At 46.5% G+C, this 57,671-nt stretch carries 42 protein-coding genes (1 of these 42 only partly in view); 21 read left to right on the top strand and 21 right to left on the bottom strand.

Annotated features, from left to right (window positions below; translation table 11 throughout):
- From F453_RS0108015 to F453_RS0108005, 3 genes are all read left to right on the top strand, one after another.
- Window positions 1-307, top strand: partial view of a tetratricopeptide repeat protein gene (locus F453_RS0108015; protein WP_018967551.1) — the end only. 866 nt of this gene lie to the left of the window's left edge; the window shows 307 of its 1,173 coding nt (coding positions 867-1,173); the start codon falls outside the window, past its left edge; the stop codon is at window positions 305-307.
- Window positions 308-428: 121 nt separating this feature from the next.
- A complete protein-coding gene (locus F453_RS0108010) occupies window positions 429-1,640 on the top strand; it encodes an A/G-specific adenine glycosylase (protein ID WP_018967550.1) in 1,212 nt (403 codons plus the stop codon).
- 343 nt (window positions 1,641-1,983) lie between these two features.
- Window positions 1,984-4,263, top strand: a complete 2,280-nt coding sequence (locus F453_RS0108005) for a C10 family peptidase (RefSeq protein ID WP_033404225.1) — start codon at window positions 1,984-1,986, stop codon at window positions 4,261-4,263.
- Between the two features lie 1,164 nt (window positions 4,264-5,427).
- On the opposite strand, the gene alaS is transcribed toward F453_RS0108005, so the two are convergent.
- Window positions 5,428-8,049, bottom strand: a complete 2,622-nt coding sequence (gene alaS / locus F453_RS0107995) for an alanine--tRNA ligase (protein ID WP_026292515.1) — start codon at window positions 8,047-8,049, stop codon at window positions 5,428-5,430.
- A 413-nt stretch (window positions 8,050-8,462) separates the two neighbouring features.
- On the opposite strand from alaS, the gene F453_RS0107985 reads away from it, so the two are divergent.
- Window positions 8,463-8,813 carry a MerR family transcriptional regulator gene (locus F453_RS0107985; RefSeq protein ID WP_009235077.1) on the top strand — a complete coding sequence of 117 codons (351 nt, stop codon included), beginning with the start codon at window positions 8,463-8,465 and terminating at the stop codon, window positions 8,811-8,813.
- A 163-nt stretch (window positions 8,814-8,976) separates the two neighbouring features.
- Here F453_RS0107985 and trxB read toward each other — a convergent pair whose 3' ends face one another.
- On the bottom strand, window positions 8,977-9,924 hold the full coding sequence (gene trxB / locus F453_RS0107980) for a thioredoxin-disulfide reductase (protein WP_018967545.1): 948 nt from the start codon (window positions 9,922-9,924) through the stop codon (window positions 8,977-8,979).
- Window positions 9,925-10,184: 260 nt separating this feature from the next.
- Window positions 10,185-10,733, bottom strand: coding sequence for a glutathione peroxidase (locus F453_RS0107975; protein ID WP_009235075.1), 549 nt, complete (start codon window positions 10,731-10,733; stop codon window positions 10,185-10,187).
- Between the two features lie 223 nt (window positions 10,734-10,956).
- Between F453_RS0107975 and F453_RS0107970 the strand changes: the two genes are divergently transcribed.
- On the top strand, window positions 10,957-11,535 hold the full coding sequence (locus F453_RS0107970; protein ID WP_009235074.1) for a hypothetical protein: 579 nt from the start codon (window positions 10,957-10,959) through the stop codon (window positions 11,533-11,535).
- A gap of 779 nt (window positions 11,536-12,314) precedes the next feature.
- Here the strand turns inward: F453_RS0107970 and F453_RS0107965 are convergent.
- From F453_RS0107965 to F453_RS0107910, 11 genes are all read right to left on the bottom strand, one after another.
- Window positions 12,315-13,211, bottom strand: a complete 897-nt coding sequence (locus tag F453_RS0107965) for a DNA/RNA non-specific endonuclease (protein ID WP_018967544.1) — start codon at window positions 13,209-13,211, stop codon at window positions 12,315-12,317.
- A gap of 166 nt (window positions 13,212-13,377) precedes the next feature.
- Window positions 13,378-13,629, bottom strand: a complete 252-nt coding sequence (locus F453_RS0107960) for a type B 50S ribosomal protein L31 (protein ID WP_009229215.1) — start codon at window positions 13,627-13,629, stop codon at window positions 13,378-13,380.
- Between the two features lie 270 nt (window positions 13,630-13,899).
- Entirely contained in the window at window positions 13,900-15,279 is a 1,380-nt protein-coding gene (locus F453_RS0107955; RefSeq protein WP_018967543.1) for a hypothetical protein, read from the bottom strand.
- A gap of 136 nt (window positions 15,280-15,415) precedes the next feature.
- Complete coding sequence (locus F453_RS0107950) at window positions 15,416-16,258, bottom strand: DUF5689 domain-containing protein (RefSeq protein WP_025789958.1); 843 nt, start codon at window positions 16,256-16,258, stop codon at window positions 15,416-15,418.
- 132 nt (window positions 16,259-16,390) lie between these two features.
- Entirely contained in the window at window positions 16,391-18,931 is a 2,541-nt protein-coding gene (locus tag F453_RS0107945) for a TonB-dependent receptor (protein ID WP_018967541.1), read from the bottom strand.
- Between the two features lie 989 nt (window positions 18,932-19,920).
- Complete coding sequence (locus F453_RS0107935; RefSeq protein ID WP_018967539.1) at window positions 19,921-21,108, bottom strand: AGE family epimerase/isomerase; 1,188 nt, start codon at window positions 21,106-21,108, stop codon at window positions 19,921-19,923.
- A 27-nt stretch (window positions 21,109-21,135) separates the two neighbouring features.
- A complete protein-coding gene (locus F453_RS0107930) occupies window positions 21,136-22,056 on the bottom strand; it encodes a dihydrodipicolinate synthase family protein (RefSeq protein ID WP_018967538.1) in 921 nt (306 codons plus the stop codon).
- 289 nt (window positions 22,057-22,345) lie between these two features.
- Window positions 22,346-23,581 carry an MFS transporter gene (locus F453_RS0107925; RefSeq protein ID WP_018967537.1) on the bottom strand — a complete coding sequence of 412 codons (1,236 nt, stop codon included), beginning with the start codon at window positions 23,579-23,581 and terminating at the stop codon, window positions 22,346-22,348.
- A gap of 222 nt (window positions 23,582-23,803) precedes the next feature.
- Window positions 23,804-24,850 (bottom strand): cyclically-permuted mutarotase family protein, encoded by a 1,047-nt coding sequence (locus tag F453_RS0107920; RefSeq protein ID WP_018967536.1) that lies wholly within the window; start codon window positions 24,848-24,850, stop codon window positions 23,804-23,806.
- A gap of 491 nt (window positions 24,851-25,341) precedes the next feature.
- Window positions 25,342-26,244 (bottom strand): SDR family oxidoreductase, encoded by a 903-nt coding sequence (locus tag F453_RS0107915; RefSeq protein WP_018967535.1) that lies wholly within the window; start codon window positions 26,242-26,244, stop codon window positions 25,342-25,344.
- Window positions 26,245-26,264: 20 nt separating this feature from the next.
- The gene (locus tag F453_RS0107910) at window positions 26,265-26,993 is read right to left on the bottom strand and encodes an HdeD family acid-resistance protein (RefSeq protein ID WP_018967534.1); all 729 of its coding nucleotides are present in this window, start codon (window positions 26,991-26,993) and stop codon (window positions 26,265-26,267) included.
- A gap of 369 nt (window positions 26,994-27,362) precedes the next feature.
- Here F453_RS0107910 and F453_RS0107905 point away from each other — a divergent pair, with 369 nt between their 5' ends.
- Window positions 27,363-27,875, top strand: coding sequence for a histidine phosphatase family protein (locus tag F453_RS0107905; RefSeq protein WP_018967533.1), 513 nt, complete (start codon window positions 27,363-27,365; stop codon window positions 27,873-27,875).
- A gap of 542 nt (window positions 27,876-28,417) precedes the next feature.
- On the opposite strand, the gene F453_RS0107900 is transcribed toward F453_RS0107905, so the two are convergent.
- A complete protein-coding gene (locus tag F453_RS0107900) occupies window positions 28,418-29,842 on the bottom strand; it encodes an ATP-dependent DNA helicase (protein ID WP_018967532.1) in 1,425 nt (474 codons plus the stop codon).
- Between the two features lie 240 nt (window positions 29,843-30,082).
- Here F453_RS0107900 and F453_RS0107895 point away from each other — a divergent pair, with 240 nt between their 5' ends.
- Window positions 30,083-30,916 (top strand): DUF3822 family protein, encoded by an 834-nt coding sequence (locus F453_RS0107895; RefSeq protein ID WP_009235059.1) that lies wholly within the window; start codon window positions 30,083-30,085, stop codon window positions 30,914-30,916.
- 48 nt (window positions 30,917-30,964) lie between these two features.
- Window positions 30,965-31,513, top strand: coding sequence for a 16S rRNA (guanine(966)-N(2))-methyltransferase RsmD (rsmD, locus tag F453_RS0107890; RefSeq protein ID WP_018967531.1), 549 nt, complete (start codon window positions 30,965-30,967; stop codon window positions 31,511-31,513).
- A 7-nt stretch (window positions 31,514-31,520) separates the two neighbouring features.
- Here rsmD and F453_RS0107885 read toward each other — a convergent pair whose 3' ends face one another.
- The gene (locus F453_RS0107885; RefSeq protein ID WP_018967530.1) at window positions 31,521-33,536 is read right to left on the bottom strand and encodes a TonB-dependent receptor; all 2,016 of its coding nucleotides are present in this window, start codon (window positions 33,534-33,536) and stop codon (window positions 31,521-31,523) included.
- A 440-nt stretch (window positions 33,537-33,976) separates the two neighbouring features.
- On the opposite strand from F453_RS0107885, the gene F453_RS0107880 reads away from it, so the two are divergent.
- Window positions 33,977-35,380 carry a C1 family peptidase gene (locus tag F453_RS0107880; protein ID WP_025789957.1) on the top strand — a complete coding sequence of 468 codons (1,404 nt, stop codon included), beginning with the start codon at window positions 33,977-33,979 and terminating at the stop codon, window positions 35,378-35,380.
- Window positions 35,381-35,652: 272 nt separating this feature from the next.
- Here the strand turns inward: F453_RS0107880 and cysK are convergent, their stop codons facing one another.
- Window positions 35,653-36,600: a cysteine synthase A gene (cysK, locus tag F453_RS0107875; protein ID WP_018967528.1), complete on the bottom strand. Its 948-nt coding sequence runs from the start codon at window positions 36,598-36,600 to the stop codon at window positions 35,653-35,655.
- Window positions 36,601-37,021: 421 nt separating this feature from the next.
- Between cysK and F453_RS0107870 the strand changes: the two genes are divergently transcribed.
- Window positions 37,022-37,987 (top strand): ADP-ribosylglycohydrolase family protein, encoded by a 966-nt coding sequence (locus tag F453_RS0107870; protein WP_018967527.1) that lies wholly within the window; start codon window positions 37,022-37,024, stop codon window positions 37,985-37,987.
- A gap of 86 nt (window positions 37,988-38,073) precedes the next feature.
- On the opposite strand, the gene F453_RS0107865 is transcribed toward F453_RS0107870, so the two are convergent.
- Window positions 38,074-39,033 (bottom strand): DMT family transporter, encoded by a 960-nt coding sequence (locus tag F453_RS0107865; protein WP_044108480.1) that lies wholly within the window; start codon window positions 39,031-39,033, stop codon window positions 38,074-38,076.
- A 276-nt stretch (window positions 39,034-39,309) separates the two neighbouring features.
- On the opposite strand from F453_RS0107865, the gene F453_RS0107855 reads away from it, so the two are divergent.
- Together F453_RS0107855 and F453_RS0107850 are read left to right on the top strand one after the other, a co-directional pair.
- Window positions 39,310-40,128 (top strand): AAA family ATPase, encoded by an 819-nt coding sequence (locus F453_RS0107855; RefSeq protein ID WP_018967525.1) that lies wholly within the window; start codon window positions 39,310-39,312, stop codon window positions 40,126-40,128.
- Between the two features lie 196 nt (window positions 40,129-40,324).
- Entirely contained in the window at window positions 40,325-41,341 is a 1,017-nt protein-coding gene (locus tag F453_RS0107850; protein ID WP_018967524.1) for a DUF4435 domain-containing protein, read from the top strand.
- Between the two features lie 190 nt (window positions 41,342-41,531).
- On the opposite strand, the gene F453_RS0107845 is transcribed toward F453_RS0107850, so the two are convergent.
- Window positions 41,532-42,116, bottom strand: coding sequence for a GNAT family N-acetyltransferase (locus tag F453_RS0107845; RefSeq protein ID WP_018967523.1), 585 nt, complete (start codon window positions 42,114-42,116; stop codon window positions 41,532-41,534).
- Window positions 42,117-42,341: 225 nt separating this feature from the next.
- Here F453_RS0107845 and F453_RS16185 point away from each other — a divergent pair, with 225 nt between their 5' ends.
- Window positions 42,342-42,560: a hypothetical protein gene (locus F453_RS16185; RefSeq protein ID WP_081619142.1), complete on the top strand. Its 219-nt coding sequence runs from the start codon at window positions 42,342-42,344 to the stop codon at window positions 42,558-42,560.
- A gap of 289 nt (window positions 42,561-42,849) precedes the next feature.
- Here the strand turns inward: F453_RS16185 and nhaD are convergent, their stop codons facing one another.
- The gene (gene nhaD / locus F453_RS0107840) at window positions 42,850-44,205 is read right to left on the bottom strand and encodes a sodium:proton antiporter NhaD (protein WP_025789956.1); all 1,356 of its coding nucleotides are present in this window, start codon (window positions 44,203-44,205) and stop codon (window positions 42,850-42,852) included.
- A gap of 558 nt (window positions 44,206-44,763) precedes the next feature.
- Between nhaD and dnaK the strand changes: the two genes are divergently transcribed.
- The 8 genes from dnaK to F453_RS15670 all read left to right on the top strand — a co-directional run bounded on the left by dnaK (window position 44,764) and on the right by F453_RS15670 (window position 56,464).
- Window positions 44,764-46,680 carry a molecular chaperone DnaK gene (gene dnaK, locus F453_RS0107835; RefSeq protein ID WP_018967521.1) on the top strand — a complete coding sequence of 639 codons (1,917 nt, stop codon included), beginning with the start codon at window positions 44,764-44,766 and terminating at the stop codon, window positions 46,678-46,680.
- A 356-nt stretch (window positions 46,681-47,036) separates the two neighbouring features.
- Window positions 47,037-47,771, top strand: a complete 735-nt coding sequence (locus tag F453_RS0107830) for an ion transporter (protein ID WP_018967520.1) — start codon at window positions 47,037-47,039, stop codon at window positions 47,769-47,771.
- Between the two features lie 489 nt (window positions 47,772-48,260).
- On the top strand, window positions 48,261-50,594 hold the full coding sequence (locus F453_RS0107825; RefSeq protein ID WP_159105088.1) for a toll/interleukin-1 receptor domain-containing protein: 2,334 nt from the start codon (window positions 48,261-48,263) through the stop codon (window positions 50,592-50,594).
- Between the two features lie 607 nt (window positions 50,595-51,201).
- Entirely contained in the window at window positions 51,202-52,416 is a 1,215-nt protein-coding gene (locus F453_RS0107815; RefSeq protein WP_018967517.1) for a porin, read from the top strand.
- A 428-nt stretch (window positions 52,417-52,844) separates the two neighbouring features.
- On the top strand, window positions 52,845-53,450 hold the full coding sequence (locus tag F453_RS0107810) for a DUF6621 family protein (RefSeq protein ID WP_018967516.1): 606 nt from the start codon (window positions 52,845-52,847) through the stop codon (window positions 53,448-53,450).
- Between the two features lie 82 nt (window positions 53,451-53,532).
- Window positions 53,533-54,771: a saccharopine dehydrogenase family protein gene (locus F453_RS0107805; RefSeq protein ID WP_026292509.1), complete on the top strand. Its 1,239-nt coding sequence runs from the start codon at window positions 53,533-53,535 to the stop codon at window positions 54,769-54,771.
- A 38-nt stretch (window positions 54,772-54,809) separates the two neighbouring features.
- Complete coding sequence (recA, locus tag F453_RS0107800; RefSeq protein ID WP_018967514.1) at window positions 54,810-55,835, top strand: recombinase RecA; 1,026 nt, start codon at window positions 54,810-54,812, stop codon at window positions 55,833-55,835.
- A gap of 272 nt (window positions 55,836-56,107) precedes the next feature.
- On the top strand, window positions 56,108-56,464 hold the full coding sequence (locus F453_RS15670) for a hypothetical protein (RefSeq protein WP_148295805.1): 357 nt from the start codon (window positions 56,108-56,110) through the stop codon (window positions 56,462-56,464).
- On the opposite strand, the gene F453_RS0107795 is transcribed toward F453_RS15670, so the two are convergent.
- Complete coding sequence (locus F453_RS0107795) at window positions 56,457-57,233, bottom strand: lipocalin family protein (protein ID WP_018967513.1); 777 nt, start codon at window positions 57,231-57,233, stop codon at window positions 56,457-56,459. The two genes, F453_RS15670 and F453_RS0107795, sit on opposite strands and share 8 nt — an antisense overlap.
- Window positions 57,234-57,671: the final 438 nt, after the last annotated feature.

Genomic DNA, 57,671 nt, shown 5'->3' with positions numbered 1-57,671 from the left:
GATACCTATGGGAAAGAACGAAGCCCAACTTATCTCCACAGAAAAGTCGTATCCTTACTTGTTTAGCTATTATGCAGGCTATATTCTTTACGCCTTAGAGAACAAGGAAACCAAAGAATCCGAAGATGGTTACGAAGCTGCCATGGTGGCAACACTCAACCATTACCTCAACAATAAAGACCTCACAGGACCTGTTCCTACCCTAGAAAAGTACGTAAAGCTGTATAAGAAAGACAAAGACAAGATGTTCGCACAAATTCGTAAAAACTTCCCCAAGATTGATAAGGAGGATAAAAACAAAAAGTAATAGCCTTGCCAATGGCCACGCCTACCATACCACAACTAGGCATTGGTGGGCATGGCCATAGCCAAAACAGGCTGCAGTGCTAGTTATTTCACATTCTTTTCATATCATTTAAAAGCCCATCGTGACCACCACCCATCCCTTTTCCACCGCCCTACTCCATTGGTTTCAACACCACGGCCGAAGTCTGCCGTGGCGCGAGACCAAAGACCCGTATGCCATTTGGCTTAGCGAGGTTATTTTGCAGCAAACGCGGGTGAGCCAGGGCTTGGCCTATTGGCAGCGATTCATGCATAATTACCCCACGGTAAACGCTCTCGCTGCGGCCACCGAAGACGAAGTGTTGCGCCTTTGGCAAGGTTTGGGCTACTATTCGCGAGCACGCTACTTGCATCAGGCTGCAAAGCAGATTGTGGAACTAGGATATTTCCCCAATACTCACGATGCTATCTCTAAGTTAAAAGGCGTTGGACCTTACACGGCAGCAGCCATTGCGTCTATCGCCTTCAATCTTCCCGTGGCGGTGGTAGATGGCAACGTATACCGCGTTTTGGCTCGTTTCTTTGGCATCGATACACCTATCAACTCAACCGAAGGCAAAAAGCAATTTGCCACCTTAGCCCAATCACTTTTGCCCCACCATGCACCAGCACGCTTCAACGAGGCTATCATGGACTTTGGTGCACTGCAATGCCTCCCCGTAAAGGGTGAGACGGGCAAGACAAACAATGACATTGCCACAACAAACGAGTCGCCTGCCTTCTGCAACGACTGTCCATTAAATGGCCAATGCGTGGCTTATGCACAGGGTTTGGTGCGCTCGCTACCCGTTAAAACCAAGTCGCAAGCCCCCAAACTACGTCGTATGGGTTACATATATATAAGGTGTAGAGGTGAGGTAGCCATCCGAAAACGCCCCGCAGGGGATATTTGGCAGGGGCTTTGGGAACCTTTGCTATACGAAGACGAGGTGCTTTCTAGTGCCCAAACGCCTAAGACAAGCAAGCAAGAGAGCACTAACTTCATAGAAGATTTCCCTTCACCGCAGTTGTTGGCGTATCTCGACAGCCTTTTAAAAGGTGAACAATGTGCCACACCAACTGCCACATCTGTCCACACCCATCCCCACCCTACCAACTCTTCACCCACAATCAAAGGCCCATACACCTTTCGCCACGTACTCACCCATCGCATCATCATGGCTCAATTTGCCATAGTAGAAACAGAAGTTAAGCCCACCTTATCGTCTGACTACATTTGGGTGACCGAACGCGAGCTGAACAAATATGCTATATCACGCCTGTTCGAACTGTTTCAAGAAAGGATGAAAGGGTGAAAAAGTGAAAGGGTAAAAAGGTGAAAAGATGAAAGAGTGGAAAGGCGAAAAAATGACTACGCCGTTTAACTGGCCAACTCGTAAGCTGCTCAACTTGCTAACTTGTAAACTCGTCAACCTGTTAACTGGTCAACTTACAAACTGGTAAACTGGTCAACCGCCCAACTCATCAACAGCCCAACCTGCTTTGTTAAAATACAAGAGATCGGATGCATTCTCGTTCTTTTTTCGTAACTTTGCACGCGTTTTCCAACAATGGGAAGCGCGTTTATTGCACCTTACAAATACCATAAGGAGAATTTTAGAGAAAAAAGACAACGAACAAAACTAATTTACAAGAGTTATGAACCAAACCAACACTACAAATAGGCACAAACCTGCCCACACTTCGCTTAACAGCCATCACTGTTACCGATTAGCATTTGCGCTTTTTGCACTTGCATTTTCGACCTTTATGCCTGTACAGGCCAAGCAGGTTACGGCTCGACAAGCCCTCGACATTGCTCGAAAATACGTCTCACCCAACCGCCAAGCCATCACATTCGCTCAAACTCGAGCAGGCAAACAACAACCCATTGAGCCCTACTATGTGTTCAACGACAAGCAGGGCAAGGGCTTTGTACTGGTTTCGGGCGACGACGCTATGGGTGAAATACTCGCCTATGGAGATAACGGCACGCTCGACACGCTGAATGCTAACCCTGGTGTAAAATTTCTTTTGCAAGCCTATCGCGAACGTTTCGTACAGCTACAACAAACGCCCGCCGCGGCACAACCCGCCACAAGGGCGATGCCTACCTATAAAACTGTGGCGCCGTTGCTCACCTGCAAGTGGAATCAAGACGATCCTTACAACAAGAAAACGGGTTATCCTTTCACGGGTTGCGTAGCAACGGCCATCGCACAAGTGATGTATTACCACAAATGGCCCATACAAGGAAAGGGAGAAAACACCTATACCGTGAGATCTGATAATAAGGTGAAGCATGCCGATTTCAGCAAATCATACTACGACTGGGCCAACATGAAAGACGAATACAAATATTACGACCCAGGCACCCAAAGGGAAAAAGACGCCGTTGCAAAGCTAATGAGCGATGTAGGAATTGCTACAAACATGCAATACACCCCCTCTTTGAGTGGTGCGCAAAACGAATCGGCCGAAAAAGCCTTGCGAGAAAACTTTGATTACACTACGGCCTTTGTGAGCCGAAGTGACGAAGGATTGCCTGCATTCACAGACATCATACGCCAAGAGCTAACCAATGGTTTCCCCGTTTACCTTTCGGGCAACCAAAAAGGTGGCGGAGGAGGACACGCTTGGGTAACAGACGGCATCAACGAACAAGGACTTTTCCACATGAATTTTGGCTGGGGCGGTCAGGGCGATGCTTATTTCTCGCTCTCAACGCTATCTGTTGCACAATCAGGAAACGAGTTTGGCGGAAAACCAATGACGTTCAGCTACGGCTTAATCGCGATATTGGCTCACCCCAACAAACCGAACACAAAACCAATAGACCCTGCATTGCTGGCAACCACGCCCAAACTGCGGTTTAACATTGGTGGAAGTCTAAGGCTCCCTCAAGGAAGTGGAAAAACATTTGCCGTTAGCAACATGCCAGCCGTTGAGATGAACGAATTTAATAACTACGGAAAGCCCTTCAAGGGCGACATCGGCGTGGGCATATTCGACATGAATGGCAAGCTGATAACTGTCTGTCCGTCGGATGATCACGCTACAGGTGGGTTTACAAAACGCGTCTACGGGCAATATTCTAACGGAGAAATGGGTCGCGACCACACCAACCCGCAAGCTGTGAAAATAAAGATAGACCTCTCAAAACTACACAAGGGCTATTACCAACTGCTGCCCATGTGTGTGCCGTTAAAAGAAAATGGCAGCTGGGGAGAATGGATACACATGCGACAAGCACCACGAATGGTGATTGAAATAGATAATGGCAGGGTGCGCATCGTAGAGGAAGACTCGATCAATGCTGGCTTCCAACTAACCGAACAGCCGTCTAAACTTTGGCTAAAACCAGGAAAAGAAGAAACCATACATGTGCCCGTAAGAAACAAAGGCGGACTGGGATTCGGCTATTTTGCCAAGTTACAATTGCTTGACGCTAAGGGTAAGGTGGCTTTTGAAGCACAACGCACAAAGTCTATGGAGCTTGACGGTTTCCGTACAACATGGATGCCGTTTAGTATAAACGTACCCAGCACCCTAAGCGAAGGCAAATATCGGATGAAGTTGGTGTTGATTAAGGAATCGAGCGCAGGCATCGACAACCCCGATGCCGAACGTTTCGATGTAGAAAAGCTATATGACAAGGAAGAAACGATCTTCACTGTGGCGTCGAATCTCACCCATATTGCCGGTACAACCACTGCCAACTACAACATAACCAACAACGATGGCCAGTCGTTAACGGTACGCGGCAATGGCCTACAACATGTAAAGCTCTTCGACACCAACGGCCGATTGCTTAGGAATGCTGCTGCAACAGGTAGCACAGAAGTAAACATATCGCTCACCGACCTTGCTTCGGGTGTGTATCTTGTACAAGTAATGGTCGACGGCCAACTACGTACACACCGTCTCTTAAAACGATAACAAACAAGGTTTGCCCAACAAGCAAGCTCTAACAAGATAAAGGTGTGCGCCTGTTATGCAGGTGCACACCTTATTTTATATGCGATTACGCATCACACAGAAATGTGGATTGTAGGGAAAAACATAAAAAATGATTGAATAGTGCAATAACAAGGAAACTTCCAAAACGATAGATATACAGTCGGGATAAACAAGTCCATACATCCCTTAATTTACCGACAACGTTAAACCGAGTAATCAATCTTTACAAACTAGCACTATATTTCTGCCCCATTCTAGAAGAGATTTTCTGCGAAAAGCGGTAAAAACATATCTTCAGGACTTTCATTTTCTACCTCTCCATACCACATTCCACCCACCATAACCCATGCTTTACTAACTCTCGATTTCACCAAACGATAAAGCATCGTTATTTACACGCCTCCAAATTTACAAACCAACGAATCATACAATATTGTCGTTTGCAATGCATTATCAGTTTAATTTCTGGATTTTTTATAAGTGGGACACCTGTTCCATATAAGCTGGAACATTATTCCATATCATCTGGAACATTGTTCCATGTCACATGGAATAAGATTACCTCTTAGCGATAACACGCCGTTTTACCTTAAAACACAACGAAAGAAGTGTGAAATCGTTAGGTCGAACCAAAAAGAAGAGAAGACATGAAGTGAGCCCAAGAATACTCAAATCTAGCAATAAAACACGCCTAAACATCCTTAAAATCCCTTCATCTAGTTGAAAACGGGAGCGTGAACATTAGTATATCAACCCATTACAAACTTTCACAAGAAGCGGTTAAATACAAGTCGATGGCGTATTGGTGAATTAGGCTGGTACTCTCAGTGTTAAAAAACGGTGCAAAATATTTACAAATAAAAGAAGTGAACTCACTAAACATGTGTCTTTTACCGCACATATTTACCTACAACGAGAAACCTTAGCAATACCAACAAGGCGATGTACCAATCCCTTTACTTGTAGAACTTGTTGAGTTTATCCATTATATAAGGCTGGTTCTAAAAGTTCCGCGCTACGTTTCAATGGTTGCTTTTACCTAGTAACGCCTTGATGGATATTTAGAACCAGCCTTAAATCTGTATAAGTAACAATACTAATCATCTCCCTTGCCCTTGAATTGGGGCAAGCGATGAGTTCATTTTACTGGCAAGCTAGTTCCACTGCCTTGTCTACGGCCACAGATATGCCATCGAGGTTTTTACCTCCTGCCGATGCATAATGGGGCTGTCCGCCACCGCCACCTTGAATAAGTTTGGCGGCCTCGCGAATGATTTGGCCTGCATTCAGTCCGTGTTCGCTTACCACATCATCGCTAAACATGATGCTAAGTAAAGGCTTGTCGTTGGCCGTTGAGCCGACAACGCATACCAGGTTTTGCGGAATGGCCTCGCGAACCTTAAATACCAGGTTCTTGGCTTGTTCGGCATTGATGGGCAAAACGGCCTTAACCACTTTCAGTCCATTTACATCTTTGGCCTTCTCTACAAGGCTATCTTTAAGTCTTTCGACGGCTTGTGCCGAGAATTTTTCTATCTCTTTGCGCATCGCATCATGTTCTTCCATGTACTTAGCGATAACTCCTTGCAGGTCTTTAGCGTTATTAAAGAGGTTACGAATGCCACGCAGCGTATCTTCCAACACGTACATCGCTTCCTCGCAACGCTTTCCGGTGAAAGCCTCAACACGGCGTATGCCGGCTGCCACACTGCTTTCGCTTACGATTTTGAACATTCCGATACGGCCCGTGCTACGTGCATGGATGCCGCCACAGAACTCACAGCTGGGTCCGAAACGTACAACGCGCACCGTATCGCCGTATTTCTCGCCAAACAAAGCCACTGCACCCATGGCCTTAGCCTCTTCTACGGGCGTATCACGGTGTTCGTCGAGTGGCAGATCTTGGCGGATAAGATCGTTTACAAGGCGTTCCACCTCGCGAAGCTCTTCATCTGTGACCTTTTGGAAGTGCGAAAAGTCGAAGCGTAACGTGTCGGGAGCCACCAACGAGCCTTTTTGTTCAACGTGTTCGCCAAGCACAGCCTTCAAGGCATAGTCTAACAAGTGGGTTGCCGTGTGGTTAGCAGCACTTGCTTCGCGCTTATCCGTGTCCACACAAGCCATAAAGTCGGCTTCGGGAGCTTTGGGTAAGGCCTTCACGATATGTATACTTTGGTTGTTTTCGCGTTTTGTGTCGATGACGTCTACAGTCTCTTCGCCGTTCACCAGCACGCCACAGTCGCCCACTTGTCCACCCATCTCACCATAGAAAGGCGTGTAATCGAGCACCAGTTCAAAGTAAGTGTTCTTCTTCTGCGTAACTTGACGATAGCGAAGTATATGACATTCGTACTCGGTATAATCATAACCCACGAAGGTTTGTTCGCCTTCGCGCAGCACCACCCAATCAGAATTCTCCACGGCAGCAGCATTACGAGCACGTTCTTTTTGCTTTTGCATCTCCACATCAAACTGGGCGGCATCTACTTGCAGCCCATTCTCACGACAAATAAGCTCTGTCAGGTCGAGCGGGAAGCCGTAAGTGTCGAACAAACGGAAAGCTTGTGCGCCGTCAAGCATGGTTTTTCCCTCGGCTTTCAGGCGCTCCATCTCGTCGTTAAGCATCGAAATGCCCTTTTCGAGCGTGCGAAGGAAAGAGTCTTCCTCTTCTTTCATCACGCGACCGATAAGTTCGCGCTGGGCTTTCAGTTCGGGATAGGCCTCGCCCATCTCGTGGATGAAGGTGGGCAAAAGCTTAAACATGAAGGCCGAACGTTGACCTAAGAAAGTATACGCATAGCGAACGGCGCGGCGAAGGATACGACGAATAACGTATCCAGCCTTGGCATTGCCAGGCAACTGACCATCGGCGATGGAGAAAGCCACAGCCCTAAGGTGGTCGGCAACCACACGCATGGCCACGTCTACTTTCTCGTCGGCGCCATATTTCAGACCCGAAAGGCGCGAAATCTCTTGTATCACGGGTTGGAAAACATCGGTGTCGTAGTTCGATGTTTTACCTTGCAATGAGCGCACAAGGCGTTCGAAGCCCATACCCGTATCGATAACGTGCATCGGCAGAGGCTGCAACGAACCATCAGACTTGCGATTGAACTGCATAAACACGATGTTCCATATCTCGATAACTTGCGGATTATCCTTGTTTACAAGGCTTGCGCCAGGCACTTCGGCCTTTTCTTTGGCCGAGCGCGAGTCGAGATGAATCTCCGAACACGGACCGCATGGGCCCGTTTCACCCATCTCCCAGAAGTTATCGTGCTTGTTTCCGTTGATGATATGGTCGGCAGGTAGGTGCTTTGACCAGAACTCTGCAGCCTCGTCGTCGCGTGCAATGCCCTCTTCTTCGCTACCTTCGAATACCGTAACATAGATGTCTTGCGGGTTAAGGTGCAACACATCCACAAGGTATTCCCAAGCATAGTCGATGGCCTCGCGCTTAAAATAGTCGCCAAAGCTCCAGTTACCCAACATCTCGAACATGGTGTGATGGTACGTATCGTGGCCTACCTCTTCCAAGTCGTTATGCTTTCCGCTTACGCGAAGACATTTTTGCGAATCGGCCCTACGGCGTGGTTCAGGGTCGCGTGTACCCAAAATGATGTCCTTCCATTGGTTCATACCGGCGTTGGTGAACATCAATGTAGGGTCGTCTTTAATCACCATGGGGGCCGAAGCCTCTATCTTATGTCCTTTGCCTTCAAAGAATTGCTTGAAGGATTCGCGTATTTCGTTCGCTGTCATCATCGTTTATTATCTTGAATTTTTATTGTATGCCTGTTTATAAAACTGCAAGTAAGGGCGTCCACACAAAGCCCTCAACGAGGTTGTAAGGACTGTCCTTTTGGTTTAAGTTGCAAAATTACAACATTTTTTTCAAATGGCCGTAGCCCAAGGGGTTATATTATGCCACGTTGTTAATGTTGGTTTACATGTCGATTTTATTTTTTCCAAAGATTGGAAAAATAAAAGATTTGTCGTAATTTTGCATCATGAGAGAGAGCTAAATGTAACTTCGTACAGGATAACTTGGTTACTATTACAGGTGTTAAACGTGCACAAGCAAGTTTGTGGCATGTTGTTCCGACAAGAAACAATGGATAACGAACGAAGGACTATTCCCAAATTATCCCCCACAAAGGGCCAAAAGCTAACCCATCATGGTATTGAAGACTGACAGAAACCTAAAGTTGTACTACTCCATTAAGGAGGTGAGCGACATCATCGGCGTTAATGAGAGTACCCTGCGGTATTGGGAAACCGAGCTTCCGCAGCTTAAGCCGCGCACCGCAACAGGGTCGAAGGTGCGCCAGTACACGGACAGAGACATCGACCTGCTAAAAAACATCTACACGTTGGTTAAGGTGAGAGGTTTTAAAATTGCCGCCGCACGTAAGATGATTAACGAAAATCGTGAAGGCGCAAATAAAAGCACACATGTGCTTAACACGCTTCTCGCGGTTAGGGACGACCTGCGTGCCCTGAAAAAAGAACTCGACGGACTGGTGTAAAAGACACAAATACACACAAGCCCTAAAAGAAAGGCTATACAATAGCCACGAAACAAGGGCGTCTACCCCATAAAGCTAAAAGGCTTCCTGCAAATAGCAAGAAGCCTTTTTTCTATAGTTATGCCAAACATGGCTATGAATTCGGGATGGCAAGCCTTATTTTTTAGGCCTTCAACTCACCCAGATAACGCTCGGCTTCCAATGCTGCCTTACAGCCAGAGCCAGCGGCAACAACTGCCTGACGATAAACAGGGTCGGCACAATCGCCTGCTGCAAACACACCAGCAACGTTCGTTTTGGGGGTTCCTGCAACAGTTTTGATGTAGCCTATTTCGTCGAGATCTAGCCATTCTTTAAACACATCGGTGTTGGGCTTATGACCAATGGCAAGGAAGAAACCATCAATAGGCAGGTCGTAGCGTTGTTCGTCGGCCTCGCCCTTGCGTTTTACAAGGTGCGCTCCTTGCAAGCCGTCTTCACCATAAAGGCCCAACGTGTTGTGTTCGTATAGAATTTCGATTTTGGGATTGCTCTCCACACGTTTCTGCATCACGTCCGAGGCGCGCAAGAAAGGCTTACGCACAATCATATATACCTTCGAGCAGAGTCCTGCCAGATAGCTAGCCTCTTCGCAAGCAGTGTCGCCACCACCCACAACAGCCACCGTCTTATTGCGATAGAAGAAACCATCGCAAGTGGCACAAGCGCTTACGCCTTGACCAGAGTACTTCTCCTCGTCGGGCAAACCAAGATATTTAGCCGACGCTCCTGTGGCGATAATCACCGTTTCGGCCTCTATCTCCACACCACGATCTGTGGTTAGCACGTATGGTTTACGACTGAAGTCTACCTTAACAATCTCTCCGTCGCGGATGTCAGCACCAAAACGGGCGGCCTGCTCACGCAGTTCCAACATCATTTGGTTACCGTCCACTCCCTTGGGATAGCCAGGAAAGTTCTCAATTTCTGTCGTTTGGGTGAGTTGTCCACCCGTTTGCATTCCGCAATATTGCACTGGGCTTAGGTTAGCCCTTCCCGCATAGATGGCTGCAGTGTATCCTGCGGGACCGCTACCCACGATAAGGCAGCGCGTATATTCTCTTTTTTCCATAGTTAATTTGTTTTTACTGGGTTGTACCCATTATGCCAATATCTGCACAAATAATGTGCCAAAAGGAGTATTTTGCGAGTTTTCCCAATGGTTTAAAATGCGAAGAGGAGTTAAAGAGTATGCCCAACGTGTTGCCGTTATTACGATAACAATGGTTTAAAACCTATATTTCGTCTTTACCTCGTCCTTTATATATAAGGTGTATGGCACAGGTTTTTGACATCTCTCTTTAACTCCCCTTTCGTTCGGTGGTTTAAGGCTTAGAGCAGTTCTTCAATCTTCTTGCTTACGTTTTCAAGACTTTCGGTGGGTTCGAAACGAGCCACCACAAGCCCCTGCTTGTTAACGAGGAACTTGGTGAAGTTCCATTTAATGTCAGCCTTTTCCTTATAGTCGGGATCTTCCTTAGAGAGCATCTCTTCGAGTATGGGTGTTAGCTTGTGGTTGGGGTCCCAACCAGCAAAGCCCTTTTGCTCTTTGAGGTACTTGTACAGCGGATCAGCGTCTTCGCCGTTTACCTTTATTTTCTTGAAACGAGGGAATTCGGTGCCAAAGTTCAGTTTGCAAAACTCGTGAATGCTCTCGTCTGTGCCAGGAGCTTGCTGTCCGAACTGGTTGCAAGGGAAGTCTAGGATGGTGAAACCCTTAGCATGATATTTTTCGTAGATAGCCTCCAATTCTTCGTATTGCGGTGTGAAACCACACTTGGTTGCAGTGTTCACGATGAGGATAACCTCATTGGCATACTCTCTCAATGATACTTCGCCGCCTTTTCTGTCTTTAACGACGAAATCGTATACTGTTTTCATTTCCAAATATTGTGTTTAATGTTATTCAAACTAGCGCGTTTTTGCGCGTCTACAAAGATAACAATTATTATTGAAACCGCACTTTTAAAACATCTACATTAACATTATTAGGGGAAATCCCCTACACAATAGGCGAAGCCCTACCCCAAAATAGACGAACCTCCCATACGCATAGTTACCCTTTTGCCTATCTTTGCAACATAAATTTTAAACCGATTAGAGTATGAAGAGCTTAAAGACACTAGGTACGATGGCTGTTATCGCCATTGCTACGATGTTCGTTTCGGGTTGTGAAATAGACAACAACTATTATGGCGACGATGAATTTCACCGAAGCAGTTGGTGGGACGACAGCTACGATTACCCGTCTACCGATTTGCTTGCTATGGCCCAAACGCTGCGCGGACATTGGGATGGAAAGTTGGTAGCCCGCGGACAGGACGCTTACGGCAATTCCGGGAAGAAGACTTATTACACGGACATCGAGTTCGACCAATATAATTCGAACGCCATTTACGGGCGCGGAAGACAAGTGGACTATGAGGGCCGCCACGACCCAAATCCTTTCAGACGGAGCTTCTCATGGCGCATCGACATCCGCACACGAGCAATCATCATCACCTACGACAATAATTATACGATGAGCATTGCGTACAGCGAGCTTCATCTCGACGATAATGAGTTCTCGGGCATGATGCGCGGAATAAACGAGACGAATAAATTCGACTTCAGAAGATACTCGCTGGCGAAGAAAGGTCTCTTAGATTCCTCTGAACTCAACGACTCAACAAGTTCAAAATAACCCTCCACCAAAAACAGTTAAATAAAAGCGAGCCAATAAGGCCAGCAACTTATACATCGAAGTTAACCACGCCAATATACAAGTTTCATGCCAAATAGTTTGTAAATAAGTTGTGAAAAGAGTGCGGACGAGCAATAAGCTCGTCCGTTTTTTATGCTAAACCCTTACGCCCAGTTAGCCTCTGCACCTATATGTCTGACGACTAGCCAGGCCGTTAGTACTTGTCCTACCAATGCTTACAAGTCTATGGGCGAGTTTGGGATAAGCTCATGTAGTGAGCTTTTTAAGCTCCAGCCTTGTTACAGCTAAGATGGAACCCTGTTCCAGATAAGTTGGAACAGTGTTCCAGTTTAACTGGAACTGCATTCCAGATAACATGGAACAGCCGTCCAAAATACATTTAACTCGGCGTTTAATGTAATAAGGTATAATCAGGGCATAGAAAACGCATTCTCGGAACTATGAAAATGCAAACGACGAAAGGGTTGATTGGCGAGTTCGGGACAAGAAACCATGCCCTCTTAACAAGATTGGACAGGTAAAGAAATGGCTTTCTCGCCAACTAATGCTACGCAACAGAAGGCATAACGATTGAGTTTTATCCGAACTCGCGTAAGTCTATGCGCGAGTTTGGAATAAGAAAAAGCTGTGTAAGAATTTGTTCGGCTATACGATGTACCCATCTACCACAAAACGTTAGTTGGTGCAATAGCCATTTTACGCCTTAACTTTGGCCCAAAAACACCGCACTCCTATCCCGAATTTGCATAGCCTATCTTTCAATCTAGCCCCCAAAACGTATTGTTCACCGCAGCGTTTTCAACGGCATTCTCAATATTATCGGGCAAATTACAGAAAAAGTCGATACCCGTCTTTTCCTCCAATTCCTTAATAGAGACGGCATATTTGGCCAATCGTTTATCATCGCTAGCCTTGTGTTCTATCCAAAAGCCCATGGCATTATACACGCCATTCTTCACCCGAAGCAGGGCCATAAAGAAATATTTGGGTACAATCAAGCCTTTGCCTACGGTTTTCAACACCTGCTCGGGCTTGTCGATGGTGCCGCCCTTGCAAATATAGAGGGTGTCGCAGAATGAATATCCGTTGCGGCTAGCTATCTCGCGCACCTTATTTTCCATGTTCTGCCAAACGCCTGCATTAAATCCATGCACCTGTGGCTGCATATTGGTGATATAAAACGTTTGGTAATTGGCTTCGGCTGAATTGAGTCTGTCGGCCGAAGGACAGATATGACCATGATCGTAGCCCGTTCGCCAATACGGATCGGACGTAAACCAAAGTGTCTTGGGCAACAAGGGGTCAACCGGATATTGGTTGGAATCAGACTTATAGCGGTCTGTATTCTTCATCATGTTACTCTTAAAGAGCTGGTAGCACGACCACCTTTGCGCCTTTTTTGTGTCGTTCCATTCTATGGCGAAGTTCAAAACGCCATTGGCTGTTGCATGTAACAGCACCCGATTAGCCCCCGATTTAAGTCGGGGAAACTCCAAACGGCCATATTCCCTCTGAGTTCTGGCATCGTTGGCGTTGCGGTTTTCGCCCGTAGGCGTATTGCCGCCACCATTTGGTTTGTTCACTTTGCTGAGGTCTTCGCCCTCGCAAGCCACCAAGGCAAACGCCACGGCGAACATCATTATCTTCTTTATCATCTTGCCAAGAAAAAGGATTATAGGTTATGAAACGAATTGATGCGCTGGTCGATGCCCATACAGCAAACGCCATACGCCAAGTTGCAAAATGCGCCCTTAACGTATATGCAACTACGTTGAGGGCGCATTTCAGAAGTTTTAAATATATGCTTGTAAAAAAGATATATTATTTTTTGATCTTACCATAGCGGTTCATGAAGCGGTCTACGCGACCAGCCGTGTCGACAAGCTTGCTCTTACCCGTATAGAATGGGTGCGAGGTGCTTGAGATTTCAATCTTTACCACGGGGTAAGTTTCGCCTTCAAACTCTACTGTATCATTTGTTTTGCAAGTAGACTGTGAAAGGAACATATCGCCGTTGGACATATCTTTGAATACGACGGGGCGATAGTTTTCGGGGTGAATACCTTTTTTCATTTTACTATTTTATATAAATGTTATGTTATACGTACACTATACGGGCTGCAAATTTACGAATAAATTTGCAGCCCGCCAAAGCTTTAGATGCTTTTTTAGTGAATTGGTGAGTTGGCAAGAGAGAATTGGCTATTGACCAAGAGACTCTGACTGCCGACAAGTTAACAAGTTAACGAGTCAACAAGAAACTGTGCCAACCGCTGGTTTAGCCGTTACCAACGAAGACGTTGTGTGCTGCTGTTCTAAAGTTTTCAGCAAACTCAAAAAGTCTTACTTGGCGTATACAACAGTAACTTTAAGTATGCGCATTTGCACACCACCACCCTTGGGTTCTGAGAACACGTTCTTGTAAGTTACCGAGTTGCCTGAGAAAGAAACAGTAGCCGTGGAATTACCAACATAAAGTGTTGTATTGAACTTGTCGCAGTCAAGAATAACCTTCGCAATCTTCTTGTTCCCAGTTATGGTGAAGCTGTTATTCTTATACAGACGCACATTATGATACTTCGCGAAATAAGCGGGTGCGTTCTGTTCGCCACCTGCATCAAAGGTCATCTTCAAGCCTTCGGCCAAATTTATTGATGTAAGCGTTTTTATATCAGTTTCTCCCAAGGTCTTAACTTCGTAGGTTACGGTTTCCGTTCCCACCTCTGTGTTGGCAGCGGTCAACGTTACCACTTGCCCATCAATAGAAAGTTCTTTGCCCGTTTGGGGTGTTTCTGGCTTGTCGGGATTAGTTCCACCTGCCTCTTTCTTGCCGTTAAGCGTGAAGATGTACGACTTGTTACCTTCAGTTTCGGGCGTATTACCCTTAAAATTGATGAATGTACCATAGATAACAACTTCATCTCCCACCTTAATTTGGTTGTCTGCGGTGAACTTAGTGTTGCCTAAATACAGGCTGCGGAAGATCTGCAAGCTGTCCATCTTCTTGGTATTGTCGTCCGAAATATAGTAAGTGGCATTACCATATTGGCCTTTATCAACCGATTTGATAAATCTAATTTTACCCTTTACATAGATATTTTCAAGCTTACCATCGGCAGCCAACGCCCTAACCTTAGCCAAAGCGGCCGTTACGTTGTAAGGTTCGGCCTCTGTTCCAGCACCCTTAGGTTCGCCAGGAACTAGCGTTTCGGCCTCAACTTTCTTACCGTTAAGTGAGTGAATCCACGATTTGTTGGCATCGCTTTCAGGTGTGTTGCCTTTGAAATTAATGAAAATTCCACGGATAACTACCTCGTCGCCCGCTTTGATTTGATCCTTAGCAGTGAACTTGGTCTTACCTAAATACAGGCTGCGGAAGATCTGCAAGCTATCCATCTTTTTGGTATTGTCGTCGGAAATAAAGTAAGTGGCATTGCCAAAATTACCTGTATCCACTTCCTTAACACTCCTAATCTTTCCTTTCACAAAGATTTCGCCTGTATCCTCTCCGTCTTTCAGGGTCTTAATCTTCTCCAAGGCGGCAGTAACGTTATAAGGATCGGATTCCGTTCCTGTACCTGCGGCTTTTCCGGGTTCAACCGTTTCCGAGGTTCCTCCCTTTTTCAGGTTCGGGTTTACGTATGGTTCGGGAACGCTTTCACATCCCGTAAAGGTGGTGGCAGCAAAGGCCAACATCATCATCGAATAAATAAATTTCTTCATAACGATTGGTTGTTATATGTGTTAATGGATTGTTTAATAAAGTTTCTACCCCACTCTCCACTGCGTTGTCTGCATAAACTTAACCATGAAGACAAGCAAAGGCAATTGGAAGATGGGCGAAAATTCAGTGCATTCTTTATTTCTTCACGTCGCTTTCAGTGCGCAACAGTATTTGCCACGTGTTGCGAAAGCGGGTGAATATGCCTGTTATGTCTACCGTTCCTTGTGGCAAAGGCGTGGCAGCAAAGTCGGCATAGGTGCTGGTGCGCACCACAATCTGACGGTTGGTGTAACCCTCCAGCTCGCGGTTAACACTGTTGGCGGCATCCTTCTCGGCAGCTGTTGCAAACACCTTTGTGCCATCGGCATCTTTAAACTTTACGCCCTTGATGGTCATCAGTCGGCCACTATGCGTGCGAAGATACTCTGCATCGGCAATCTTCGACACGTCGAACACCTCGGGTTGAACCTTCGAGGCATCGACAGCGCCTACATAATTGAAGTGCTCGTTCCACAGATAGCGGTTCATTCTGCTAACCGACGTCTGCCCCTTACCATTGGTAAAGGGCGTGCCGATAGCCGCCTGCTGTCCATAACTTCCCACATAGAGGTCTTTGAGGTTAACGACAATCTCTTGTCCAACGGGCAAATAGGCAAACAAACCGCCTTGGGCGATGTCAATAAGTATGCCTCCTGTTGCATCTTCGATGCATACACTATTATAGATGTTGCCTTGAATGTCGTTACCTGTTATGCGCCCTTTAATTTGCACATCGTTCTCCACCTTTTTATAAGGGGCTGTTTGCGATGCGATAACATCGGCGTAATCCTTCTTCAGCTCGCCAATGGTAATCACTTTTGTTTCTTTAATGCTCGGATTACCATACGCCTCGCTGTTGTTGGGGTCGTTCCAATCTTTGTCCATACAGCCAACGAGGGCTGCACAAGCTATGGCGATGAGCGAATATCTTATTTTCATGTCGTTATTGATGTTTTGTTTACGCGCCCCGAGTTACTGACTTTCGCCAGCCTGACATCGGGTGTGCGTGTTCCGGTTATGAACTTCTCAATTTATAGATAGCATGCTTGGAGACGTTAAAGTCTCGTGGCATTAAAAACGATAGGTAACGTTGAGCATTGCATTGGTACCCCAAGCGTAGAACTTTTTGGGGTTACGCGAGAACTTATAGGCACGTGCATTGCCCGATGCGGTATAGTCTGAACGACTTTGTTCGTAGCCACCTGTCACGATACGGCTGTTGTTCAGCAGGTTTGTGAACATCAAGTTGATAGACAACTGTCCGTGTTTGAGATAGAGGCTCTTACCAATTGATCCGTCGAGCATAAACCCTCCGTGGCCTTTCTCTTGGGGAGAGCGCATCACATTGCCTTCGGCGTCTACGTTTCCACGCTTCTCACCAACACTCTTATAGCGATGATAGAGCGAATGACCTAAGTAAATACGGTCGTAGTAGTTACCGGCCAAGTCTACGAACCAACCTCCCTTGTGGTAGCTAAGTATCAAACTACCCGCCGTAAGGGGTGTTCCAGCCTCGCGCATGTCCTTATTGAGCAAGATATCGGTTTCGTAAGTGCCCTGTGTAGAGTTTACATAGGTTACGTAAGCATCGTTAATGGTTTTGGCTTCGCTCATCGTGCCGAGCAGTTTCACGTCGAATACGGAGTTGATTTTATACTTCAACGCTGCTTCGACACCATAAAATACTTTCTTCTGACCTGTTATCGAAACGTAAGAGAATGAGTTGATATCGTCGAAATAGAAGCATTGCCAATCAGAAACATTGCTCAGATGACTGAAATAGCCGTTTAGGTTGAGGTGTATACGGCCCGATTGATGCTGAAAACCCAGTTCGGCGCTGTACACACGTTCGTTTTTAAGTCCTTGTACAAAGTCGTTGTTCAGCTCGGGAGCAACAAACGACACGTAAGGTGTGGGTGCATTATACTGATAACCTTGTCCCAACTGCAACGTATTGCCACCTCCCATGCTCCAAATCAGGCTAGCCTTACCGCCACCTTCAAGGAAACGAGCCGTGCCACTTTTGCCAAACGAACTGTCGGCAAAGAGTCCGTTGCGCATTTTACCGTCGCGCTGCATGCTAACACCGCCTACCTTACCCGCAAACATCAGGTTGACGCGACCCAGAAGCACATTATAGCTGGTCCATGCCATGGCCTTATTCACCAGCAAACGATAGTCGTAGCCAAACACATCGCCTTTACCAACAAGCGCATTGGGGTTATTCAGGTCGTATTGCACCTGCGAAGAGTTGGGCGCATACGTGCCGATGGCATACGTGTTAACGTTGTGATAGGTGGTTGCACCCAGCAAGTCCTCCATCGTTTGATAGTGGCGGGCGTTATTGGTGCTGACGATATAGCCCAAATTCCAGCTAGATGTTTTGGTAACCTGCATGTTCAGCGTAGAGGCCAACGAGAGGTTGAGTGCGTCGTTACGACGGGCTTGCAGGAAATACATGGCATCCACCCCTTGCGCAGCCACGCTTCGGTTGGCCGCATACAGTCTATCCCAGTTCACTTGACGGTTTTCTTTCCGTGCAGTAAGATAGTTATAGGCCGTATTCCAGTCGTCTAAGGCCTGGTCCGTTCTTGCTACGGCGTTGGTTTCATCCCAAACATCGTAATAGCTGCTGGGTAACATCTTCCAGTAATCGGGCTGTGGATTGTCGCTGTTATTGTAGTTCAGCTTCGTGCTCTTGTACATGCTGTATCGTCCGAACAGCGAAGTTGAAAGCTTTAAGCCATCGTCTATCTTCCAGTCCCACGTCATTACGGCCGACGGGGAGAAGTCGTTTACCACGCGCGAGTTTCTCACCTTGCCGTTTTGGTATCCCCAATAGGGGTTGTATTGGTTGTTATTGGCTATCCAATAGCTTTCGTCGGTGGCTGCTCCTTGCGTTCCGCGCTCGGTGGGATTACCCCAAGTGCTCAACGCCAGCGAATGTTGCATGCGCGAACCAAACACCTTTTGCACGCCAAAGAAGTAAGACAGTGCGTTATAGAACGTGCCTTCTACATATCCGCGGTTAGCCCAGCGATAGGTTAAGTTGGCCGAGAATGCCCAGCCTCGCTCGTTCAGTCCACTGTTATAAGTGTACATGCCACGCAAGGTATAGTTACGGTTAGCGCCTCCAAGGGTTAAACGATGTCCAGCCGGTAAGTTTGCGGGTCTGAAATCGTAGTTGTTAGAACCGCCCATAGCAGGCATGGCAAACAGGTTGCTTTCAAATGGCAATGCAAAGTCGGCGTTGCGGGTCTGCTGATTCAAGCCTCCCACGTTCGAGAAACGAAATTGTCCGCTCACAACATCGTTTACCGGCACTCCGTTTACATGCACTTCGTTGTACTTTTGGTTAAAAGCACGGTATCTGAACCTCATTGGTGAGAAAAGATAACCCACTTGCGAGGCATAGAGATTTGATGCCGAATTGATGATGGTTACGTTTTGCGACATGTTATCGTTCTCTCCGAGTTGTGCCTCGGTGAAGGTAAATGCCGACTCGTCTACCGTTGTTGGCTGTTGCTGTTTGTCATCTTTGGGTGTTTGCGCAAAGGCCACAGGGGCGTAGCACAAGGCAACCAATGCTAATTTCAGCTTTGCTTGCGTCATAGTCTTGTCTTTTTGGTAATGAGTATATTCGGATGCAAAGTAACAAAATAAAATTGAAAAAAAGTTGTTTTTGCCCAAAAGATTATGTTCGTTTTATCCTTATTATTGTTCAGGCGTGCTTTAACATGTCGGTAAACATTCTTTACACGCCTACATCTTGGGCTCGCAAAAACATCGAAAGAAATGAAAGTAAAAGCCTCAACAACAGGCTTGAGCGTTTGCTAAGCATACGTTCGTCACGCACGATTTTAGCTCCTAAACTCCGCTTTCTCGTTGCTCGGAGCCATGTTTACTATCAATGGTGTTGTTATCTCTTACATGGAATACGATTCCAGCATATATGGAACACGATTCCAGCTTATCTGGAACAATGTTCCAACTTACATGGAACACGATTCCATCTTATCTGTAAAAACAGCTCCAACCATTAGCTACATGGCGAGATGTATGAAAGCGGTATTTAAGAGTGTTCTAGACGATTTTCAACAGTATGTGATTTACAAAAGCGATGTTCATCGTTCCCCCCACACGGCATTGAGTATAGTGCACACGCAGATATGTTTGCGATGACCATTCGCACAGCCAACCTACACAACAAGATACAGGTTCGCGATAAGACAACATGCCTTTCGAACAAGACTGCGCAAGTAAAGAAATGGCGATCTCGCCAACTACCGCGTATCGGTAGATGGCATAACGAATTTCTCTTATCCCGAATTCGCTTATATAATATGTACGCGCGCGCGAGGGAAGAGTGGTTTAACGTTGACAAGACCTAGTTTAACGCAACAAGAAAGCAGCAACCCCAAACCTACCGACAACACAAAGGGGAGGCCATATAGCATGGGCCAACCTTGCGCTAACGGTTGGTTTGGGGTTGAAAATAAGGCAAAGTGCATTGTGATATGCACGCTTCGCACATGTTTAGAAAGGCTTGTGGTGCCGTAATTGCTCACCGAGAGGTCTACGCGCTTGTTCATCAGCGGTAGTTAAAATTTTGTTTTGAGAATTTCGTTGCACAACAAGAACGAGTTGATGAGCATGCGCGGAATGTGGAACGGACCCTTAAAGAGGTTGCCTTTAGCGGGCTGAGCCACCGTGCCATCACGATGCAGGTAGCCATACCACTCGCCAAACTCTGGGTCGGGCAAGTGTTTGTAGGTCCAATCGTTAATTAGCTGGTGGCGCTCCAAGTACTTTTCGTCGCCCGTAGCCAAGTAAGCGTACAGCATGGCGATAACGGTTTCGGTTTGTGGCCACCAGAATTTCATGTCTTGCGCATAGTCTTGCGAGGGCAATCCCTTACAGTCGCGGAAGTTGATGATGCCTCCGTAGGCTTCATCCCATCCCCAATTCCACGACCAATCCAGTATTTCGAGGGCCATTTGCTTTAAGTCTGCATCCCAATTGCGGTGTCGCGACTCTTCCAAAACAAACCAAGCCGTCTCTATGCAGTGGCCGGGGTTGATGGTTCTGCCATTGATGGTGTCGATAAACTCGCCGTTAGGACCTACCGTTTCAAGCAAAGCCTTGTATTCGGGATGCATGAAATAGTTCTTAATGGCATGCAACGAGGTGTCTATCTGGTCTGTCAAGATAGGGTAGTCGATAGCCATACGCAATCGCGATGCCGTGTTGATGAGTATCATCGTGAGCGAATGGCCTTGGCATTGCACGTTGGGCAGATACTTGGCAGGAAGCAAACCTGGCGTGTAGGCATAACGTTGCACCAGCTTGAAGAGGTCGAGTGCGCGCTGGGCGTAGCTTTTATCGCCCGAGGCAATGGCGTATTCGGCCATGGCGATGATGGCGAAACACTCTGAAAAGAGGTAACGACGCATGCGAAGTGGCGTTCCGTCGGCCGTCACCTCAAAGTACATGCGCCCGTCGGGTGCGGTGCAATGGTCAATAATGAAGTCGATGCAACTCTTAGAGGCTGCAAGCCATTCTGGGTTTTGTTCGATATTGTTGTATGCAGCAGCGGCAACAAAGCCGAAACGACCTTGAAACCACACGCTCTTAGTGGTGTCCATGAGCGTTCCGTCGCGGTCAACGCAGGTATATACACCGCCATTTTCACGGTCTAGACCGTACTTCATCCAAAACGGCATGATGTTGTTTACCAAATCGTCTTTATAGCGTTGCGCCCATTGTTGCAGATATTGTTTTGTATCCATTTGTTTATTAGTGCTTTTCTCCTTATGTTATTTACACACGTTGCACCTTTCGAAGAATCCTATCTCTTCTAATTCTCTACGCATTTGTGCCTCTTCTTCGTCGGTCATGTTACGGAAAGGTGTGCGGTTTGGCCCAAGGTCGAAGCCCAAGAACTTCATGATGCGCTTTCCACCAACGATGTTTCCGCGGAAATGGCATATCACATTGATTACGGCTTGCGAGAAATTCTGCTTTTCGCGAGCCGTTTCCAAGTCGCCACGGTTCCATGCGTCGATGATGCCCACTAGCTCGCGACCGTTATAATTGGTTGTTCCGCCGATACCGCCTTTTGCTCCTCCCTGTGCCAGAGAAGGCAAAATGGTTTCGTCTTGTCCGTGCAGCATGTCGTATTTACCATCCTTATAAAGTCGGCATTGGTTGTATTCGTACAAGCTTTCGAAGGTGTACTTAATGCCGGCAAAGTTAGGTATGCGACCATCTACGGCTTTCATCAAGTCGACCATAGGCAAAAAGGCTCCGTTGAAGGCTGGAATGTGATAGTAATAGAATGGAAGTGATGGCGCAGCACTAGCAATGGCAGCGCAATAGTCTACCAATTCTTCGACGCGACCTATCTTCGGGAAGGGCGGCGCCATAGCTCCAACGCCCCATGCGCCAATCTTTTCGGCATGGCGCGCCAAGGCAACGCTCTCTTTAAGGCAGCAGCTACCAACGTGCACGATCACCTTAAAGTCTGCGGGAGCAACGCTCACCCAACGTTCGGCCAAAAGCATGCGTTCTTCGGTGGTGAGCATATAGCCCTCGCCCGACGAGCCGTTGATGAACACACCCTTCAATCCGTTGTGTTGCAACATCTGTGCATAGCGTTCGATGGGTTCGAGATTTACTTCGCCGTCGGCATGAAATGGCGTAAACGGCGCATCAATCAATCCTATAATCTTTTCCATTATATTGTGAGTTTTATTTAAGTTCGTGAGTTATTGAGTTTGTAAGTTGGTGAGCTGGTGAGTTTGTGAGTTCGTGAGTTTATTGAGCTCGTGAGTTATTGAGTTGGTAAGTTGGGAGTTATTGAGTTGGTAAGCTGGTGAGTTTATAAGTTATTCAGTTTGTGAGTTGGGTGTTCCTAGTTATAACTTCGTAAGCTTCTAGTTAGCGTTTGTATCTGAAAAGACTCAGAAAGTGAAACACACAAGAACTAAAAAGCTAAAAAACTAAGTTTCTCAGAGACTCACATGCTTACGGTACATTATCTGTTTGCGGTCGCAAGAACGCTAGTTGCATGATTAGGGCCAATGCCACGATACCGCCAAGAAGGGCAAAACCCAATCCGAGATTTCCGCCATCGGTCCACGAACCCAACACTTGCGTAACGGCTGCACCAGCAAAAACGCCCGTCATGTTCATGATGCCGTAAGCCGTTGCGCGGTATTTGGCCGACACGAACTGGCAAAGGATGGGCATGTTGTTGGCATCGAAAATGCCAAAACCTATGCCAAAAAGCAGTCCTGCACCAACTACACCCACTACGCTATGGCCAAAACCTAGCAGCAGCAAAGCGGGAATGGTGAGGCTAAGACCAATGGCGCTGGTGTAGATACGACCACGAACGTTGCGCTGCGCCCATCTATCAGAGAGTATTCCACCGCAAATAACGCCGATGAACGACGAAACGGAGATGGTGATGGTAGACATCGGACCAGCCGACGTCATGTCTAACGACAGGTTTTCAGAGAAAAGTGTGGGCAGCCAGTTCTTTGTTGCCCAGCCAGGCAGACTAGGAACGGCGAAGTAGAAGAGGATAATCCAAAAGGCCCAGTTGCTTAACACCACGCTCAGTCCGCGCCAAATGCTCTCGCGCTTTTCGCCTGGAGCTACCGTATTGCGACTCTTTACGCTGCATTCGGGGTTTTCATGAAGCAAGAACATCAACACCAACGAATAGAGAACGCCTATCAAACCAAGGGCGAAAAAGGTGTAATGCCATGAGAAATGGTGAGCTAAATTGCCTCCAAATCCACCCAATCCTTGGCCAACGTACAAGCCCGTCATGTGCACACCGATAGCCAACGAGCGCGATTTGCCCGTGTGCCAGTCGGTGATAAGCGCTAGGGCCGAGGGAATGTAAAGGGCTTCGCTAATACCCATGAGGGCACGAAGCACGTAGAGTGTTTCGAAATTGGTAGCGAAACCCATAGAGAGCGTAACGGCCGACCATACGAAGAGGCTACCCACTACGAGCCATTTACGACTGAGCTTGTCGGCAATGACACCCGCGAAGGGACTGAAACTGCCATATACCCACATGAAAATGGCCATCAACGCACCGAAAACTTTGGCTTTGTTCAGCTCTACAATGTCGGCCTTGATGGCTTCTTGCATCGTGGAAAGCATTTGGCGGTCCATATAATTAAGTAGGGCCACCACCCATAACAGTCCAACCACAATCCAAGGGTAGTTTTTATTCGCTTTCATTTTTCTGTTATCGTATTTTATTTGTTGTGCGCCGTTGGGGAATTAAGTCCCCTTCAACACACGCGTAAATAGTCTTTGCAGTGAATACACCTTATTTATATAGGTATGCTTAGGCATCTCAAGGTGTGCGCTCGATTTGTCGTTGCCTATCTATCGCTTACCTTCGTACTGGTCTTGCCATAAGTCGAAAAGCATTCGAAACCTATTAGCTAAAGCCATAGCCTAGTCTACACGAAACCTGACAATCTCTGGCGTGCGTATGCCTGGCTTCAATTCGCCACCAACCACATACATCCAGCCATCCCAATAGGCAAGAGCACAACCTGCGCGAGCCACAGAAGGATGCTGAAGGAGTTGCGTCCAAGCTCCATCGCAATAACACAACACCCTGCTGTTAAATCGATACCACTCGGGTTCGTGCAACAAATATCCCTCGGGCAACTTGTTGATGGCCGCAAGGAACACGTCTTTGTTTACGCCACCTACCACAACAACGCCTTTCTTGGGTACGGCGATGGCCGTTGCTCCACCCGTAAACACCTCTTCGCCAACGGCATCGGTGGGTACAGGAAGTATGGTCCATGTGCCACAACCTGCGTTGTAGCTTGCTCCATTCATAGCCAACTGCGCTGGCTTATTGTCTGTTTTGGGCGCAAAACCACCCCAAACGCCCAGCAATCCGCCCTCAACAGGAGCGGCAATAGGCTGAACACGCGCTATGCCTGGTATGGAAGGCAATACTTTCCAACCCTCTTTCGCCGCGATTTTAAGGTTCAACGACCATACTTTTTGTGTGGCTATGCCTTCGCAATTACCACCAACCACATACAGGATGTCGCCAACCACCGTGCCAGCCATATTGTCTAGCGCTTGGGGAAGGTTGGGTAAGGCCTCTTGTTGCATGCCTGTGGCTGTGGGGCGCAGACGAATGGCGGTGGTAAGACTACCCGTTTCGTTATTGCCACCTACGAAAATCAGCGAATTATCGTAAGTAACGCTCACACCGTATGCCGCTGGTTGGGGCATCTGTCCAACGGTTTTCCATTGCAGGCGGTCGCTATTGGCATTTAGTCCGGCTGCATAAATAGCCTTGTAAAACCGCTTTTTTCCACCCTCTGCCACAGGCTTTTCGGGGAAGTTGCAGCCTCCCGCTATATATAAGTAGCCGTTAATCACACCACAGAAGCAAGCCGACACACCTTTGTCGAAGCCCCGTTCTTCCGTGGGAAAGCCTATCATGTGTTGGATAGAGATAGAGTTCTGCGCCATAGTATATGTTGTAAACAGGACGATAAAAGCAACAGACATCATTAGTCTTTTTGCTTTTATATACCCTTTATTGGAAAATATTTTATTATATAATTGCAAGATTGTTGTAAATTTTAGTTGTATAGACCGCAAAGTTAATTTAAAAACAGGAAAACACAAAAACATTTATGCATTTTTCTCATAGTGATTTGGTTTAAATCACTGCCGGGCGGGCGACATGTAAGTAAAGATTGGGAATGTATCAGCAAAGCTTTGAAGGATGGAAGAACAAAAAAGGGTATCCTAAACAGATACCCAGTGTTTTGATCATGCAGAGATGTTAGGGGCATAACTTTATCAAAAGAGGGATAAAGTTTGCTCAGGTAAAGCTGTAGGCAACACACATGCAAATAACCTGTTGATAAGCTAACGAGCTTACAAAACCATAAACCGCACTTTCGAGCCTATGCCAAACAATCCCACAAACTAATGATTAAACAAGAGCATTCGGTTTATTTCCGCTCGGCTTCGACCTCTTTTTTAAAGAAATCTTCTAACCTTTCCTCTCCGTATGTAGGCGCTTGCATGTCCATAGCCATTGCCGTGAGGAAGAATTCTAGGGGTCCATAGGTCTTGGCAGATGTTAACTTGCGAAGGAGGAAGAGGGTGGATCGGCGCACGAAATCGGGCAAATGGCGAACACGAGGTTGCTTTCCGTATGCTCGCAATGCCAATTCGGCAATCTGGTTATGCGTCAACACGTCGGGACCACCAATGTTAAGCTCGTGTTGATGGTTATCCATGGCGTCTACAACAGCCCGAGCCAAGTCGGCACCATGAATGGGATTCATGCGCAACATGCCATTGCCAAAGAGCCACACACTTCCCCCTTTGGCCATTTTAAGGAAGTCTCCCATGTCAGAAAAGAATCCCGTTGGCCGGACGATACAATAATCTAATCCCGAATTTTTTAGATAATCGCCCAACCGTTCCTTAGCCTCGCAAATCTTCAGATGTCGCATTTGCTCGCCATTAAACACAGAAACGTAGATAAAACATTTCACTCCGCTGCGCTTAGCTTCATCTATAAGGTTGGCATTGGCTTGGAAATCAACATCCATATAGGTCATGCCGTCTTTTTGCCGAGTAATGCCCACCGTACTTATTACCACGTCTATATCCTCGCAAACACCCTTTAAGGTGTCGGCTTGCGTCACCTCGCCCACCCTAACATCTACGTTCGGCGTAACCGTTCCTAGGCGCGATGGGGTTCGCACAATCACACGCGTTGAATAGTTTCTACACTGCAATTCGTTTAAAATGAAACGTCCTAAATATCCCGTTGCACCAGCCAACAGAACACGAGTGCGTTCCGCAGCTTGTGATTGTTCGTTATCGGTTTGCATAATCATCATGAAGGGGAATATCGTTCGACTTAAATTCCAGCCCCTAGGTTGGGATTATCCTGTTCTTCGGGTGTATTATTAACCAAAGGTTCATCAGTTGAGCACGACGTTTCGGCATTATCTTGTGCACCAACCTCCACCGCTTCGGCCTCCACCGCTTCGGCTTCGGCTTGTTGTTGTGCCTCAATTCGTGCCACTTGACGATGTATATTCATTATCTTAAAGGCGTTAACGCATTCCACGACGCCATAAAACACCATTGCCCAACCAAGGAAAAGCAAGGGGGCAGAGGCTATCCACGAGGGCTTGAAGAGGGCAATGAGCCCCACAACAAACACAAACGAGGGCATGAGCCAAAAATAAAGGCTCAGTTTAGAGAGCTTAACCACACTGGCCAAGGTTACATATTGCCCCACGGCACCTAAGATAAGAATGGCACCGAAGATGTAAACCATCCAATAAACCACAATTGTGGGGAACGCTGCCAAAGCTACACCCAACACCAAACTGCCTATGCCAACCACAGGAAACGTGGGTTTGTCTATCGAAATGGGCCTTCCTTCCACATCGACAACGGCCTTAGGCTTGGCATTTCGGTTTACGAGGTAAACGATACACGAAATCAAACCCGATATAAAGAATAGCACGCCGATGATAATTGTTATCCACGTCACCGTTTCTTCGCGGTATTTTATTAACAATAGTCCCACCACAATGGCGATGATGGCACGGATGAAAGATGTTTGAACTGTCTTCATACTCATTATTATATATACATCTGAATTATATTAGGCTTGCTCCATAAAATCAACGTTTCGTTTGTGGGGACACCTTGTGGGGGCTTTTCCCTTTCGTCGAACGCTGTCTGAACTCGCCATAACCTACCTACAAAAATACAAACTATCTTTTGTCGGTGCAATATTTTTGGTTACTTTTGTGAGACGTTTATAACAAAGGGCATCCAAAAACTAACGCTTAGGCAGCCCGAACACACCCCCAACGAAAAGTACAAAGGTGTTCATTCTCGTACGAAATTATAAGCGGATCTTTAGTATAAGCTTATAAACTCACGCCCCAAACTTACAAACTTATAAGCTCATAAACTCAAAACCTCACAAACTAAATATATGACAACTCTTTTATTGGTACGCCATGGTGAAACTGTGGGCAACGCCAACCAAATACTTCAAGGTCAAACGCCAGGCGAACTGAACGAGACGGGCGTGGCACAAGCCGAAAAACTGGCACGCGAACTTAGCGATACGCCCATCGACGCCTTTGTAAGCAGCGACCTACAACGCGCCGAACACACCTGCCGCATCATCGCCGCACCACACAACATGCCCTTTACCAGCACCCCACTCTTGCGCGAACGCGACTGGGGTGGCTTCACTGGCGCATTTATCCCTAGCTTAAAAGACAAAGTTTGGCCCGAAGACGTGGAGTCGCTAACGGACATCAAGCGTCGCGCCCGCCTCTTTCTCGACATGATTGCCCAACATTATCCCAACCAAACGGTGCTAGCCGTAGGGCACGGCATCATCAATAAGGCTATACAAAGCGTGTTCTACGACAAGGAAATGCACGAAGTGGAAAAGATGGGAAATGCGGAAGTGAGGGTGTTAAAGGTGAAAGCGTGAAAAGGAAAAAGAGAAGAAAGGTGAAAGGGTGCAAAGGTGGAAAAGCGAAAATATGGCTAACGCCATCAAGGAACTTGACTTAACTCCTTAACTTTATAACTCCTTAATCCCACAACTCCATAACCTCATAACCCCTTAATTCCTAAAAATTAAATGCCTTCGCCTGTCAATTTATTAACTCGTCAATATCAACTTGCGTCACGACCAGCTTTGGTCGTGACGCTACAAGCAACTAGCACTGACGCTACAAGTCGTTTGTAGTACGACTACAAGTGCTTTGTAGTGTGGCTACAACTGGTTTGTAGTGTGACTACAAATGGCTTGTAGCCGCTGTACAAGATAGCTTGTACGGTACGGCTAGTTTCCAAATGGCTCGAACATGCATAATCATAGCTACCAATGTACTTGCCAAACATGGTTTCGAAATTCTCAAACCATCCTTCAATCTGTGCCTTACAACGCTATTGGAAAAGCACATCATTCCCCTTTCCCTTTGGAGAGAGGTTGGGGATAAAGCCTGTTATGGACTGCGTTGAGTCTCTTTATTCCACCTGATTCTTCGGCCAATTCACCAAAAACAATTTGCTTTTGGCTCGGGTGAAAGCCGTGTACAACCAATGTAAGTAATCAGAACGCGACGAATCTTCAGGCACATAGCCTTGGTCAAGAAACACATGTTCCCATTGTCCACCCTGCGCCTTGTGGCAAGTAACGGCGTAAGCGAATTTCACCTGCAAAGCATTGAAGAAGGCATCGTTCTTTAACATCTTCATCCTATCGGCCTTCAAAGGCACGTCGGCATAATCGTTCAACACATTATTATATAGTGCTTCGTTTTGCTGAGCCGTGAGAGCAGGCGCTTCGGAGAGCAAACTATCTAGCACAACGGTTACTTGCAGTTCCTCGTTCTCATAGTCGGTGAGCTGCAACCATACGTCGGCGAAGCGCAATCCGTGAGCCGTTTGTTCGTTTCGAACCCGCATCACGCGCGCCCTGTCACCATTAGCCAAAAAGCCAATAGTGCTCCGTTCCTTCTCCGTCCAATAATAATTGTTCTTCACCACCATCAGCAAATCGCCCGTGGTAAGCAGTTCTTCGCGGCCAAGCACCGTGTTTCTGATGCCTTGGTTAAAAACGTTTGCCCGTTTGTTGCTACGTGTCACCACGATGGTTTCGTCCATCCCCACCTCTGCGTAGCTAGTGTTGAGCGTTTCGATAAGTTCGTCGCCAGGGACAACTTGTAAGTCGGCAAACCCATCCAAGCGTATTCGTGGCAACAGCGTGTCTTCATCGCGCCCCATTAGCTGCCGCAAACAAGTGGCGTTAAACAAGATGCCACTAGCCGATTGTTGCCTTACCACCTCATTTAAGTCGCATGCAAACACCTCCATGCCATAGCCTTGCATAAACTGCGTATCGAGTGCAGGGCTTTGTTCTTCGCCTACTGGCGGAAGCTGCGCTTGGTCGCCGATGAGTACAAGGCGGCAATTACGCCCGGCATAAACATATCGCACAAGGTCGTCGAGCAGCCGTCCGCTGCCAAAAGCGGCCTCTGCCCCACCCCCGTTAGCCACCATCGAGGCCTCGTCCACCATAAACAGCGTGTCGGCATGCAAGTTATCGTTCAGGTTGTACTCGCCTCCAACGCCCGCAAAGGCCCGCAACCGGTAAATCTTACGATGGATGGTGAAGGCCGCATGCCCGCCACTGTTTAGCGAAAACACCTTAGCCGCACGCCCCGTGGGTGCCATCAGCACCGTTTTCTGCCCCAATAATCCCAATGCCCGCACAAAGGCACCAGCCAAAGAACTCTTTCCCGTACCTGCACTTCCGCGCATCAGCATCAGCGAATGAGGGTTGCGGTTCACCAGAAAATGGGCGAAAAGGCGAATGGCCGACGCCTGTTCGCCTGTTGGTGTATGGCCAAAACATTGCGTTAGGCGAAGGGTTATCTCATCGGTTATCATTGTTTTTTGATTTCTTAAACACCAAGTTTGCAAACATTTTTGTAATTTTGCAGAAGCGTTGTGCAAGGTTCGGCCTTGTAGCGACGCGCCCAACACAACGGAATGCAAAGTTAGGAAAAGTATCCCGAACACCGAATGAAAGTAAACATTAATTACATCTTGGCGTTTTGCGCAGTAGTATTGCTGGCCTTATGTGTGCTCAGCATCGTCCGCGCCGCCGCTTAAACCCCACCCAAAGCCATGCAGGAGACTGCCCCCGACCTACATATACAGCAAACGCGACTGGTGATACGCGCCACCCGCAACACCCTTGCCTTCGCCGCAGTTGACCCTACGGTGCAGACAAACTTGTTTTTCGAACCCTACACCGTTCGTAGTGGCATCTCTGTAGCAGCCAATTTACGCGAGGCTTTCAAAACTTCTACTTTGCTTCTTCGTGGCTACAAGCGTGCAAACCTATTGGTAGACACGCCCGTTATGCTTGTTCCCATCGACGAGTTCCAAGAAGAAGACGTGCGACAGCTATACCATCGCACCATGGTTTTGGCTGATGCCGACACGATGATGCATCATGTGCTGCCCGATCTCAATGCCGTGGCTGCTTTCGCTGTGAACAAAGACCTTAAATTAGTGGTTGACGACCATTTTGCCGACGTGCGTATAACGCCACTGATGAAAGGTGTGTGGACGCATCTACACCGCCGAAGCTTTACGGGAAGTAGGCGCAAGCTATACGCTTACTTCCATGACAAGCGCCTAGAAGTATTCTCGTTTGGTAAAAACAGGTTTAAATTCAGCAACACTTTCAACACCAACAGTTCGCGCGATGCCGTGTACTTTATTCTTTATGTGTGGAAACAGCTGGGCTTCGACAGCATGCAAGACGAGCTGCACCTATCGGGCGACATCCCCGATAAGGAGTGGACGAAGACCGCCCTATTGGAGTTTGTGAAGAAAACATACGTTGCTAACCCTGTGGCCGACTTCAACCGCGCGTCCATCACCTCCATTGAGGGACTGCCATACGACCTGATGACCATCTTCGTAAGGGGCATTAAAGAGGGTGCGAAATAACCTCACGCCCCCAAAACAGCCTCTAATCACCCTAACAAACCGCTCATCATGCGCATCATCACCGGACTATATAAAGGCAGACATTTCGACATTCCCCGTTCGTTTAAGGCCAGACCCACCACCGATTTCGCTAAAGAAAACATCTTTAACGTGCTAAACGCATACGTAGATTTTGAGGATGCCACAGCCCTCGACCTCTTTGCTGGAACGGGAAGCATCTCGCTAGAACTGCTTTCAAGGGGATGTGCCAACGTGGTGAGCGTAGAAGCCGACCGCGAACACGCCAACTTTATTCGCCAATGCACCACAAAACTGGGCACAGACAAAAGTTTGCTTATCCGTGGCGACGTGTTCCGCTTCATCAAAAGCTGCCGCCAACAGTTCGATTTCATCTTTGCCGACCCGCCATACGCCTTACCTGAATTGGAGAAAATCCCTGATTTGGTTTTCCAACACCAACTACTTAAACCCGACGGCGTATTTGTTTTCGAGCACGGAAAAGGCAACGACTTCTCCCAACATCCCCACTTTGTGGAACATCGAGCATACGGAAGCGTTAATTTCAGTTTGTTTAAGGTGAGGGAAGAAAGCGAGTAACCCCACCTCACTCAGCTTTCAAGATGGCACTTTCGGCCTCTTTGCGGACATTTCGCACAGATTTAGGCGTCTTTTTACCATAGTCCACACTCCAAATCATCTTCAATGTGGCATATTGATTATGCCAGTCGTTTTGTCTTTCGCCATGATAGGCATACACGTCTGCAAGCAAATCGGTGGTGGCTACATTGCGTTTAATGAAGAGATTAGAGCAATTCATCTCTACGCCAATATTATTATGGTTCCAAGACAAACCAATATCGTAGAGCCATCCCGTTTTTACCAGCTTATGATTATCAACCAATTGGCGTTCGGGTGTTTTGACCGATGCCGAAAACGCGAAATCGTTTACGTAGCAATTGGCTTCAAGTGCAGCACTCCACTTTGTGTGTTGCAATTGTGTTCCGCCCCTTAGCACATTCCTTTCCCAATTGCCATCCACCTTCACATTAAACATTTTTGAAGGCCGATAAGTAGTAGAAAACGAGCAAGAAGGCGCATGATAGCGCGTGTCACTTCTAAAAGTATTCACCATTTTATCGCCCTCGGCATGGTAATCGTTTGTTATAATATGATTAGCAAACAGATAGCTAGCCGATACATTCATGGCCAAACGCGAGAAAGTTAAACCATAAGTTAGTCGGGGAGAATATAAAATGGAGTTGTGCATGTCGGGATTGCCGCGCCTAAGCATCAACCTATCCACTTGTTGAGTTACATAATTCACCGTGTTTAAAGTGGGATAAGTGTTTCCTAGTTTAAGTTCGGCGCGCAATAGATGCACATCCGACAGGCGGTTAGCCACCGAAAAGCTCAGGCGAGGCGTAACATGCGTTATGCCATCGTAACCTTTTAACCGATAGTTTAGGTACGAAAGGCCAGGCTTGAAGTCGAAAAACAATCGCCCCACACGTTGCGTATAGTCGACAAACAATATTGTTTCAGACGAGCGCAAGCGTTGCCACGTGGGCGAAAGGTCTTGATAGCGCGACTTACTAAGTCTTAGATATTCAGACAAACTGAACGACAAGCTGTTGCCATGCTTTAATTTAAGGTTGTAATTCACGCCCAAACGCGAGTACAGATAGTTCTCCGTAACGTCCGACTTGTACGTATCTCCACCCTCCACGTTATTATTAAGATAATGGTTTCGCGAATAATAACCATCGTAAACCGTTTCTATTGATTGATTTTCGCCTATTTTCCACGTTCCATAGAGAAACAGTTCGGGACGCAAACTACGCTCGCCACCGTTTTGGAGTGTAGTCAATCGCCCAGATATCGGCCCTGTATAATACCATTCGCCCTCCTTATTCTCAAATGTTCGCATGTAGTTCAGTCCGCCCTTTATCATCCAAGTGGCTTGGTCTTTCATTCTGCTCACACTGCATTGGACATATTTGTTTATGCTTAAAGTAGAGCGTTCGGGCAACACGCCCATTCTATCAACATCGCCACCAGCAAGCGAAAAGTGTTCGCTCTCCGTGATATGGTTTCGAGGTTGCTGTATGGTGTAGCCAGCCCAAGCGTTGAAATTGGTACTTTTCACCGAGTATCTAGACACAGCGTTATAGTCGCCTTGCAAAAATCCAAGGCCTTGCAGCGCATCAACCTGCGTATATCCGCCATGCGTTAATCGCTTAGTAACGAAGTTTAAGGCAGCAGCATCCTTGGCATACTTACCCGTTGGCATGTCGATATACTCTACTTTAGCCACATCTTTCGGTCGTAAGGCTCGCACTTCACGAACATCCACCTCGCGTCCATCTATATAAAGCGTCGCTCCACCTGCTGGCGTGTTCACTTTAAAGGTTTTCCTGTCTACGCTAACGCCAGGTATCATAAGGTTTCGCACAAGGTCATAGCCCGTGTGTGCATGCTTGCGTTGTTCGATTGTAGGCATAACCACGATGCGATCAGCCTCGCGTGTAAGGTGTTTTGCAATTACGTTCACCTCTGCCAAAGTTTTTTCGTGTGCCACACTGTCCGCATTCTCAGCTGATGTAGCCACTTGTGAGCGCATATTTATTGGCACCAAAAGGAGAGAAAGTAAAAGTAGGTGCCGATATTTTCTCCCCAACAACAATCTGTGAACCATATTCTTCATCATGCCTTCGTAATTAATGAAAAAATGATAAGGCTATTGGGCAAAGCCATAGCCTTTGCAAATATAATCAAAATAGAAGAAAAAAGGAAATGCAGCATTGGCTAACAACACTAATTAACGATAGCAATTAATTTGGTTTTACCAGCCGATGGCAGGGCTATCTAGTTGGATTTATAGGGCTATCCCCATTAAGATAACTAGATAAGCAAGAATAACTAGCCAGACCAAAGGAGTTACTCTAAGCCCAATAACTATCCCCCTCTATTCCACCCTTTACCAACAAATTGGGCGTAACAGGCTTGCTCATGATGGTTTTTATTGCTAACTTTGTGCAAAAATACAAACCCAAACAACTTATGAACAACAAAACGCTGATTGTGGGGGCTTGTCTGGCTGTGGCCGGAAGCCTTAACGCCCAAAACAAGGATGGTGGAATATCCTTGCAAATGCTGCAACAGATACAGCAACATGGTAAACAAACCACGGCCGAAAGGGCCATCGCTAATGCCATCGCCACCAATTCTATCGACGAATTGGCACGTACGCCACAAAGCCGTGCCGATGTTGACGCGTATTTTAGCGTGGAAACACCCAAGCAAAACATACAAAACCAAAAGAGTTCGGGTAGATGCTGGATGTTTACTGGACTGAATGTGCTCAGGGCCGACTTTGCCTTGCGCAGCGATTCGCTAACGGTAGAATATTCGCACACTTACCTCTTTTTCTACGACCAGCTTGAAAAAGCCAACCTCATGCTGCAAAGCGTGGTGGACTGTGCCAAGAAACCCATCAACGATCCCGAAGTGCAATTCTTCTTTAAGCATCCACTTAACGACGGTGGAACGTTCTGCGGTGTGGCCGACTTGGCCGAAAAATATGGCCTTGTGCCCAAAAACGTAATGCCTGAAACCTATTCGAGCGAGAACTCTAACCGCATGTCGAAGTTGATTTCGTCGAAATTGCGCGAGTTTGGACTTGAACTTCGCAAGATGGTTGCCGCCAAAGCGAAGCCTGCCCAGATACTAGAGCGCAAGACACAGATGCTTGCCACGGTGTATAAGATGCTTGCCTTGACCTTGGGAGAACCCGTTAAGTCGTTCGAATACGCTTTTAAGAACAAGGAAGGCAAGGCTATTACGCCCATTGAGACCTATACGCCGAAACAATTTTACGACAAAACGGTGGGCCGTTCGCTTAACGACAACATCATTATGGTGATGAACGATCCGCGAAACGCTTATTATAAGGTGTACGAAGTGAAACACGACCGCCACACCTACGACGGACATAACTGGCGTTATCTGAACCTTCCCATGGAAGAGATACACAAAATGGCCATCGCATCGCTTAAAGCGGGACATAAGATGTACACCTCTTACGATGTGGGTAAGCAGCTAGACCGCAGCAAGGGTTATCTAGATCTCAACAATTTTGATTACGGACCATTGTTCGGAACAACGTTCCCCATGAACAAGGCAGACCGCATTGCCACCTTCGACAGTGGCTCGACACACGCCATGACCTTAACGGCCGTTGACCTAGATTCCCAAGGAAAGGCCTTGAAATGGGAGGTTGAGAACAGCTGGGGAGCAGACAACGGACACAAGGGCTATCTTATCATGTCGAACAATTGGTTCAATGAGTTCTTCTTCCGCTTGGTAATTGACAAGCAATACGTGCCTGCCGACATCCAAAAGATGGCCGCACAAACGCCCATCATGCTTTCATACGACGACCCCGTGTTTGCGGATGATCTGTAAATTAGGAGTTGAAGGAGTTATGGAGTTAAGGAGTTAAGCCAATTACTTGAAGGAGTTATGGAGTTAAGGAGTTATGGAGTTAAGCCAATAGTTTTGTTGGCGTTAGCCCATTCCTCACCCTTTTAACCCATTCTAGCTAAGAAGTTAAGGAGTTAAGAAGTTAAGGAGTTAAGTCAATAGCTTTGCGATAAGGGAGCAAACTAACCAAGGATGTTTGTTCACGATAGCAAGACATTCGGCTTAACTCCTTAACTTCTTAACTCCTTAACTTCTTACAACGGATACTCTTCAAAGGCATACAGCACCGTTGAGAGATATCGTTCGCCCGTATCGGGCAACAAAGTAACGATGCGTTTACCCACGTTTTCAGGACGCTTAGCCAACTGTGTGGCGGCAAAGACGGCTGCTCCCGACGAGATACCAACCAACACACCCTCTTGTTGAGCCAACTGTCGACCCGTGCGTATAGCATCGTCATTACTTACTTGCACCACTTCGTCTACCACATAGCCGTTGTACGTCTTGGGAATAAAGCCTGCACCGATGCCTTGGATTTTATGTGGACCAGGTCTGCCACCACTCAACACGGGCGAATCTGCAGGTTCAACAGCCACGATACGCACGCTCGGGTTTTGCTCCTTCAGGTATTTTCCAACACCCGACACCGTTCCGCCAGTACCCACACCAGCCACAAAGATGTCAACCTGTCCGCTTGTGTCAACCCAAATCTCACGTGCCGTAGTTTCGTAATGGCGTGTTGGGTTAGCTAGATTTTCAAACTGATGCAGTATAACCGCACCAGGGATATCGGCCCTAAGCTGTTGCGCCATTTCTATTGCCCCCTTCATACCGTCTTTTCCTGGTGTAAGCTTCACCTGCGCACCATACGCCTTTACCAAGTTTCGTCGCTCAACGCTCATCGTTTCGGGCATGGTGAGTATCAATTGATACCCCTTCACGGCAGCCACAAGCGCCAATCCCACACCCGTATTGCCACTAGTGGGTTCGATGATGGTTGCCCCTGGCTTAAGCACACCACTGCGTTCGGCATCTTCAATCATAGCCAGCGCAATGCGATCTTTTACGCTTCCGCCAGGGTTAAAACTCTCTATCTTTGCCACGATGGGCGTTTGAAGGTTGTTAGAAGCCGAAAACTTACCTAGTTCCAACAACGGGGTGCCTCCGATTAGCTCGGTCAGCTGCTTTGCAATACGTGCCATACACTCTATATTCTTTGTATGATTAATATTCCTACTACGATGCAAAGTTACGAATAAACATAAAAGCACGCAATTGCATAAGTGTTATTTGTTTACCCCACACAAACGAATTAGGAGCAAAGTTATCGGCAACTAATAGACGACGAATTATTTACATCAACATAAAAACGCCACGCTGCTCGCAAATCACCTCAACTTTTCGTACATTTGCAGTGTTCTTTTGTATATTGACAATAAGATTGGCACATGAATTATACATTAAAGATATGCGCATTAGATTTGATTTTGGTGTTCGGAGGACTAAAGTGAGCACTCTGGATGATAAACAAGTAGGATAGTCCAGTTGCTAAAAGTATATGCCGTTGATGAAATTCCGATCGACTCTGATGGTATTCATAGTTTAGTAAAACGCTTAAACACGATGGAGAATGTAGACATTGAGCAAGCTAACAACAAGAAAATGCTTGCTGAGAGAATAAAAGGAACCATTTATGGTCAAGCCATTGGCGACGCACTGGGCTTGGGCACAGAGGGAATGACAGACGAAGAAATAGCCTTGAACTATCCCTATGGCATTACCCACTACAGTGACATCTTTCAAGACCATCATCGCAAAAGGTGGAAAATAGGCGATTGGACCGACGACACCGACATGATGCTGTGCATTGCCAATGCCGTTATCAAGGATAAAGGAGTTAATCTGACAACTATTGCACAGAACTTTAAGGTCTGGGCAGATGGTTGTCCGATGGGCATTGGCGAAACCACACATAAGGTTTTACTTTTTGGAGATTATGCAGAAAAGCCTTTTGAGGTGTCTAAAAAGATTTGGGAGATGGGACATTGCAGAGCAGCTGCTAACGGAGGACTGATGCGAACTTCGGTTGTTGGCTTGTTTCCAAAGGCCGTAGAAGAATGTGCAGCAAACATTTGTAGGTTAACCCACTACGATCCGCGTTGTGTTGGTTCGTGCGTTATCGTCTCTTTACTGATACATAGTTTGGTTTACGAAGGCAAAGGCCTGTCTTATCATCAAATAATCGATTTGGCGAGGAAATACGACGATAGGATTATTGAGTACGTAGACCTATCGCTCGACACCGATATTAGTGTGTTAGAACTACAAGATAAAGGCTCTGTTGGGTACACCTTACGTTGTTTAGCCGCAGGCCTATGGGCGTATTGGCATGCCAAATCGTTTGCAGAAGGCCTTCTAGCCATCGTAAGAGCAGGCGGAGATGCCGACACTAACGCAGCTGTGGCTTGTGCAATTCTGGGTGCTAAGTTCGGATATGGAACTATTCCCACGGAATACATTGATGGGCTAATTTATAAAGACCAACTTGACGACATCATTAAAGGAATAAGTTCTTTGGTGCTACACTAAAGACTGCTATGCAGATATGCTGCCTATCTGCTCTCTATCAACCTGACATACAACCACTCTTTAGAGAGGGATTGAGGGTGAAAACATTATTTCCCTTTCTCCATATCGCGCTTGCTCTTCGACTTAGTTACCAGCCACACACCACCAAACACCAAGATGATGGCCAAACCCTGTGCCCACTTCAACACGCCAATACCCATCAGCACACTAACCGTTACCGACACAATAGGCTGCACATAATTGTAGATACTAACCACCGTGGGGCGAAGCGTTTTCTGTCCAACCATGATGAGGCAATAACAAACGAAGGTGCAAATCACCACCACGTATGCCGTTTCGAGCCACGTAGTAGCCCCTATTTGTGTCCAAGGTAGGGCTGCAACATGCGCTCCTGTGAATGGCAAAAGCAACAACGTTGCCCAAAAGAACATCCACTTGCTGACCGTTATCACCGAATAGCGACGCACAAGGGGATTGAAAAGCGAGAGATAAAAGGAGTAAGAAAACTGCGCTGCAAGGCAAAGTAGGTCGCCACGAATGTCACCTTGCACACGATTTGTGGCTGCTGCGCTAGTAAGAATCAGTATTAATGCACCACTACAACCCATCAACACGCCCGTGGCCTTCTTCCCCGTGATGGGTTCTTTCAAGATAATGGCCGAGAAAACCATGGCGAAGATGGGCATCGAGGTGGTTACGATGCTGGCATTGATGGGCGAAGTGAGACTCAACCCGATGGTAAAACAACATTGGTTGCATACCAATCCAAAGACGGCCGCACCTGCAAAGCGCAACACATCTTTGCGTGGCACATGCTCTTTACGAGTGAAAAGCGATGCAAGCCAAAACAATGCCGCCCCACCTGCCACCCTAAACGACACCATCGTGATGCCGTCGATGCCGTGACTCATGGCATCTTTGCCCAGGGGAGCCATCAATCCCCAAAACAAACAAGCAAGGAACATGGCCGCATGAGCCTGCAAAGGCGGGGTGCCACGGTTGGGGCTAGGGGCTTGGCAAGTATCTTTTTGTGCGTTATCCGACATCACATTGTGCGTATCTTCGCAAGACGAAGCGGACGAACTGTCGTTGATGTGCGCCTTATCCATATCTTCTTTTAGTTTTTAATGGTGCAAAGTTACTCAAATTAGAATAAAATGCGTACATTTGTAAGGCAGGTTCTTGCAAATGGTTTCGTTCCCTTTTCGGGCGACATGCGCATGTTGCAGAACGCATAGTGATAGAGAAGCGTAAACGTTTAACAGGGCACAAGTCTGCCACCGCAAAAGCGACACAGACGAAGGCCATAACAACAAGCCCACATGGAGAAATATGCTGACTACATCAAGGAGATAGAGATAGACTCGCTATGGAGCGGAACGCGACACATTGTGTGGCGACTGCACAAGCAGGTGAACGTGTTGAGCGGTGTGAACGGCATGGGCAAGAGCACCATTCTCAACCGAGTGGTGAAGTGTTTGCCCAAAGGTGGAGACAACAACCAAAACCATGTGAAGGGCGTGCACATAACGATGGAGCCCGAAGACGCCACGTGCATACGCTACGACATTATCCGTTCGTTCGACCGCCCACTGCTCAACGCCGAAATTATTGCCAAACTGGGGCTGAACATCACTACCGAATTGGATTTCCAACTCTACCAGTTGCAACGTCGATACTTGGATTATCAGGTAGACATTGGCAATCGCATTATACACGCCTTGCAAAGTGGCACTCCCGATGCAGCACATGTGGCGCAGGCACATAACGAGCCCAAGCGCATGTTCCAAGACATGATTGACCGCTTGTTTGCCGAAACGGGGAAAACCATCATACGCACCGAGAACGAAGTGCGCTTCTCGCAAATAGGCGAAACGCTGCAACCTTACCAGTTGTCTAGTGGCGAAAAGCAGTTGTTGGTGGTGCTACTTACGGTGCTGGTTGAAGACCGTCTGCCCTTCGTTCTCTTTATGGACGAACCCGAAGTGAGCATGCACATCGAATGGCAGAAACAGCTTATCGACCTTATTCTGCAACTTAACCCCAACGTACAGATAATTCTTACCACACATAGTCCGGCCGTAATAATGGACGGATGGATGGATAGGGTGACCGAAGTGAGTGATATTACAGTGGAATAGGGAATGAATTCGAGCGCTGATAAGTTGATGAGTTTGCAAGTTCACGAGTTAACAAGTTGACAAGCCTACAAGCTTACGCGTTAACAAGTTGCCAAGGTTGCGAGCTAACAAGCTAAGAGGTGCAGCCATCTTTTCACCCTTTCACCCTTTCACCTTCTCACTTTTTCACCCTTTCACCTTTAAAACATACTTCTCCATGCCCAAAGGCCTAAAAGAACATTTATCGTCTTCGTACTTCGAAGCAGCCAACAGAATGACGCCCAAAAGGGCGCGTAGGCGCATCGTAGCATACGTTGAAAGCTACGACGACATATTCTTTTGGCGCACGGTGTTGAGCAGTTTCGAAGATGCCAGCCGATATTTCGAGGTGATGTTGCCATCGAAAGAGAACAAGTTGGAACGGGGAAAGAAAGCCGCATTGATGAGTTTGATTGGCGAGAAGGTGGGTAACGACATGATTGCCTGTGTGGATGCCGACTACGATTACCTGTTGCAAGGGGCATCGCCACTTTCGAAAGCCATACTGAACAATCCCTTTGTGTTCCACACCTACGCCTACTCTATCGAGAACCTGCAATGTTTCGCAGGCGGATTACACGAGATTTGTGTAGCCGTCACACTAAATGACCATCTTGTTTTCGACTTTCCCGACTTCTTTTCACGCTATTCGCGCATCGTGTTCCCACTCTTCGTATGGAACATCTGGCATTATCGCATGGGGCGTTATGCCGAATTTACACTCACCGACTTTAACCGTATGATAGACTACGGCAGGTTTTCGTTTCACCGTACAGAGGAACAATTGGGCAAGCTTCAAAGCAGAGTTGACCATAAACTGCGGCAATTGCGCCAACGCCATCCTAACGCCAAGGCTAGCTGGATTGAGGTGAAGACCGACTTGCTTAGGTTGGGCGTTACACCCGAAACCACCTACTTATATATACAAGGACATCATTTGGCCGACACGCTAGTAATTCCTATGCTTGTGCGCGTATGCGAATATCTTGTACGCGAACGCGAAATGGAGATTCGCCAACAAAGCGTACATTCCACACAGATGCGAAACGAACTAGCTTCTTACGCCCATAGTGTGGCAGACATGGCGCCTATGCTGAAGAAAAGTAAGGTGTATACAGATGCTGCTCCTTTCCTACAAATAAAGAAAGACGTGGAAGAGTTTTTGCAGAAAAGTGAAAAACAGGTGACGAGTTGATTAGTTTAGAGTTTATGAGTTGACAAGTTTATGAGTTGACAAGTTAACAAGTAGACGAGTCTATGAGTTTATATGTTAACCAGTTGACGAGTTAACAAGATGTAGAAAATGCTGCCGTTAACTGCAAAGCTATTGGCTTAACTCCTTAACTCCATAACTTCTTAACTCCTAAAAAAGAACTCCTTACTCCCTACTCCCTTACTCCTAAAACATACTGCAAATGCCTCATGGCATGCCCTCCCCATTGGTTATCATCCACATATTGAAAGCCAACGCTAGCATATAGCCTTTCGGCCTTGGGGTTACCCTTGTCAACAAGCAGACCCACGGCAGGTAATTGCAGTTGTTTGGCCTTTTCTATGGTAGCTTTCAACAGCGCCTTGGCAATGCCTTTGCCTCGATAACGCGCATCAACAGCCAAACTGTCTACATATAATTCACCTGCTGCAGTCTCGTCGTCCATATTGCCAAAGTCGCGATTAAAACGCGCTAAGCAACCCTGAACAAAGGCCTCACGCAGCCGATGCAGGCAAGCACCATCGTAAGAAGTGCAGACGCCAATCACTTCGCGTTGAGCATTGAGAGCCACAAGCGTGTTGAGGTAACTGTATTGGCTATCTGTGCGACAGACCAAATCTGTCATTAAGCCATGAAAACCCAACAATCCATGCTCTTCGCCTGCAAAATACAGGCAGCATTCGTGGTTCATCGCCTCCATGATAAGGCGTGCGATGTCGGAGGCTTGGCTTATTTGCGCTTGTTCGATTGTTATCATCTGCGAAAGAAATATTATATATTAGAGGTTATATTCATTACGCGAGTTCGGGATAAAACACAATTGTTATGCCTTCTGTTGCGTAACACTGGTTGGCAAGATAGCCATTCGTTCACCTGCCCTGTTTTGTTCAAAGGGCGTGGTGTCTTATTCCAAACTCGCCAATGAACCATTCCGTCGTTCGCATTTTCATCATTTCGAGAATGCGCTTTCTAAGTCCTGACGATGCATTATTACATTAACCGTCGTGTTAAATATGTTTTGGACCACAGTTCCATGTCATCTGGAATGCTGTTCCAGTTGAATTGGAACACTGTTCCAACTTATCTGGAACAGGAGTCCAACTTAGCTATAACAAAGCGGGAGCTTAAAAAGCTCACTACAAGAGCTTATCGGATGAGGTGTGAAAGATGGCGCTTGGAGGTAGGAAGGGTGAGTTGGTGACGGTGATTGGCTGTGGAATGAACCGCCTAGATGGTGCCAAGCTAGTATCAAACGTTACGCGAATTCGGGATAAGATACGATACTTTCTTGAGCAAGATTAGATAAAAAACGAATAGCTTTCTCGCCAACTAGCGCTACGCGATAGTTAACATGGCGAACATTTCTTATCCCAAGCTTGCGTATTAATTGATGAGGCCCGACAAGTCTACCCAATCCGACTGGTCAAAGTCGTCTGACTTGTCGAGCCTTACCACCCAATCACCTAATATTATAATTGGCTAAACGGTCATCAATCGAAAAACAACATACGTTCTACCCAATAAGTTAGGATGCCGGCAAGATATCCAACGAAGGCCACCCACGTAATACGTTTCATGTACCAGCCAAAGGTTATCTTCTCTAAACCCATCACCACAACGCCAGCCGCACTGCCAATGATGAGCATCGAACCACCAACACCGGCACAATAAGCCAACAACTGCCAGAAAATACCATCTACGGCCATGTCGCCAGTTGGTGCAATGGGGTACATACCCATACATCCTGCCACGAGCGGAACGTTATCTACAATGCTAGAAAGCACACCGATGATGCCCGTTACCAAGTAGTGGTTGCCGCCACTGATGCTTTCCAACCCACGTCCCATGGCCGTAAGCACGCCAATCTCAGCCAAGCAGCCCACAGCCATCAAGATACCTAGGAAGAAAAGGATAGTACCCATGTCTATCTTACGCAGCAAGGCAATAACGCGAGCCGACATCGAGTCATCTCCAAGATGTGTTCCGCGGTAGAATATCTCAGTGGCAGTCCACAAAACGCCCAATACGAGGAGTATGCCCATGTAGGGAGGCAGGTCGGTAAGATAGCGGAAGATAGGCACGAACATTAGTCCGCCAACACCAAGGAAGAAAATGATGCGACGTTGCGTGCGTGTAAAGGCCAACGCACTGTCTTCTGCCGATTTAGACATAGCAGGCAGATCGCCCTTCAACATATATTGCATGATGAAAGCAGGAACGAGCATCGACACCAGCGAAGGCAATAAAATCTCGGTGATTACGCCAACTGTAGTGATAGAGCCAGCAATCCATAGCATAATGGTGGTTACGTCGCCGATGGGCGAGAAAGCGCCTCCCGAGTTGGCAGCGATAATCACCAACGCGGCATACACCATGCGGTCTTGCTTGTCGGCCACCAGTTTGCGTAGCACCATAATCATCACGATGCTCGTTGTAAGGTTGTCGAGGATGGCCGAAAGAATGAAAGTCATAAAGGCAATGCGCCACAACAGTCCACGTTTGCTATGCGTTTGTATGGCATCGCGCACGAAATTGAACCCGCCATTGGTGTCAACAATCTCTACGATAGTCATCGCACCCATGAGGAAGAACAGTGTTTCGGCCGTTTCGCCCAAATGCTCTCTCAGGCTTTCGCCCACATGCGCCAATATGCCAGCAGTATTACCTGTCAATTCGGGCATGCCAGACAGAACGAATTCGGATGGGTTAACCATGAAAAGCGTCCAGCAAGCCACACACATCAAAAGCGCCACAGGCGCCTTGTTCACCTTCGTCAAGCTTTCGAGGGCTATGCAAAGATAGCCCATAATGAAGACAACGACGATTGCCAATGTCAATGAAGTCATTTCCCTACTATTGTTTTATGATATAACGTACAGGCGCGCCACGCAAACACCGTTCGTTTAAGGTGATATTGTTAGGTTGGCCTTTAACGCTGCAAAGATAACAAATATATTGCAATTATTTAGTTTGTAAGTTCGCGAGTTTTTGAGTTTGTGTGTTTTCTAGCTGATAAGGAGAGAAGTTTGGAAGTTTGAGTCAAGAAACAAACTATTAACTCATAACCTCACGAACTTATAAACTCATCAACCAACAAGCCCATCAACCCACAATTATAAACCATCTCAGACACTTAAAAAAACATCAACTCAATGCCTATCAACTCAAAAACTTATCAACTCAAAAACTCAAAACCTCACCTCCCCCACCTTCCTATGCCAATTTGTCAGCATTGTGACGGGCATCCACTCTTGGCACAAGCTTTGTTTATGAAGTAAGCGAACGGCGGCGGCCTATGCGCCACATACTCCGTTACACCTTATTATATATATGGTGTGCCGCACCGCAAGGCCACAGCCGCGAGTAATTAAACAACGAACAAAAATATAAAACAAAATATTCTTATGGGAAAAATTATTGGAATTGACTTAGGAACAACTAACAGCTGCGTTGCCGTTTTTGAAGGCAACGAGCCAGTGGTAATCGCCAATAGCGAGGGCAAACGTACCACGCCTTCTGTGGTGGGCTTCGTTAAAGACGGCGAACGCAAGGTGGGCGACCCCGCCAAACGTCAGGCCATCACCAACCCCAAGAACACCGTTTACTCGATTAAACGATTTATGGGAGAGACCTACGAGCAGAGCCGCAAAGAGGCTGAGGCCATGCCTTACACCGTAATAAACGAAAACGGACTGCCTCGTGTGGATATCGAAGGCCGAAAATACACACCGCAAGAAATATCGGCGATGATACTTCAAAAGATGAAGAAGACCGCCGAAGACTATCTCGGACAGGAAGTAACCGATGCCGTTATTACGGTTCCTGCGTACTTCTCCGACTCGCAACGTCAAGCAACCAAAGAAGCCGGACAAATTGCTGGCCTCAACGTACAACGTATCGTTAACGAGCCAACGGCTGCCGCCTTGGCATACGGCGTAGACAAGGGCAACAAGGACATGAAGATTGCCGTGTTCGACCTTGGTGGTGGTACGTTCGATATCTCCATCCTCGAATTTGGTGGTGGCGTATTCGAAGTGCTTTCTACCAATGGCGACACCCACTTGGGCGGCGACGACTTCGACCAAGTGATAATCAAATGGCTGGCCGATGGCTTTAAGGCCGACGAGGGAATCGACCTAACGAAGGACCCCATGGCCATGCAACGTCTGAAAGAGGCTGCCGAAAAAGCTAAGATTGAACTGTCGAGCACCACGTCGACCGAAATTAACCTGCCTTATATATCGGCAGAGGGCGGCGTACCCAAGCACTTGGTGAAGACCTTGACGCGTGCTCAGTTCGAGCAATTGGCACACGACTTGATACAGGCTTGTCTCGTACCATGTCAAAACGCCATAAAGGATGCCAAGCTGTCTACATCGGATATCGACGAGGTTATCCTCGTAGGAGGTTCGAGCCGCATCCCTGCCGTGCAGACATTGGTAAAGAACTACTTCGGCAAAGAGCCTTCGAAGGGTGTTAACCCCGACGAAGTGGTGGCCGTAGGTGCTGCCATTCAGGGTGCTATCCTCAACAAGGAGAGCGGTGTGGGCGACATCGTGTTGCTCGACGTTACGCCTCTGACGCTGGGTATCGAGACAATGGGTGGCGTAATGACCAAGCTTATCGAGGCCAACACCACCATTCCGCACAAGAAGAGCGAAACGTTCTCTACAGCAGTAGACAACCAAACGGCTGTTACCATCCACGTTTTGCAGGGCGAACGTCCTATGGCTTCGCAGAACAAGAGCATCGGACAGTTCAACCTCGAAGGTATCGCACCCGCTCGTCGCGGTGTTCCACAGATTGAAGTAACGTTCGATATCGACGCCAACGGCATCCTCAACGTGTCTGCCAAAGACAAGGCCACGGGCAAGGAACAGAAGATACGCATCGAGGCTAGCAGCGGATTGAGCAAGGAAGAGATTGAGCGCATGAAGGCTGAGGCTGAACAAAACGCAGCTGCCGACAAGGCCGAGCGTGAGAAGGTGGACAAACTTAACCAAGCCGACTCGATGATTTTCACCACCGAGAACTTCTTGAAAGATAACGGTGACAAAATCCCTGCTGACCAAAAGCCAGGCATCGAAAGCGCACTACAACAGCTTAAAGATGCCCACAAGGCTGCCGATGTTGCCGCAATAGACGCTGCCATCAACAACCTTAACAGCGTGATGCAAGCTGCTAGCGCACAGATGTATCAAGGCGCAGGCGGTGCTCAACCCGATCCCAACGCTGGTTTCCAAGGCGCAGGCGGTGAACAAGCACAAGGCGGTAGCACTGGCGACAACGTGCAAGACGCAGATTTTGAAGAAGTGAAGTAAAGAAATAAACCTTTATAGTAATCGCAGCAATCCTTACGGATCGCTGCGATTATTTTATAAAACATTCAACTGCACTAATTTAATAGTATGAACAACAAAAAATAAAGTTAAAAAATCACCAAGGAAAAACAAGAAATAATTTGTCTTCCTTTCCCAAGATCGACTACGACGATACAACCATCGATTTCAACCGAGACAAAGAACAATACTCCACTCTGACGCAGTTGGAAAGAAACAAATTGGTAGCTGCGCCTTCAAACTTTACTTTCCCTGATAACTCCTTAAATTAGGAGTTCACAGAAAACACATAACAAATGTATCCGACATTATAACTTCGGAAGAAACTATTTAGCAATATGAATAGACAGAAGATAGCAAACATAATTGACAGAAAATCGCATTCCAACTGGATATGCACCGCTTATGACTGGTTTATGGTTTCGACCATTCTCATAAGTCTACTTCCGCTTATGGTTATGAAGTCGCACAAAGTGTTTTGGTATACAGAACTTGGCTCAACACTTGTTTTTATTATCGATTATTTGCTAAGATGGGGCACAGCCGATATAAGAAACGACAATCGCAAGTCGGCATTCTTGACTTATCCGTTTTCTCTTATGGCAATCATAGACCTGCTATCAATCTTACCTGCCATCACTCTGCTTAACCCTGCATTCAAGCTATTCCGATTTGTGCGCCTGTTAAGGCTGACAAGGGTGCTGAAGATATTTGGCATATCGAGTAAGGTAAGACTGTTCATGTCCATACTTTACAAAGAGCGTCAAGTGCTATCCTCGGTTTTAGTGTTGGCTCTGCTGTACATCTTTGTTACAGCACTTATATTGTTCAATGTCGAACCACACATAAATCCATATACCGGTCAGCAAACATTTCATTCCTTTTTCGACGCTTTGTATTGGGCCACAGTAACGCTTACCACTGTTGGCTATGGAGATATGTGCCCCGCCACCGATGTAGGAAGATTTGTCAGTATGCTCTCGTCACTGTTTGGTATAGCTGTAATCGCACTGCCTTCTGGCGTAATAACAGCCAGCTATCTTGATGAACTAAGAAGGAAACGAGATAGGTAGACCTCCAAAATGAAACAGATAGTTTCAAATCCATCTCCATGATGATGAAAAGAAAGGCACTATACCAAGCCACCTAACAATAGAAGAGGAACAGCCTTAACGCAAAAAATATCCTCCTTCATGTCTGCCTATACAATATAATTTACTATATTTGCAAACAATTAGATAACATTCACAAAACATTTAATAACTAAAAAAAGAGGCATTAACCGAGAATGAGATTAGGTAGACTTAAGTCGCCCAAAAACTTGGCATGAGTTACACCAATACGAATTCTTACGTTTGCAATCGGCACCAGCCAAATCTTGAACAACTAATGCAGATAGCCGAGACAATGGATAAATACATCGACATGAAAATTCGTGTAAACGAGTATCATGTGAACTTGTTCACAAATGGTCGAGTGCAACTGAATTTATGCAACCTAGCCCTTATTATTACGAATTTATTAAGATAAAAAATAACTGTAACACATTAAAAAACATTATCATGACCCACAAGATGTTTATTTCACATAGTAGCGTACAAAAACCTTATGTAGAAGAATTGGTCAAACTAATAGGAACTAATTATTTAGTTGTTGATAAATATACTTTTGAAAGTGGAGAAAAACTCTGGGAAGAAATTCGTAGTAAGATTAATGAGTGTAATCACTTTGTGTATCTGATTTCAAAGGAAGCTTTAGCATCGAATTGGGTCAAGCAAGAAATTTCCTACGTTAGAGAAAGAATAGACGATGATGCCATAAACTTCTATCCTGTAATCATTGATGAAACTATAGATGTAGACCATCCTGATATCTCAAAATGGATAAAGAAAGAGTATCTGATCAATAAATATATTAACCCACATATTCTTTCCATTCTACTGAAAAGAAAGATACTACGCAGTATTTGGAAAGAATTCCCATCACTACAGGAACAAAGTCATTTATTCATTGGTAGAGATGAGGAGTTGCAAGAATTATCTAAATTATATTTTGAGAATAGTGGCAACAGCAAAAATACTTTAATAGTCTCAGGGTTGAATAATATAGGACGCAAGCGGTTACTACGTGAATTTGTTTCTAAGCGTGTTGTTGTTAAAGGAGATAGTACAGATCTTATAGATATAAGGTTAACAGATACTGATAGTGTCTCTGAGTTTGCAATACAACTTAATGATATCTTGGGAAAATTTAGTTATGATTCTCTGTTGTTAAATATTAATGACAAGGAAAGAGCACTAGCTACGACTATATCTTTATTAAATCAGCTACATGAAGTGAAAGAGAGTATTGTCATCAATGATGACAATTGTATTGTGAAAAGTAATGGGCGGATTACTGAATGGTTTATTGATTTAGTAAAAGATAGTAGGCTTTGTAATCATTTGCATTGTAGTATTGCGTCTCGATATACTCCACGCCCAGATTTAAGTCAAATATTCCCTCACATCGTAACACTACAGATACATCCTCTTACCAATAGTAATATGGAACTACTCTTTAATGCATACTCAAAATTAAGAGATCTGTCAATACCCAATGCTGACATGAGGTTCTTTATAGACAAATTATCAGGCTATCCTGGACAAGTTTTGTTGATTATTAATTCCATAAAGCATAGCAATATCGCTATTGCCAAGAAGGATATTAACAAATTAATTTGTCAGTTTGATCAAAACTATCAAAATGTCTTATCGGAGATCAAAGACGATTCCCGAGCATTTCAGATTTTAATTCTATTATCTAATTTCGAGTTCATTAGTTACGATTATTTATGTCAGATTTGTGGAGAAGATATTGCTGATGTCTTAGAACAATTCCATTACCTGTCATTGACCGAATCGTTTGGATTGGGGAAACAATATATTTGCTTAAACTCTGCAATCACAGATTATATTAGACGCGTTAAATTTAAATTATCCCCTGAATACTCAAAAAAAATAAAAAAAATTACAAGTCAGATTATTATCGACACAGACGATAATATTACTGATATATCTTACCGTTTATATGCAGCTAAAAGCATTTTAAAAGAAGGAATTAAGGGAGGACGAATAGATGAACGATACCTTTTACCATCTTTCATTTTAAAAGTCATTACGGAAGAATATTATGCGGGTAATAATGATAATGTAATATATCTTGCAGACCGCATAAAGAAAGGATACCATAAAAAATCATATGAGGAAATTATTAGAAGTATAAACTACTGGTTGTGTTGCGCATTATGTCGCAATAAGGATAATCGCTTCTTTAGTGAAATAGAATATTTCAAAAATTCTCAATATTCTTACAACTTTCTAAAAGGTTTCTATTATAGACATCAAAAGCAATATGAGAGGGCAAAAGAGTTCTACGGCGAGGCTCTTAACAATGTAAAACGATATGATGATTACTCCTCAAAAGCTGAACATGAAATGGTTATGGTTTGCATGTTTCTTGGCAGATATGATGAAGCGTTAGATTTAGCTAGGCATAGTCATGAGAGAAACCCATCAAACAGTTACCATATTGAATCATATTTTCGTTGTCTTGTAAGAACGGCACATCCAGACAAAAATACTCTAACGCAACTAATGGATGATATGCATAATTCTTTTGACATACACAAAAATACTATTTACAAGACAATGAAAGCAGAATATACGTATTATGTGGACAAAGATTTCTCTAAATCAATTGAACTATTAAGGGAAGCCATATCCATGGGCAAGGACAGTTATCGTAATTACCCTGTGAAATCTTTAAAGGAAATTTGTAAAAAGATGGATGCAATTAGTATCTCTGATTCTATTATTAAAGAGTATGGTATTTCAACAGAAGATTCTATATTGTAGTAAGTTAAGAATGTGACAAATCACCGATATTTTCTAATCAACACCATTCAAATCGAGGAAAGATTTTGTAACAAAATAACATAAATCATTGATATTCAATACGAGATACACTTAAAGGAAGTAAAGCAAGAAACAAATACAAAACGCCTCAATAGCCCACAAAAGCTATTGAGGCGTTACATGTTTGCCTGTCTTTACACGCCTCACCTACTACTGAAAAGCCCCTTTATCTTCACCCAAAAACCACACAACACAATCAAAAACACAAACATTCCGCAATAGCAACAGCACCCTCTTTTCTCCTCTCATCCTCAAAAAACATCCCATCTATGCACCATACTAGCGCAAACTTTCCTATATTTGCATATTGGTACGCACGATCATCATATACTAACGAATGATGGACGGGTGCGACACAACCATCAAACAATCAGACTATGGCTACGGCAATCATCCTTTTGCAACTCGCAAGCGTGTTCACGTTCATCCTCGCTGGCATCCGAATGAAAGCATAAGCCCCATGAGCGCATCAATTAACGAACCCCACAAGTTCACCAACTAACAAACCCAAACACTCATAAACTTTAAATACTCACTAACAAACATCATGAAAGTAAACAATCTACTTGCCGCCATGTCCCTGTTCCTGTGCCTGCCCCTAACGGCTCGGGCGCAGGGAAACAACACGGGTATGGGTGGAGAAGACGACAACACGCCCTCGATTGCCGAACGGGTGCTGAAACTGGAAAAGAAGACCGACGCCTTTAACCTCTACCTCAACTTCGCCGCAGCAGCACGTGCCACCGAACATAACAGCACGTGGAAGGGGGCGTTTGTCAACCGACAGCTACGCTTGGAGATTAAAGGACACGTCACGGACAAGCTTTTCTATCGCCTCAGACAGCACCTCAACAGTGGCTACGAACCGCAAGGCGAAGACAATTTCGCCAAGGCCACCGACATGATGATGGTGGGTTACACCTTCAATCCTAAGTGGGAAGTGCAAGCAGGAAAGATCGGCCAGATATGGGGAGGCTACGAATACGACGAAAATCCGCTCTTTATATACCAATACTGCGACTTCGTTGGGCACATGGAATGTTTCGTTGCGGGTGCGCAAGTAACGTTCAAGCCCACACCAACCCAAGAGTTTGGCCTACAAATAACCGACTCGCACAATGGCACTTTCGAGCAAGAGTATGCCAAGGAGGCCAAAATGGCTGGCCCGAACTTTGCTACCGACCGCGAACAACTCACGCCCAGCAACATACCCCTCACCTATATCGCCAACTGGAACGGAAACTTCTTCAACGACCGACTACAAACCCGATGGGCATGGGGACTGCAAACGCAGGCTAAGGGCAAATATTCGCGTATGCTTAGCCTTGGTCAAAGGCTCAACTTGCCTAAACTGCAATGGTACATTGACTATTATGGGGCCGTTGACGAACTAGACCGTTTGCGCATCGCATCGGGCGAATTAACTAGCCTAGTAAACAACGAGAAAGACGTATTCTTCGGCAACGTGCACTACAACGCCCTCGTTAGCGAGGCCAATTGGCAGTTTGCACCGCGATGCAACCTCAAACTTCGGGGCAGTTACGAAACCACCAGCATTCCCCAATACGAGGCTTTAAAAAACTATCGCAAGTATTACAGCTATGTGGCCAGCCTAGAATACTTCCCCATCAAAGGACAAAACCTACGCCTTTTCTTGGCTTACATGGGTCAGAAAGTAGACTACAACCAAGCCTGCGGACTATCCGATTACCACATCAACAAGTTCGAGCTGGGCCTGATGTATCGCATAAAATGCTATTGAGGCAGGAGATCATTTAGGAGTTAATTTGAGGAGTTAAGGAGTTAAGGAGTTAAGCCAAATGTATAGGTGGCGTTAGTCATTTTTTCACCTTTTCACTCTTTCACCTTTTCATCTTTAGGAGTTAAGGAGTTAAGCCAAATGCCTTACGATTAACGGCATCCTTTCCTGCTCATTGTCAACTTGTACACATTAAACTTGTTAACTCGTCAACCAAGTTTAGCCAAACATCAGTTAACGAGTTGCCAAGCACACGAGTGTACAAGGAGAACTGCAACTCTGCAACAAGGCATTTGGCTTAACTCCTTAACTCCATAACTCCTTAACTCCTAAAAAGAACTCCTTAACTCCATAACTCCTTAACTTCTCAAACTAAAAAATAATCACCCCGCCCTGCCTTTTTTACGCAAGTTCTTGTTAACTTTGCAACAATGGAGAAACAAGCCGTAAATAACAATTGGAGCGAAAACGTCATCGTAGTTGATGCCGATTACGTAGACAACGTGGCATTCAACCTCATCGTTAACTTCGAACGCATCATCGGCCGACGCATTCCACAGGCCGACTTAGCACGCTGGCTCGACTGCATTGCCCTCGATGGAGGCGTGCGCAACGGCGAAAACAGCCTGCAAGTGGTGATGGTTCATGGCAAGACAAAGACCCAAATGGAGAACTTTTCGCCTGCCAACTTCGCCGACGAACTAAACGGCAAGGCCTTCAAAGACAACTTGGGCGAGTTCGCCATCGGCACATACGCCGTGGAAGACTTGGTTAACGCCACCGACTTTTTTCTCGACGTGGTGCAAACAGTATGTGCCCAGCCCGAAGTTAAGCGCGTGATGGTTGTGCCAAACGCCGAAAACGCCGAACTATACGAGGGCCTTCGCCGGCAGATGCACCGCCTAGACGACGATACCAAGCGCGTAACCGTCTTCGCCATGCAGCCCCTTCCCGGTGGAAATTTCCGCCAAGAGATATTGGGCTACTCGCTCATGAACGCCCTCGGCATAAGGAGCGACGAGATAAACGCCCAATAAACACACTGGCGTGCGCACCGAACAACATCTCCGCAACATCTTGCGGCAACACAAACATAGCAAACAGAAACAACAAAACGATATGGGAAAAGTTCTTATGATTGGCGCAGGTGGCGTTGCTACCGTGGCCGCATTTAAAATCGCACAAAACAAAACGTACTTCGGCGAGTTTATGATTGCCAGCCGCCGAAAGGAAAAGTGCGACGAAATAGTAGATGCCATACATGCCAAAGGCTATGATATGGACATCAAGACGGCACAAGTAGACGCCGACGACGTTGAACAACTGAAAGCCCTGTTCAACGACTTTAAGCCCGAATTGGTTATCAACCTGGCCCTACCCTACCAAGATCTCACCATCATGGAGGCTTGTTTGGCCTGCGGTTGCAACTATCTAGACACCGCCAACTACGAACCCAAAGACGAGGCACACTTCGAATACTCGTGGCAATGGGCCTACAAGCAACGCTTTGAAGAGGCAGGGCTCACCGCTATCTTAGGCTGTGGATTCGACCCAGGCGTAAGTGGCATCTACACGGCATACGCAGCCAAGCACCATTTCGACGAAATTCACTATCTCGACATCGTCGACTGCAACGCCGGAAACCACCACAAGGCCTTCGCAACCAACTTCAATCCAGAGATTAACATACGTGAGATAACCCAAAAAGGCTTGTACTACAAAGACGGAGAATGGCTCGAAACCGAACCGCTGGCCGTTCATCAGCCCATCACTTACCCCAATATTGGTCCGCGCGAAAGCTACCTGATGCACCACGAAGAGCTTGAAAGCTTGGTGAAAAACTATCCCACCATTCGTCAGGCACGCTTCTGGATGACCTTCGGACAACAATATCTTACCTATCTCGACGTGATACAAAACCTCGGCATGTCGCGTATCGACGAGATAGAATACGAGGCTCCGCTAGCCGATGGTTCGGGTAAACGCGTCAAAGTGAATATCGTTCCCTTGCAATTCCTTAAAGCCGTGCTGCCCAACCCACAAGACTTGGGTGCCAACTACGATGGCGAAACATCCATTGGCTGCCGCATTCGTGGCGTAAAAGACGGCAAGGAACTTACATACTACGTTTACAACAACTGCAAACACCAAGAAGCCTACAAAGAAACGGGCATGCAGGGCGTTAGCTATACCACGGGTGTGCCGGCCATGATTGGTGCAATGATGTTCTTCAAGGGCCTCTGGCGCAAGCCAGGTGTATGGAACGTAGAAGAGTTCGACCCCGATCCATTCATGGAGCAGCTTAACATACAAGGACTGCCTTGGCACGAAGAGTTCGGTGGCGACCTTGAATTGTAGTCCTTAAAACACTCCCATCATACCTAAAACAACAACAAATGGCAAAAGAAGAAAGCAAACAACTTTCGCCCGATGAGGCCAAGCTCAAGGCCCTTCAAGCGGCGATGAGCAAGATAGAGAAAGACTTTGGCAAGGGCTCGATAATGAAAATGGGCGACGAGCAGATAGAGAATGTAGAGGTGATACCCACAGGCAGCATCGGCCTAGACGTGGCCTTGGGCGTTGGTGGCTATCCACGCGGCCGCATCATCGAGATATACGGCCCCGAATCGTCGGGTAAAACCACACTTGCCATTCACGCCATTGCCGAAGCGCAAAAGGCTGGTGGCATTGCCGCCTTTATCGATGCCGAGCATGCCTTCGACCGTTTCTATGCCGAAAAGCTTGGCGTAGACGTGGCCAACCTTTGGATTTCGCAACCCGACAACGGCGAACAGGCACTCGAAATAGCCGACCAGCTTATCCGTTCGTCGGCCATCGACATCCTTGTTATCGACTCCGTAGCTGCCCTTACCCCCAAAAAGGAGATTGAAGGCGACATGGGCGACAACAACGTGGGTCTGCAAGCACGACTGATGAGCCAAGCCCTGCGCAAGCTAACGTCCACCATTAGCAAAACCAACACCACGTGTATCTTCATCAACCAGTTGCGCGAGAAAATCGGCGTGATGTTCGGCAACCCCGAAACAACCACTGGCGGTAACGCATTGAAGTTCTATGCCAGTGTTCGTTTGGATATTCGCAAGGTTACGGGCATTAAAGATGGCGATACCATTGTGGGCAACCAGGTGCGTGTAAAAGTGGTGAAAAACAAGGTTGCACCGCCTTTCCGCAAAACCGAATTCGAAATAACCTTCGGTGAAGGCATATCGAAAGTGGGCGAAATTCTCGACCTTGGCGTTGAATACGACATCATTAAGAAAAGTGGTTCGTGGTTCTCGTACAACGACGCAAAGCTGGGTCAAGGGCGCGACGCCACAAAGGCCTTGCTCAAAGACAACCCCGAGTTGTGCGAAGAGCTAGAAGCCAAAATCATGCAAACCATTAAGGATAAGCAAGATTAAGGATTAACCCTCTACCCCTTGCACGCCCCAATGGACTAGAAAGCATCAAAGCGGAACGGACATCAGCCCGTTCCGCTTTTTCTTTTTCCTTTGCCCACATCGTAGCTGAGCCGCTATCGCCACCAAACGCAAACATGCTTTTATCCCAAATTGGCCGTTGCCTTTACCTTAAATTGGCCGCTAGAACCTGTGCAGGCTTTGTGTCTTGCAGGGCATCTTATCTGTCTCCTTCAAGGTATGGCAAACTACGTCAAGATAATAAAACAAGCGAGATGCCGACAACCAAACGAAAGATGGACTGGAAACAAAGGAAACAACCTAAAATAATTGGTAAGCGGTATAACCACCAATTGGGGTTTAAACGTGTGGCAGGGCGCAGAACGGCTTTGCCCATACGGCACACAACACCCTTTCTCCTTAAAAACAGCAGGCCAACACGGCCACCAAGACATTCCCCACTTGCAACGAATGCTGCCATAGCCCATCTGCGTGCCCTTATCGCTTATCCCATGCAAGGTCCGAACAGGGCGCACATCTTCTATAAACAGCTAAAAGGCGAACCCCATACCATTGTGCGGTCCGCCTTTTGTCAATCTAGGCCGTGGCCCAACAACAGTCGTCTCACCTAACTTTATTAAAGTATAGTGTCATCAGCCCATTTTGGGTATTCTCTCTGTAAATCAACCGTTGGTTGTTATTTTCGAAATTCATGTCGAACGTAACGTGTTCTCCACTATCGCTAACGCCAGAATATCTCCCCCCTTCATTCTTCCAGGTAAAGTTCGTTGTTGTCTTAACGCACCTGCCGTTCTCTGGGTAATCCAAATATATGGTAAGCCCCAGCACACTGGCCACAACAGAGCCAGACAAACATTCACCAGGCTTCACCTGCACCACCGTTTTGCCCACGCTTGCCTTAGTTAACTGCCAATAACCAACAAGGGGATCTAGATAACTATAGTCAACTCCCTTTTTATGCAGCACTTGTATCTCGTCTCCGTATAAGCCGTTCTTCCAGCTAAATATTAGTTCCTTGCCTATCATGCGATAGTTAATGGAGGTTCTCTTGCCCCTATCGGTAGGCGAGTCTGCAGCAACAACCATATCAAACACGCCATTATTGGCGGTGTATTCGTAATATATGGACTTAAGCTTGCAAGTACCATCCCTGCCATCATACCAATCGTAATGTATTCGGTTTCCAGAGATGCGCCATACCGATTTCTGGGAACATTGGTTGGAGGGAAACCACCTATATCCCTTGTTACTGCTATTGTTATTTCCCACGTAAATATACCAGTCGCCATCTAACGAGGTGCTACCCTCATTATCGTCTTTACTGCAAGACGAAACAAGCAACGCCAAAACAGCAAATGCCAAATAAATAAACTTTTTCATAAGATTTCCATTTTTTGAAACATAATTAATCCTTTCAAAGATAGAAATTTGTTTGTTTCCCTCCAAAGTTACGCCGCGATTTTCTCTTATTTTAACTACTGGGGTTCAGTCGTAACCCCATCTAGCCAGAAGTCACCAGAACCCAAGATACCACACATGCTGTACCCCAATACGGCAAAGTCCATACCACGGTAAGAGATACTGCCGCCCTACACTTCTCCCATTGTGTCAACACAAAACAAAACGTCTTCTAGCACAAAGCCAACGCTTAAGAGATCTAAACAACAGAGAAAACAGGCAAGTTTACGACATTGAAAGCCACCCACACGGCGACAAGCACCCACTATTCAGGTTCGTTCTCGCTCGTCTATAACCGCTAATCCCATCCCAAATAAATCTTTAACGCCAACCGCCAGCCCATCTTCTGCAACGCCACAT

The sequence above is a fragment of the Hoylesella loescheii DSM 19665 = JCM 12249 = ATCC 15930 genome (assembly GCF_000378085.1).
Lineage (GTDB): Bacteria > Bacteroidota > Bacteroidia > Bacteroidales > Bacteroidaceae > Prevotella > Prevotella loescheii.
The sequence above is the reverse complement of the archived record's forward strand: the minus strand, read 5'-3'. Positions and strand labels throughout refer to the sequence as shown.

Coding starts and splice junctions, on each gene's coding strand:
- F453_RS0108005 (WP_033404225.1), top strand. CDS start 1,984: ATGAACCAAACCAACACTACAAATAGGCACAAACCTGCCCACACTTCG.
- alaS (WP_026292515.1), bottom strand. CDS start 8,049: ATGATGACAGCGAACGAAATACGCGAATCCTTCAAGCAATTCTTTGAA.
- F453_RS0107985 (WP_009235077.1), top strand. CDS start 8,463: ATGGTATTGAAGACTGACAGAAACCTAAAGTTGTACTACTCCATTAAG.
- trxB (WP_018967545.1), bottom strand. CDS start 9,924: ATGGAAAAAAGAGAATATACGCGCTGCCTTATCGTGGGTAGCGGTCCC.
- F453_RS0107975 (WP_009235075.1), bottom strand. CDS start 10,733: ATGAAAACAGTATACGATTTCGTCGTTAAAGACAGAAAAGGCGGCGAA.
- F453_RS0107970 (WP_009235074.1), top strand. CDS start 10,957: ATGAAGAGCTTAAAGACACTAGGTACGATGGCTGTTATCGCCATTGCT.
- F453_RS0107965 (WP_018967544.1), bottom strand. CDS start 13,211: ATGATAAAGAAGATAATGATGTTCGCCGTGGCGTTTGCCTTGGTGGCT.
- F453_RS0107960 (WP_009229215.1), bottom strand. CDS start 13,629: ATGAAAAAAGGTATTCACCCCGAAAACTATCGCCCCGTCGTATTCAAA.
- F453_RS0107955 (WP_018967543.1), bottom strand. CDS start 15,279: ATGAAGAAATTTATTTATTCGATGATGATGTTGGCCTTTGCTGCCACC.
- F453_RS0107950 (WP_025789958.1), bottom strand. CDS start 16,258: ATGAAAATAAGATATTCGCTCATCGCCATAGCTTGTGCAGCCCTCGTT.
- F453_RS0107945 (WP_018967541.1), bottom strand. CDS start 18,931: ATGACGCAAGCAAAGCTGAAATTAGCATTGGTTGCCTTGTGCTACGCC.
- F453_RS0107935 (WP_018967539.1), bottom strand. CDS start 21,108: ATGGATACAAAACAATATCTGCAACAATGGGCGCAACGCTATAAAGAC.
- F453_RS0107930 (WP_018967538.1), bottom strand. CDS start 22,056: ATGGAAAAGATTATAGGATTGATTGATGCGCCGTTTACGCCATTTCAT.
- F453_RS0107925 (WP_018967537.1), bottom strand. CDS start 23,581: ATGAAAGCGAATAAAAACTACCCTTGGATTGTGGTTGGACTGTTATGG.
- F453_RS0107920 (WP_018967536.1), bottom strand. CDS start 24,850: ATGGCGCAGAACTCTATCTCTATCCAACACATGATAGGCTTTCCCACG.
- F453_RS0107915 (WP_018967535.1), bottom strand. CDS start 26,244: ATGATGATTATGCAAACCGATAACGAACAATCACAAGCTGCGGAACGC.
- F453_RS0107910 (WP_018967534.1), bottom strand. CDS start 26,993: ATGAAGACAGTTCAAACATCTTTCATCCGTGCCATCATCGCCATTGTG.
- F453_RS0107905 (WP_018967533.1), top strand. CDS start 27,363: ATGACAACTCTTTTATTGGTACGCCATGGTGAAACTGTGGGCAACGCC.
- F453_RS0107900 (WP_018967532.1), bottom strand. CDS start 29,842: ATGATAACCGATGAGATAACCCTTCGCCTAACGCAATGTTTTGGCCAT.
- F453_RS0107895 (WP_009235059.1), top strand. CDS start 30,083: ATGCAGGAGACTGCCCCCGACCTACATATACAGCAAACGCGACTGGTG.
- rsmD (WP_018967531.1), top strand. CDS start 30,965: ATGCGCATCATCACCGGACTATATAAAGGCAGACATTTCGACATTCCC.
- F453_RS0107885 (WP_018967530.1), bottom strand. CDS start 33,536: ATGCGCTCACAAGTGGCTACATCAGCTGAGAATGCGGACAGTGTGGCA.
- F453_RS0107880 (WP_025789957.1), top strand. CDS start 33,977: ATGAACAACAAAACGCTGATTGTGGGGGCTTGTCTGGCTGTGGCCGGA.
- cysK (WP_018967528.1), bottom strand. CDS start 36,600: ATGGCACGTATTGCAAAGCAGCTGACCGAGCTAATCGGAGGCACCCCG.
- F453_RS0107870 (WP_018967527.1), top strand. CDS start 37,022: ATGGAGAATGTAGACATTGAGCAAGCTAACAACAAGAAAATGCTTGCT.
- F453_RS0107865 (WP_044108480.1), bottom strand. CDS start 39,033: ATGTCGGATAACGCACAAAAAGATACTTGCCAAGCCCCTAGCCCCAAC.
- F453_RS0107855 (WP_018967525.1), top strand. CDS start 39,310: ATGGAGAAATATGCTGACTACATCAAGGAGATAGAGATAGACTCGCTA.
- F453_RS0107850 (WP_018967524.1), top strand. CDS start 40,325: ATGCCCAAAGGCCTAAAAGAACATTTATCGTCTTCGTACTTCGAAGCA.
- F453_RS0107845 (WP_018967523.1), bottom strand. CDS start 42,116: ATGATAACAATCGAACAAGCGCAAATAAGCCAAGCCTCCGACATCGCA.
- F453_RS16185 (WP_081619142.1), top strand. CDS start 42,342: ATGCATTATTACATTAACCGTCGTGTTAAATATGTTTTGGACCACAGT.
- nhaD (WP_025789956.1), bottom strand. CDS start 44,205: ATGACTTCATTGACATTGGCAATCGTCGTTGTCTTCATTATGGGCTAT.
- dnaK (WP_018967521.1), top strand. CDS start 44,764: ATGGGAAAAATTATTGGAATTGACTTAGGAACAACTAACAGCTGCGTT.
- F453_RS0107830 (WP_018967520.1), top strand. CDS start 47,037: ATGAATAGACAGAAGATAGCAAACATAATTGACAGAAAATCGCATTCC.
- F453_RS0107825 (WP_159105088.1), top strand. CDS start 48,261: ATGACCCACAAGATGTTTATTTCACATAGTAGCGTACAAAAACCTTAT.
- F453_RS0107815 (WP_018967517.1), top strand. CDS start 51,202: ATGAAAGTAAACAATCTACTTGCCGCCATGTCCCTGTTCCTGTGCCTG.
- F453_RS0107810 (WP_018967516.1), top strand. CDS start 52,845: ATGGAGAAACAAGCCGTAAATAACAATTGGAGCGAAAACGTCATCGTA.
- F453_RS0107805 (WP_026292509.1), top strand. CDS start 53,533: ATGGGAAAAGTTCTTATGATTGGCGCAGGTGGCGTTGCTACCGTGGCC.
- recA (WP_018967514.1), top strand. CDS start 54,810: ATGGCAAAAGAAGAAAGCAAACAACTTTCGCCCGATGAGGCCAAGCTC.
- F453_RS15670 (WP_148295805.1), top strand. CDS start 56,108: ATGCCGACAACCAAACGAAAGATGGACTGGAAACAAAGGAAACAACCT.
- F453_RS0107795 (WP_018967513.1), bottom strand. CDS start 57,233: ATGAAAAAGTTTATTTATTTGGCATTTGCTGTTTTGGCGTTGCTTGTT.